At 73.8% G+C, this 57671-nt stretch carries 42 protein-coding genes (2 of these 42 running past the window's edge); 23 read left to right on the top strand and 19 right to left on the bottom strand.

The genetic code is table 11. The annotated features are described in order from the left end of the window. From xseA to ACPC54_RS14355, 3 genes are all read left to right on the top strand, one after another. Window positions 1-974 carry the 3' portion of an exodeoxyribonuclease VII large subunit gene (gene xseA / locus ACPC54_RS14345; protein WP_498964794.1) on the top strand. 262 nt of this gene lie to the left of the window's left edge, so the window shows 974 of its 1236 coding nt (coding positions 263-1236); its start codon lies beyond the left edge, outside the window; its stop codon occupies window positions 972-974. 135 nt (window positions 975-1109) lie between these two features. Beyond that, window positions 1110-1367 (top strand): exodeoxyribonuclease VII small subunit, encoded by a 258-nt coding sequence (locus ACPC54_RS14350; protein ID WP_498964796.1) that lies wholly within the window; start codon window positions 1110-1112, stop codon window positions 1365-1367. 110 nt (window positions 1368-1477) lie between these two features. Beyond that, the gene (locus ACPC54_RS14355; RefSeq protein ID WP_498964798.1) at window positions 1478-2080 is read left to right on the top strand and encodes a malonic semialdehyde reductase; all 603 of its coding nucleotides are present in this window, start codon (window positions 1478-1480) and stop codon (window positions 2078-2080) included. A 78-nt stretch (window positions 2081-2158) separates the two neighbouring features. On the opposite strand, the gene ACPC54_RS14360 is transcribed toward ACPC54_RS14355, so the two are convergent. Then, complete coding sequence (locus ACPC54_RS14360; protein ID WP_498964800.1) at window positions 2159-2695, bottom strand: DUF4245 domain-containing protein; 537 nt, start codon at window positions 2693-2695, stop codon at window positions 2159-2161. A gap of 214 nt (window positions 2696-2909) precedes the next feature. On the opposite strand from ACPC54_RS14360, the gene glpX reads away from it, so the two are divergent. After that, on the top strand, window positions 2910-3950 hold the full coding sequence (gene glpX, locus ACPC54_RS14365; protein ID WP_045697680.1) for a class II fructose-bisphosphatase: 1041 nt from the start codon (window positions 2910-2912) through the stop codon (window positions 3948-3950). A 112-nt stretch (window positions 3951-4062) separates the two neighbouring features. On the opposite strand, the gene ACPC54_RS14370 is transcribed toward glpX, so the two are convergent. Then, window positions 4063-4455 (bottom strand): WhiB family transcriptional regulator, encoded by a 393-nt coding sequence (locus tag ACPC54_RS14370; RefSeq protein ID WP_498964947.1) that lies wholly within the window; start codon window positions 4453-4455, stop codon window positions 4063-4065. A 312-nt stretch (window positions 4456-4767) separates the two neighbouring features. Further along, a complete protein-coding gene (locus ACPC54_RS14375; protein ID WP_498964802.1) occupies window positions 4768-5550 on the bottom strand; it encodes a DUF1707 SHOCT-like domain-containing protein in 783 nt (260 codons plus the stop codon). A gap of 145 nt (window positions 5551-5695) precedes the next feature. On the opposite strand from ACPC54_RS14375, the gene ACPC54_RS14380 reads away from it, so the two are divergent. The 3 genes from ACPC54_RS14380 (at window position 5696) to ACPC54_RS14390 (ending at window position 8162) form a co-directional block, all read left to right on the top strand. After that, a complete protein-coding gene (locus ACPC54_RS14380; RefSeq protein WP_498964804.1) occupies window positions 5696-7363 on the top strand; it encodes a fumarate hydratase in 1668 nt (555 codons plus the stop codon). Between the two features lie 143 nt (window positions 7364-7506). After that, on the top strand, window positions 7507-7740 hold the full coding sequence (locus ACPC54_RS14385; protein WP_498964806.1) for a type II toxin-antitoxin system VapB family antitoxin: 234 nt from the start codon (window positions 7507-7509) through the stop codon (window positions 7738-7740). Then, window positions 7737-8162 (top strand): PIN domain-containing protein, encoded by a 426-nt coding sequence (locus tag ACPC54_RS14390; protein WP_498964808.1) that lies wholly within the window; start codon window positions 7737-7739, stop codon window positions 8160-8162. Before ACPC54_RS14385 ends, ACPC54_RS14390 begins: the two co-directional genes overlap by 4 nt. Before the next feature lie 17 nt (window positions 8163-8179). Here the strand turns inward: ACPC54_RS14390 and ACPC54_RS14395 are convergent, their stop codons facing one another. Beyond that, window positions 8180-8938: a GntR family transcriptional regulator gene (locus ACPC54_RS14395; protein ID WP_498964811.1), complete on the bottom strand. Its 759-nt coding sequence runs from the start codon at window positions 8936-8938 to the stop codon at window positions 8180-8182. 198 nt (window positions 8939-9136) lie between these two features. On the opposite strand from ACPC54_RS14395, the gene ACPC54_RS14400 reads away from it, so the two are divergent. Continuing rightward, on the top strand, window positions 9137-9340 hold the full coding sequence (locus ACPC54_RS14400) for a hypothetical protein (protein WP_498964813.1): 204 nt from the start codon (window positions 9137-9139) through the stop codon (window positions 9338-9340). Between the two features lie 265 nt (window positions 9341-9605). Here the strand turns inward: ACPC54_RS14400 and ACPC54_RS14405 are convergent, their stop codons facing one another. Then, window positions 9606-9890: a hypothetical protein gene (locus ACPC54_RS14405; RefSeq protein ID WP_498964815.1), complete on the bottom strand. Its 285-nt coding sequence runs from the start codon at window positions 9888-9890 to the stop codon at window positions 9606-9608. 214 nt (window positions 9891-10104) lie between these two features. Here ACPC54_RS14405 and ACPC54_RS14410 point away from each other — a divergent pair, with 214 nt between their 5' ends. The 3 genes from ACPC54_RS14410 to ACPC54_RS14420 all read left to right on the top strand — a co-directional run bounded on the left by ACPC54_RS14410 (window position 10105) and on the right by ACPC54_RS14420 (window position 16275). Next, window positions 10105-13065: an AfsR/SARP family transcriptional regulator gene (locus ACPC54_RS14410; protein ID WP_498964817.1), complete on the top strand. Its 2961-nt coding sequence runs from the start codon at window positions 10105-10107 to the stop codon at window positions 13063-13065. A gap of 568 nt (window positions 13066-13633) precedes the next feature. Next, a complete protein-coding gene (locus ACPC54_RS14415; protein ID WP_498964949.1) occupies window positions 13634-14332 on the top strand; it encodes a class I SAM-dependent methyltransferase in 699 nt (232 codons plus the stop codon). A gap of 77 nt (window positions 14333-14409) precedes the next feature. Continuing rightward, on the top strand, window positions 14410-16275 hold the full coding sequence (locus ACPC54_RS14420; RefSeq protein ID WP_498964819.1) for a SpoIIE family protein phosphatase: 1866 nt from the start codon (window positions 14410-14412) through the stop codon (window positions 16273-16275). Window positions 16276-16323: 48 nt separating this feature from the next. Here ACPC54_RS14420 and ACPC54_RS14425 read toward each other — a convergent pair whose 3' ends face one another. Continuing rightward, on the bottom strand, window positions 16324-18525 hold the full coding sequence (locus tag ACPC54_RS14425) for an MMPL family transporter (RefSeq protein WP_498964821.1): 2202 nt from the start codon (window positions 18523-18525) through the stop codon (window positions 16324-16326). 149 nt (window positions 18526-18674) lie between these two features. Between ACPC54_RS14425 and ACPC54_RS14430 the strand changes: the two genes are divergently transcribed. Next, window positions 18675-19298: a TetR/AcrR family transcriptional regulator gene (locus ACPC54_RS14430; protein WP_498964823.1), complete on the top strand. Its 624-nt coding sequence runs from the start codon at window positions 18675-18677 to the stop codon at window positions 19296-19298. Window positions 19299-19305: 7 nt separating this feature from the next. Here ACPC54_RS14430 and ACPC54_RS14435 read toward each other — a convergent pair whose 3' ends face one another. Next, entirely contained in the window at window positions 19306-20226 is a 921-nt protein-coding gene (locus ACPC54_RS14435) for a LysR substrate-binding domain-containing protein (protein WP_498964825.1), read from the bottom strand. Window positions 20227-20448: 222 nt separating this feature from the next. On the opposite strand from ACPC54_RS14435, the gene ACPC54_RS14440 reads away from it, so the two are divergent. Both ACPC54_RS14440 and ACPC54_RS14445 read left to right on the top strand, forming a co-directional pair. Continuing rightward, window positions 20449-21000, top strand: coding sequence for a peroxiredoxin (locus ACPC54_RS14440; protein WP_498964827.1), 552 nt, complete (start codon window positions 20449-20451; stop codon window positions 20998-21000). 3 nt (window positions 21001-21003) lie between these two features. After that, window positions 21004-21546 (top strand): alkyl hydroperoxide reductase, encoded by a 543-nt coding sequence (locus tag ACPC54_RS14445; protein WP_045697701.1) that lies wholly within the window; start codon window positions 21004-21006, stop codon window positions 21544-21546. 88 nt (window positions 21547-21634) lie between these two features. On the opposite strand, the gene ACPC54_RS14450 is transcribed toward ACPC54_RS14445, so the two are convergent. From ACPC54_RS14450 to ACPC54_RS14465, 4 genes are all read right to left on the bottom strand, one after another. Further along, window positions 21635-23179, bottom strand: a complete 1545-nt coding sequence (locus ACPC54_RS14450; RefSeq protein ID WP_498964829.1) for an AI-2E family transporter — start codon at window positions 23177-23179, stop codon at window positions 21635-21637. A gap of 476 nt (window positions 23180-23655) precedes the next feature. After that, window positions 23656-24381 (bottom strand): aggregation-promoting factor C-terminal-like domain-containing protein, encoded by a 726-nt coding sequence (locus ACPC54_RS14455; protein ID WP_498964831.1) that lies wholly within the window; start codon window positions 24379-24381, stop codon window positions 23656-23658. Window positions 24382-24798: 417 nt separating this feature from the next. Continuing rightward, window positions 24799-26133 carry an RNA 5'-3' helicase PhoH2 gene (gene phoH2 / locus ACPC54_RS14460; protein WP_498964833.1) on the bottom strand — a complete coding sequence of 445 codons (1335 nt, stop codon included), beginning with the start codon at window positions 26131-26133 and terminating at the stop codon, window positions 24799-24801. A gap of 207 nt (window positions 26134-26340) precedes the next feature. After that, on the bottom strand, window positions 26341-27135 hold the full coding sequence (locus tag ACPC54_RS14465; RefSeq protein ID WP_208615473.1) for an isoprenyl transferase: 795 nt from the start codon (window positions 27133-27135) through the stop codon (window positions 26341-26343). A gap of 401 nt (window positions 27136-27536) precedes the next feature. Here ACPC54_RS14465 and ACPC54_RS14470 point away from each other — a divergent pair, with 401 nt between their 5' ends. Then, entirely contained in the window at window positions 27537-29123 is a 1587-nt protein-coding gene (locus ACPC54_RS14470) for a chitinase (RefSeq protein WP_498964835.1), read from the top strand. 108 nt (window positions 29124-29231) lie between these two features. On the opposite strand, the gene ACPC54_RS14475 is transcribed toward ACPC54_RS14470, so the two are convergent. Beyond that, window positions 29232-29966, bottom strand: coding sequence for a prepilin peptidase (locus tag ACPC54_RS14475; RefSeq protein ID WP_498964837.1), 735 nt, complete (start codon window positions 29964-29966; stop codon window positions 29232-29234). Window positions 29967-30214: 248 nt separating this feature from the next. On the opposite strand from ACPC54_RS14475, the gene ACPC54_RS14480 reads away from it, so the two are divergent. Continuing rightward, complete coding sequence (locus ACPC54_RS14480; RefSeq protein WP_498964839.1) at window positions 30215-31429, top strand: pyridoxal phosphate-dependent aminotransferase; 1215 nt, start codon at window positions 30215-30217, stop codon at window positions 31427-31429. A 216-nt stretch (window positions 31430-31645) separates the two neighbouring features. Here the strand turns inward: ACPC54_RS14480 and ACPC54_RS14485 are convergent, their stop codons facing one another. After that, entirely contained in the window at window positions 31646-33487 is a 1842-nt protein-coding gene (locus ACPC54_RS14485; RefSeq protein ID WP_498964841.1) for a phosphoenolpyruvate carboxykinase (GTP), read from the bottom strand. Between the two features lie 285 nt (window positions 33488-33772). On the opposite strand from ACPC54_RS14485, the gene trhA reads away from it, so the two are divergent. Further along, window positions 33773-34495: a PAQR family membrane homeostasis protein TrhA gene (gene trhA, locus ACPC54_RS14490; protein WP_498964843.1), complete on the top strand. Its 723-nt coding sequence runs from the start codon at window positions 33773-33775 to the stop codon at window positions 34493-34495. Here trhA and ACPC54_RS14495 read toward each other — a convergent pair. Then, window positions 34466-34987 (bottom strand): hypothetical protein, encoded by a 522-nt coding sequence (locus ACPC54_RS14495; RefSeq protein WP_498964845.1) that lies wholly within the window; start codon window positions 34985-34987, stop codon window positions 34466-34468. The two genes, trhA and ACPC54_RS14495, sit on opposite strands and share 30 nt — an antisense overlap. A gap of 309 nt (window positions 34988-35296) precedes the next feature. On the opposite strand from ACPC54_RS14495, the gene ACPC54_RS14500 reads away from it, so the two are divergent. After that, window positions 35297-36880, top strand: a complete 1584-nt coding sequence (locus tag ACPC54_RS14500) for an MFS transporter (RefSeq protein WP_498964847.1) — start codon at window positions 35297-35299, stop codon at window positions 36878-36880. 7 nt (window positions 36881-36887) lie between these two features. Further along, complete coding sequence (locus ACPC54_RS14505; protein WP_498964849.1) at window positions 36888-37544, top strand: TetR family transcriptional regulator; 657 nt, start codon at window positions 36888-36890, stop codon at window positions 37542-37544. Between the two features lie 129 nt (window positions 37545-37673). On the opposite strand, the gene ACPC54_RS14510 is transcribed toward ACPC54_RS14505, so the two are convergent. Continuing rightward, complete coding sequence (locus ACPC54_RS14510; RefSeq protein WP_498964851.1) at window positions 37674-38546, bottom strand: hypothetical protein; 873 nt, start codon at window positions 38544-38546, stop codon at window positions 37674-37676. A gap of 10 nt (window positions 38547-38556) precedes the next feature. Continuing rightward, window positions 38557-39228, bottom strand: a complete 672-nt coding sequence (locus ACPC54_RS14515; RefSeq protein WP_498964853.1) for a papain-like cysteine protease family protein — start codon at window positions 39226-39228, stop codon at window positions 38557-38559. Window positions 39229-39463: 235 nt separating this feature from the next. Between ACPC54_RS14515 and ACPC54_RS14520 the strand changes: the two genes are divergently transcribed. Beyond that, window positions 39464-40423, top strand: coding sequence for a hypothetical protein (locus ACPC54_RS14520; protein ID WP_498964951.1), 960 nt, complete (start codon window positions 39464-39466; stop codon window positions 40421-40423). Here the strand turns inward: ACPC54_RS14520 and ACPC54_RS14525 are convergent, their stop codons facing one another. The 3 genes from ACPC54_RS14525 to ACPC54_RS14535 all read right to left on the bottom strand — a co-directional run bounded on the left by ACPC54_RS14525 (window position 40424) and on the right by ACPC54_RS14535 (window position 44165). After that, on the bottom strand, window positions 40424-41308 hold the full coding sequence (locus tag ACPC54_RS14525; protein ID WP_498964855.1) for a GNAT family N-acetyltransferase: 885 nt from the start codon (window positions 41306-41308) through the stop codon (window positions 40424-40426). 39 nt (window positions 41309-41347) lie between these two features. Continuing rightward, complete coding sequence (locus ACPC54_RS14530) at window positions 41348-43429, bottom strand: thioredoxin domain-containing protein (RefSeq protein WP_498964857.1); 2082 nt, start codon at window positions 43427-43429, stop codon at window positions 41348-41350. 118 nt (window positions 43430-43547) lie between these two features. Continuing rightward, window positions 43548-44165 carry a TetR/AcrR family transcriptional regulator gene (locus ACPC54_RS14535; RefSeq protein WP_498964859.1) on the bottom strand — a complete coding sequence of 206 codons (618 nt, stop codon included), beginning with the start codon at window positions 44163-44165 and terminating at the stop codon, window positions 43548-43550. Between the two features lie 133 nt (window positions 44166-44298). On the opposite strand from ACPC54_RS14535, the gene ACPC54_RS14540 reads away from it, so the two are divergent. From ACPC54_RS14540 to ACPC54_RS14550, 3 genes are all read left to right on the top strand, one after another. After that, window positions 44299-44934: a DUF2867 domain-containing protein gene (locus tag ACPC54_RS14540; protein WP_498964861.1), complete on the top strand. Its 636-nt coding sequence runs from the start codon at window positions 44299-44301 to the stop codon at window positions 44932-44934. 774 nt (window positions 44935-45708) lie between these two features. Then, entirely contained in the window at window positions 45709-51084 is a 5376-nt protein-coding gene (locus ACPC54_RS14545; RefSeq protein ID WP_498964953.1) for a type I polyketide synthase, read from the top strand. 6 nt (window positions 51085-51090) lie between these two features. Next, a protein-coding gene (locus ACPC54_RS14550; RefSeq protein ID WP_498964863.1) for an alpha/beta fold hydrolase crosses the window boundary here: on the top strand, window positions 51091-57671 show its 5' portion. The gene runs 2635 nt beyond the window's last position; 6581 of the gene's 9216 nt are visible here — the first part of the coding sequence; the start codon lies at window positions 51091-51093; its stop codon lies off the right edge, out of view.

Below are 57671 nucleotides of genomic sequence, written 5' to 3' on the forward strand. Positions count from 1 at the left end.
AGCCGGAGTGGTACGCGGCGCGCGGGCAGCTGTCGCTGCGGGCCTCGGAGATCCGGCCGGTGGGCCTGGGCGAGCTGCTGGCCCGGCTGGAGCAGCTGAAGCGGCGGCTCGCCGCGGAGGGGCTGTTCGCGGAGGCGCGCAAGCAGCGGCTGCCGTTCCTGCCGCAGTGCGTCGGGCTGGTCACCGGGCGGGGCTCGGCGGCCGAGCGGGACGTGCTGGAGAACGCCCGGCGGCGCTGGCCGGCCGTCCGGTTCGAGGTGCGCAACGTGCCGGTGCAGGGCGTGAGCGCGGTGGAGCGGGTGTGCGCGGCCGTCCGGGAGCTGGACGAGCACCCCGAGGTGGACGTGATCATCGTGGCGCGGGGCGGCGGCAGCGTCGAGGACCTGCTGCCGTTCTCGGACGAGGGGCTGGTGCGGCTGGTCTCGGCGGCCCGGACGCCGGTGGTCAGCGCGATCGGGCACGAGCCGGACCAGCCGCTGCTGGACTTCGTCGCCGACCTGCGGGCTTCGACCCCGACCGACGCCGCCAAACGGGTGGTCCCGGACGTCGGCGAGGAACTGGCCAAGGTCCGCCAGCTGCGCGACCGGGCCCGCCGGCACGTGCAGGCCCGGGTCGATCGCGAGCAGCACGGGCTGGACGGGCTGCGCAGCCGCCCCTCGATGGCCGCCCCGCACCGGATGCTGGACGGGCGCCACCAGGAGGTCGAGGGCCTGCTGGAGCGGGCCCGGCGCACCCTTCGGCACCGGCTGGACCACGCGCAGAGCGACCTCGGGCACACCCTGGCCCGGGTGGTCGCGCTCTCCCCGGCGGCCACCCTGGAGCGCGGCTACGCGGTGCTGCAGCGGGCGGACGGCTCGGTGGTGACGGACCCGGCGCAGGTCGCGGCCGGGGAGGCGCTGCACGCCCGGGTGGCGGGCGGCGGCTTCGACGTGGCCGTGTCCGCGGACCGGACCGGGGCGGCGGCGGCGGAGTAGCGGGTCGGACCTCGATCATGCGGCGGAGGCCAGCGCCGCGGGCCGTTCGGGTGCACCCGGTTTCCCCGGCGCGGGGACCCGCCGCGGTCGGCGCGCGAGCCGTGGCTGTCGGCGCCAGCCCCTACGCTGGCACGCATGGCAGAGCAGCAGGAGCAGCAGGACGCGGCGGCGCCGACCCCGGACGACGCGCTGGGCTACGAGCACGCCCGGGACGCGCTGTTGGACGTCGTCCGGCAGCTGGAGAACGGCGGGACGTCCCTTGAGGAGTCGCTGGCTCTGTGGGAGCGTGGCGAGCAGCTGGCGAAGGTCTGCCAGCGCTGGCTGGACGGCGCCCGGGCCCGACTGGACGCCGCACTGGCCGCCGAGGAGGGCGGGGAACCGGGCGGGGAGTGACGCGCGTCACACTCGCTTGGGGAATCGTTGAATCTTCACCTATGTTGGACGGAGTGATCGGCCGCGCCGGTCCACCCGATGACCACTCCTCCCGCATGAGGTGCACAAGCATGACCACCGACGCCCTGGTTCTCGACGCCGCCGCTCAGGACCTGCTGTTCCGCGAGGCCCACACCGCGAACACCTTCACCGACGAGCCGGTCTCCGAGGAGCAGGTCCAGGCGATCTACAACCTGATCAAGTTCGGCCCGACCGCCTTCAACCAGTCGCCGCTGCGCATCGTCCTGGTCCGCTCGGCCGAGGGCCGCGCGCGCCTCGTCCAGCACATGTCGGACGGCAACAAGGCCAAGACCGAGGCCGCCCCGCTGGTCGCCATCCTCGCCGCGGACAACGAGTTCCACGAGGAGCTGCCGACCCTGTTCCCGCACTTCCCGCAGGCCAAGGACGTCTTCTTCTCGGAGCGCGCCGTCCGTGAGCGCGCCGCCTCGCTGAACGCCTCGCTGCAGTCGGCCTACTTCATCATCGGCATCCGCGCCGCCGGCCTGGCCGCCGGCCCGATGACCGGCTTCGACGCCGAGGGCATCAACAAGGAGTTCTTCGGCGACGGCGAGCACTCGGTGCTGACCGTGGTCAACATCGGCAAGCCGGCCGAGGACGCCTTCTACCCGCGCTCCCCGCGCCTGGCCTACGACGAGGTCGTCACCACCGTCTGACGCACCCCGCGCACACGCGAAAGGGCCCGCACCGGTTCGTCCGGGTGCGGGCCCTTCGGCGTGCCGGGGGGCCGGGGCCTACTTGAGCGCCTGCGCCAGCTCGGCCAGCTCCTCGTAGGAGGCGGTACCGGTGAGCACCGTCGTCCCGGCGCCGTCGTGCACGGCCAGCGCGCGGGCCTTCTCGCCCTGCACCCGGTCCCAGGTGCGGCCGGCCACCTGCGAGGTGCCGTCCGGCTCGCCGCCCGCGACCTTGTCGGCCAGCAGCGCGTCGCGCGGGACGTCGCTCTGCTCGACCGCCGCGTACTGGCCGGAGGGCGTCACGAAGCCCAGGTGCCAGGCATTGCCCTTGCCGTTGCTGATCGCGGCCGGCTGGTAGCTGACGGAGGTGGCGCGCCACTTGTCGGGCAGCCCCTCCGGGGACAGCAGCTGGTACGGCGCGGCCCGCTTCGCCGAGGCCGCCTCCACCCGGTACTGGACCGGGTGGACCGGGTCCTTGCCCGCGTCGTGCGGCAGGAACAGGTACCCGACCCCGACGACGAAACCGACCGCCAGCATCGACAGGACCATGTCCCGTACGCTCTGCCGACCCCTCATGCCCTTGCTCTCTCCAGCCACCCCCACATGGTGACCCATCCACACACCGGCGCCGTCACCAGGGGGTCCACGTCCGGGTGAAGGGGGACGAAACGGCCGATTCCGCGCCGTGATGGCGACCCGCGCCACAGACAGTCATCTCGTGGGCAGATACGATCGCAGGACCCTCACCACGGCGTTCGACCAGGCAGTAGTCGGGCGCTCACTGGCCGTCGCGTACAGAGAGGTAACGACGATGACCACGCAGTACCCGCACCACCTTCCCAGCGCCCTGGAGGTCGCGCCGGAGGCTCCGGACCGCAACCTCGCACTCGAACTCGTCCGCGTCACCGAGGCGGCCGCGATGGCCGCCGGCCGGTGGGTCGGCCGCGGCGACAAGAACGGCGCGGACGGCGCCGCCGTGAAGGCGATGCGCACGCTCGTCTCGACCGTCTCGATGAACGGCGTGGTCGTCATCGGCGAGGGCGAGAAGGACGAGGCGCCCATGCTCTACAACGGCGAGCGGGTCGGCGACGGCACCGGCGCCGAGTGCGATGTCGCGGTGGACCCGGTGGACGGCACCACGCTGACCGCCAAGGGCATGAACAACGCGGTGGCCGTCCTGGCCGTCGCCGACCGCGGCACCATGTTCGACCCCAGCGCCGTGTTCTACATGGACAAGCTGGTCGCCGGCCCGGAGGCCGCCGAGTTCGTCGACATCACCGCCCCGGCGGCCGTCAACATCCGCCGGGTCGCCAAGGCCAAGGGCAGCGCCGTCGAGGACGTCACCGTCGTCGTCCTGGACCGCCCGCGCCACGACGGCCTGGTCCGGGAGATCCGCGAGGCGGGCGCCCGGATCAAGTTCATCTCGGACGGCGACGTGGCGGGCGCCATCATGGCCGCCCGCGAGGGCACCGGCGTCGACCTGCTGATGGGCGTCGGCGGCACCCCCGAGGGCATCATCGCCGCCTGCGCGATGAAGTGCATGGGCGGCGTGATCCAGGGCCGGCTGTGGCCCAAGGACGACGCCGAGCGGCAGAAGGCCATCGACGCCGGCCACGACCTCGACCGGGTGCTCACCACCGACGACCTGGTCAGCGGCGAGAACGTGTTCTTCGTCGCCACCGGCATCACCGACGGCGAGCTGCTGCGCGGCGTGCACTACCGCTCCGAGACGGCCACCACCAGCTCGCTGGTGATGCGCTCCAAGAGCGGCACGATCCGCGAGATCCACTCCACCCACAAGCTGTCGAAGCTGCGGGCCTACAGCGCGATCGACTTCGACCGCGCCAACTGAGGCCCGCGGGCCCGACAAGGCCCGGGTGGAGCACAGGTCACGGCCCCGGCGGGATTCCCATCCGCCGGGGCCGCGGCACGTCCGCCGCCGGGGCCGGGTCTCGGGCCCGGCCTCACCCGGCTATCCGGCTGCGCGCGGCCGCCGACACCCGGGCCGCCTCCCGCAGCTCCGCGTCCCGGCGCCGGCGCCGGGCGAGCACCACCCGGCGCTCGGCGGCCGTCAGCCCGCCCCACACGCCGTACGGCTCCGGCTGGACCAGCGCGTGCTCGCGGCACTCCAGCAGCACCGGGCAGCGGGCACAGACCCGCTTGGCCTGCTCCTCCCGCGCCAGCCGGGCCGCCGTGGGCTCCTTCGACGGCGCGAAGAACAGCCCCGCCTCGTCCCGGCGGCACGCCGCACCGGTGTGCCAGGGGTTGTCCTCGCCCGCCCCGGCACCGGTGGGCGCGCCCGCCGCACCGCCCGGGGACGGCGACTGCGGCCGGACCTCCCGGGGGCGCTCCAGCAGCCGCGCGGCGGTGACTGGCGAGGTGGTGCGGGACTCGATCGGATGCAGCACGGCCGTACTCCTGACGAGGCTCTCGGACACGGGGGCACGCTCCCCTGCCCGGCTGCGAGCCCCCGCTGTCCAACCCTCGGGTCGGCCGCCGGGCCGCCTCCGGTGCGCAGCCGTACGAGAAGCGATGTGCGGAAGGAACTACCCCGCCCGGCCCCGATTCATGCACCCTGCACGCAATCGGCTACGGAGTGCACCCGCAACAACGCCGAATGCCCGACCGGGAGTTGACCCCGGCCGGGCACTGTTTCCAGCCAACGTGAGCTATTCCTGGCCGAGTTGCTTGCGCACCCACTCGGTGATCTTCTTGCCGCGGCGCGGCTTGGCCTCGCAACCGCCGAACACCGCAACGCCCTTGACCCGGACCACCGGCGCGTACGGGTCCGCCGCCGTCTGCTCCTTGACGTCGAACCCGCCGAAGATGCCGACCCCGCCGCCGTGCAGGCTGACGTTCTCCGGCACCCGGATGTCGACCCCGCCGAACAGCGCCGTCACCTCGATCTCCACTTCGGGGGACTCGAACACCGCGTCGGTGAGGTCGATCTCCACCCCACCGAACGCCGCGACCGCCCGCAGGTGCGAACCCACCCGCCAACGGCCCTTGCGGGAGGCACCGCCGAAGATCGCCACCATCGACGGCGCCTCGTGGCGCGCGGGCGGCAGCCGGGGCCCCGAGCGGGGCGCCGCCGGGGCGGCCTGCGGGGGCTTCTCGAAGGAGAGCGGCCGGTGGGCGGGCAGGTCCCGGGTGAGCGGCACCAACTCGCCGAAGGTCTTGGCGCGGTACGCGGCCTCGATCCGCTCCGCGTGCTCCTCCGCGTCCAGCCGGCCCTCGGCGTAGGCGTCCCGCAGCAGTTCGGCGACCCGCTCGCGGTCGGCGTCCGAGACCCGCAGGTCCGCCTCCGCCACCGGGGCGGGCGGGACAGGCGGGTGCACCGGCGGCCGCGCCGGCTGGGCCTTCGGCTCCGGCTGCGGCGCGGCTTTGGTCAGCGGCACGGGAGCCGGCACCGGCGGCTGCCCCGGATCGTCCTGCGGCGGCGAGTTGTCCACGGGCCAAGCCTAGTCGCTCGCACTCCCGCCCAAGTGAGCCCGGTCACGCGGGCAGCCCCCTCCGCACCGCCGCTCCGGGCGGGTCCTACCCTGGATGGTGCTTCGCCGACGCAGCCGGATCACTGGAAACCTAAGGACCGCCCCCATGGCTCCCACGCCAGACTTCGAGTACAGCGACCTGCTCCCCCTGGGCGCTGACCCGACCCCGTACCGCAAGCTCACCTCCGAAGGCGTCTCCACCTTCGAGGCCGGCGGCCGCACCTTCCTCCAGGTCGAGCCCGAGGCGCTGCGCCTGCTCACCGCCGAGGCGATGCACGACATCTCGCACTACCTGCGCCCCGCCCACCTCGCCCAGCTGCGCCGCATCCTGGACGACCCGGAGGCCAGCCCCAACGACCGCTTCGTCGCGCTCGACCTGCTGAAGAACGTCAACATCTCGGCCGGCGGCATCCTCCCGATGTGCCAGGACACTGGCACCGCGATCGTCATGGGCAAGCGCGGCCAGAACGTGCTCACCCAGGGCGGCGACGAGTCCGCGATCGCCCGCGGCGTGTACGACGCGTACACCAAGCTCAACCTGCGCTACTCCCAGATGGCCCCGGTGACCATGTGGGACGAGAAGAACACCGGCAACAACCTGCCGGCGCAGATCGAGCTGTACGCCACCGACGGCGACGCCTACAAGTTCCTGTTCATGGCCAAGGGCGGCGGCTCCGCCAACAAGTCGTACCTGTACCAGGAGACCAAGGCCATCCTGAACGAGGCGAGCATGCTCTCGTTCCTGGAGCAGAAGATCCGCTCCCTCGGCACGGCCGCCTGCCCGCCGTACCACCTGGCCATCGTGATCGGCGGCACCAGCGCCGAGTACGCGCTCAAGACCGCCAAGTACGCCTCCGCGCACTACCTGGACAACCTGCCGACCTCGGGCAACGCCAAGACCGGCCACGGCTTCCGCGACCTGGAGCTGGAGGCCAAGGTCACCGAGCTGACCCAGAAGATCGGCATCGGCGCCCAGTTCGGCGGCAAGTACTTCTGCCACGACGTCCGCGTCGTCCGGCTGCCGCGCCACGGCGCCTCGCTGCCGGTCGCCATGGCCGTCTCCTGCTCCGCCGACCGCCAGGCGCTCGGCAAGATCACCGCCGAGGGCGTGTTCCTGGAGCAGCTGGAGACCGACCCGGCGAAGTACCTGCCGGACACCACCGACGAGCACCTCGACGACGACGTGGTGCGGGTCGACCTCAACCAGCCGATGTCCGCGATCCGCGCCGAGCTGTCCAAGTACCCGGTCAAGACCCGGCTCTCGCTCACCGGCACCCTGGTCGTCGCCCGCGACATCGCCCACGCCAAGATCAAGGAGCGCCTGGACGCCGGCGAGGGCATGCCCAAGTACCTCCAGGACCACCCGGTCTACTACGCCGGCCCGGCCAAGACCCCCGAGGGCTACGCCTCCGGCTCCTTCGGCCCCACCACGGCCGGCCGGATGGACTCCTACGTCGACCAGTTCCAGGCCGCCGGCGGCTCCATGGTCATGCTCGCCAAGGGCAACCGCAGCAAGCAGGTCACCGACGCCTGCGCCGCCCACGGCGGCTTCTACCTCGGCTCCATCGGCGGCCCGGCCGCCCGGCTCGCCCAGGACTGCATCAAGAAGGTCGAGGTGCTGGAGTACGCCGAGCTCGGCATGGAGGCCGTCTGGCGCATCGAGGTCGAGGACTTCCCGGCTTTCATCGTCGTCGACGACAAGGGCAACGACTTCTTCCGCGAGACCACCGAGGGCCCGCTGATCACCAACCTGCGCGTCCGCTCCAAGGAGTAGCCCGCGCCGGGGAACACTCCCGCGCGCCCCTTCACCGCCCCGACCGCCCTCGCGATCGGGGCGGTTCTGCGTCTCCCGGGTTTCGCGCATGGGTAATGTAGATGATGTAGGTGGATTGCCCACATCGCCCATGGAGGTGCCTGATGAGCATGACCAACGTCGATGTCGATGACGCCGTTCTGGCGGAGGCCATGAGGCTGATGGGGACGACGACGAAGAAGGACACCATCAACAACGCCCTTACCGACTACGTCAGCCGCCTGAAGAGGCTGGAAGCCCTGGAGAAGCTGTCCCGCCGAGCCGCCGCCGGTGAGTTCGAGCCGACGATGCGGGTGTACGAGGCTCGCAAGCGGGCGCAGCGCGAGGCCGCCGAATGATCGACGGCTTCCTGATCGACACCTCGGCCTACGTGCGGCTGGTGTCGGACCGAGAGCTTCGTTCGCAGTGGCGGGGGTACATCGAGTCCGGCCTGATCAGGATCAGCAAGTCGACCCGGACCGAGATCCTCTTCTCTGCCAGGAACTCGGCCCACCGGGACGACCTGGAGGACGAGCTGGCGGCGCTGTTCGGCCCGGCAGTCAGCGCCCCGAAGTCGATCTGGGACTGGATCGACACCGCTCAGTACAAACTCACCCAGAAGGGCCAGCACCGTGCGGCCGGTCTGGCCGACCTGCTGCTGGCCGGCACCGCCGTCCAGTACGACATGACCGTGCTGCACCTCGACGACGACTTCGCCGCCGTGGCCCGAGTGATCAGCGAGTTCCGGGAGCGAGACATCCGCCGGTCGGCCGCCGACTGACCTCCCGCCCCCGGCCCTCACGCGTCGAAGTCGTACTCCAGGACGTAGGAGGCGGCGTCGAGGATCATCTCGTTGAGCTCGACGACCTGGCCCTCGTCGGCGAAGGCGGTGCGGCAGATCAGGATCACCGGGGTGCCGGCCGTCAGGTCGAGGCGGGCGGACTCCTCCGCGCTGGGCATCCGGGAGCGGACCTCCTCGCGGAAGTGGACGGGCTTCGCGCCGATCTCCGCCAGCCGGGCGTAGGTGCCGCCCGGGCCGGTGTCCTCGCGGGTGATCGCCGTCCCGGCGACCAGCACGGCCGGCAGGTACGAGGTGGACAGCAGCACCGGCTTGCCGTCCAGCACGAAGCGGCGGTGCCGCACGCACATCGGCGCGCCCGGGTCCGCCCCGAGTACGCGTGCCACGTGCTCGGGCGCGCCCTGTTCGGTGACGGACACCTGGTCGACCACCAGGGTGCGGTTGTCGATGTCGGCCGACCATATCGACCGCCCCGACCCCCACTGCCCCTGCGCCAGCCGCTGGATGCCGCGCCGGCGCAGCGGCCGGAAGTCCCGGACGAACACCCCGGCGCCCCTGCGGGCTTCCGCGATGCCCTCGCTCTGCAGCACGCCGAGCGCCTGCCGGGCGGTCATCCGGGCGACGCCGTACTCGTCCATGAGGTCGTTCTCGCCGGGGAGACGGTCCCCCGCGCGGTAGCGGCCGGCGTCGATCGCCGCCTTCAGCAAGTCGGCGATCCGCTGGTACTTGGGCCGCTTCTCGCCGCTGCTGCCGGTCATCGCCGCTCCCTCTCCCACGGGTGAATCCTAGGCCCGCCCGCGGCCGCTAGTAAGGAGATACGACCGTTGACATCTCTAGAGATATTAGCTTCTCTAGAGATGCTGGGTAGTCGCCGAGCAGTACACGCACACGCACGGACAGCGACCAGGACGCGCCCCCACCGGCCGCGCGCCCGCACCAGAGCAAGGAGCAGTGCGATGGGCACCCGTCAGCGCAACGCCCCGGCCTACCGGCCGCAGGTGGGTGAACTCGTCCTCGACCGGCGATCCGGTCGCACCGGCATCTACATGGACACCATCGGCGGCGAGCACTACCTCCGCCCCGAGGGCGGCGGCCGCGAATGGGCCGTCCGACCGGACCACGTCTCCCCGGCCGCCGGGAGCGGCGATTCGACGGAATGAGATCAATCCGGCAATCGTGGCAAAAACAACGCAAACTACAACATTCCGGGCCGGGCAATCGCCCGATGAATCGGGAATTCCGGAACGACCCCACCCCGCACCGCCGGGCACGTTACGGATAATCGCCGTCACCATGTGTGCACCGCGGGCGGGATTCGGCCACCCGGCGGGCACGCCCCGGGCACGCTTTCTCCGAATTGGCGCGGTCATTACGAAAGCGCCCCCGCGCCCGGACGGGGACGCAGGGGCACTCGGGCCGATCTGCTTACGGGCAGCCGGAGACGACGTTCTCGGGCTCGAAGGTCTTGCCCGGCTCGCCGGTGGCCGGCTTGGCCGGCTCGACGACGTGCTCGGCCTCGTCGCCGAAGACCTCGTTCTCGAAGGAGCCCTTCTTGTCGGCGCTCGGCTCGGTGTACTCGGTCGGGTTCGAGGTCGCGGCCACCGCGCCCTCGACAGCCTGGCCGGCCTCCACAGCGGCGGCCGGGGCCGGAGTCTGCGCCGCACTCTCGGGCGTCGACGGCACCGGGGTCTCGCTCTGGTTGTTGGCCATTGGGCGGCCGCCTTTCAGTCATCAATTGTGTTCAGCCCGACCTGCTTGGCGCGGGCGCGGGGACAGTATCGTAGGGTTGATTAAATGTCCGATAAACAGCGTGCGGCTTGCGGGGCCGTCCGGCAGAGTCGGGCGTCCGCCTAAGCTGAAGCACCACGGCGGACCGCCGAGCGCCCTTTCACAAGATCGACACCACAGGCCATCGGGGGACCTCATGGAGTTTCGGGAGACGCCGCAGGCACCTGCGCTGCGCTTCCAAGTCCTCGGTCCGGTCCAGGCATGGCTCGACGGGAAGCCCCTCTCCCTCGGATCCCCCCAGCAGCAAGCCGTCCTGACCACCCTCCTGTTGCAGTCCGGCCGTCCGGTCACCACCCAGGACCTCGTCGACGCCCTGTGGGGCGACCGGCCACCGACCCAGGCCGTGGCCGCGCTGCGCACCTACGTCTCCCGGCTGCGCTCCGTCATCGAACCCCGGCGGGAGATCCGCCGCCCCTCCGAGGTGCTGGTCTCCATCGCGGACGGCTACGCGCTGCGCATCCCGAACGACGCGCTGGACCTGGCGGTCTTCGAGAAGCTGTCCGCCGACGCCGCGGCCGCCCGGACCTCGGGGGACCCGCACGAGGCGCACCGGCTCCTCGCCCAGGCCCTGCAGCTGTTCAGCGGCCGTCCGCTCACCGGCGTCCCCGGCCCGTACGCCGACGCCCAACGGCTGCGGCTGGCCGAGCGCCAGGTGGCCGCCGCCGAGGAGTCCTGCGCCGCCGCCCTCGACATCGGCCTGCACGCCGAGATCGTCGGCGACCTCAACATCCTGACGGCCGAGCACCCGCTGCGTGAACGGCTCCGCGAACTGCTCATGCTGGCGCTGTACCGGTGCGGCCGCCAGGCCGAGGCCCTGGGCGTCTACACCGACACCCGCAAGCTGCTCATCGAGGAACTCGGAGTCGAGCCGGGCGCCAGCCTGTCCGCCATGCACGCCCGCATCCTCGCGGCAGACCCGGCCCTGACCCTCCCGGAGGTCACCACCTCCGCGGCAGCCCGCCGGAACGGCCCGGCCGCTCCCCCGGCACCCGCCCAACTCCCCGCCGACGTCTCGGACTTCAGCGGCCGCGCGGAGCTGGTGGACGACCTCTCGGCAGTCCTGCAGAACGCCACCGGCCAGGCCGTCGTGGTGACCTCGCTGGCCGGGATCGGGGGCGTCGGCAAGACCACCCTCGCCGTCCACGTCGCCCACCGCGTCCGGTCGGAGTTCCCGGACGGCCAGCTGTACGTCGACCTGCGCGGGGCCGGCGCCTCACCGGCCGACCCGGTGGTCGTCCTGGGCGACTTCCTGCACTCGCTCGGCGTCACCGAGAGTCCCGACTCGCTGGAACAGCGCGCGGCCCTCTACCGCTCACAGCTCGCCGGCCGCAAGATGCTGATCCTGCTGGACAACGCCCGGGACGCCGAACAGATCAAACCGCTGATCCCGGGCGTCTCCGGCTGCGCCGTGCTCGCCACCAGCCGGTCCCGGCTGGCCGGCATCCCGGGCGCACAGCTCTTCGACGTGGAGGAGCTGACCCCGGACGAGGCACTGGCGCTGTTCTCGGCCATCGTCGGCGAACAGCGCGCCGCCGCCGAGCCGGAGGCCGCCATGGCCGTGGTCACGGCGTGCGGCTTCCTGCCGCTGGCCGTCCGCATCGCCGCCGCCCGACTGGCCAGCCGCCCGCGCTGGAGCGTCTCCGACCTCGCCCGCCGGTTAGCCGACCAGCGGCGCCGCCTGGACGAACTCCAGCTCGGCAACCTCGCCGTGGAGACCACCATCGGGCTCGGCTACGGACAGCTCTCCGCGGCCGAGGCCCGCGCCTTCCGGTTTCTCTCGTTGATCGACTCCGCCGATATCCCGCTGGAGGCGGCGGCCGCGCTGCTCGACCTGGACGTGGACGCCGCCGAGGACCTCGCCGAGGCCCTGGTCGAGGCGAACATGCTGGAATGCTTCACCCCGGGCCGCTACCGCTACCACGACCTGCTCCGCCTGTACGCCCAGCGGCAGAACGAGCGGATCGGCGACGCCGAGGAGCGGGAGCGGGCCGTCCAGCGGCTGTTCGACCTGCTGATCCCGACCGTGCGCAACGCGGCCCAGGCCATCGAACCGGACGACACCCTGCCGGAGTTGCTGACCACGCCCGCCCTGCCGGGGATCGGCCTGCCGACCAGCCAGGCCGCTCAGGACTGGCTCCGGACCGAGGGCGCCCTGCTCCTCAGCGCCGTCGAGGCCGCCGCGGGCGGTTCCGACGCCCTGCAGCGCTCGGCGGTCGACCTGCTGAACCTGATGTTCAGCATCGACCCGGACCCGACCCGCGGCCCCCGGGGGTGCCAGGTCCTGGAGGCCATCAGCCAGGACGCGGAACGCCGCGGCGACTCGGCCGTGCTCGCCCGCGCGTACTTCGCGCTCGGCACCCTCCAGTCCGTCACCAGCGACTTCCAGGGCGCCGAGCACTCGCTACGCCGCAGCCTCGACCACCAGGCACCGGACGAACCGTCCGTCCTGCTGCTGGCCACGGCCAACACCCTGGGCTGGATCCTGGGCATCGGCAACCGTCCGGCCGAGGCCCTGGGGTTCCTCGAACAGGCCCGGGCCACCAGCCGGGCCGTCCGCACGCCGACCGCCGAGGCCCGGATCGTCGGCAACATGGCCCGGTTCCAGCACCGGCTGGGCATGACCGAGACGGCGATCCAGTCCGCCGGCGACGGCGTCTCCGCGGCGCGCGAGTCCAGGAACGGTCCGCTGCTCGCGCAGACGCTGTACCAGCTCGGCGTGGTGCTCGCCGGTGGCGAGGCCGTCCCGCACCTGCGGGAGGCGCACCGGCTCTACGCGTCCCAGCGGAACCGGCTGTGGGAGGGCTACACCCTCGCCCGTCTGGCCTCCGCCCTGCTCGCTGCCGGGCAGCAGGGTGAGGCGGCCGAGACGGCCGGCGCCTCGCTCGCGATCGCGCAGGAGATGGACTCCGCCTACTGCCAGGGCCTGGCGAACGCCGCGCTCGGTGAGGCACTGCTCGCCCTCGCCCAGCCGGCGCGTGGGCTCGCGTGTCTCACCGAGGCGCACGCGATCTTCATCCGGCTCGGTGTGCCCGAGGCCTCCCCTGTGGCGGACCTCATCTCCCAACAGCACACCGAGCCTCCTCTTCCCCTCCCCTAGCGCCTTGAGGCCTCCGCCCCCCAGCGGAACACCTCCCCCGATCCGCGCGTCGGCGCTCCCGCAGCCCCCCGGCTGCGGGAGCGCCCTCAACGCTTCCCCGGCGCTGGATCCACTGTGCACCGGAGCGATTGACGTTCGATAAACGCGGTGTCGTCCGTCCACGGCCCCGGTGTTTCCGCAGGTCGGGTGCGCCACCCCGGCGCGCCGTCCGGCGTGCGGGGCCGGGCACGCCCCCTCGGCCCGCACCGGTGTGCTTCCGCAAGCCCGCCCACATCGGCCCAAGCATGACGAGTTGGCCGGAAAGGGACCCCACGGCGCGGTGATCACGCATATTCTCGGATGCCAGTACACACACGAGTGTCTGCCGGCAGCGTGTCGAAGTACGGTCCGTCCGTGCGGCGCGGGGAGCCCTGGTCACCCCGGCTGTCGCGGCGGGACAGTGCGGGCGGAGGCCACGGGTGGAAGGGTGCCTCTCATCGTGACGACCGGACGGATATCCGATGCGTTCCCCCTCGGTGAGGACGCGTGGGACGACGAGCCCGACGGCTGCCCCGACGACGGCCCGGAGGTGCGGCGACGCCGGGCGGCCCGGGCGCTGCAGGCCGTGGCGTTCGACACCATCGGCGCCGGGTACGGCGACGCGTTCCCCGCCAAGGACGGGCAGTTGGCCTGCGGGCTGCGGCTGCTGGCGGAGCTGGAGCCGGGCGCCCGGGTGCTGGACGTCGGCTGCGGCACCGGGGAGCCGACGGTCCGGCAGCTGGCGGCCGGCGGGCTGCGGGTGACCGGCGTGGACCTGTCGGACGTGATGCTGTCGCTGGCCCGCGGGGCCCGGTACACGGGCGAGCACCCGCCGTCCTTCCATCGGATCGACCTCTACGATCTGGCCACCGCGCGCGCGGCCCGGGTGTGGGGCTCCCCGGAGCTGGGGCCGGCGGGGGCCGGCCGGTTCGCCGCGGTGACGGCGTTCTTCTCGCTGATCCTGCTGCCGCAGGACGAGATCCCGACCGTGCTGGGCCGGCTGCGCGGGCTGTTGCGGCCGGGCGGGCTGCTGGTCCTGGGTATGGTCGAGGCGGACTTGGATCACGTTCCGCTTCCGTTCCTTGGCAGAGAGCTGCGGATCAGCGGCTATCTGAGGGAGGATCTGGAGCGGGTTCTGGTCACGGCGGGGTTCGCGGTCGAGGAGTGCTCGGGGCACCCGTACGCACCGGCCAGTACCTCGCTGCCGCCGGAGGAACAGCTGTTCCTGTGCTGTCGACGCGTCGGCTGACCGACCCCAGCGGGAACCCGAACCAACGAACCGGACCGAACAGCCCACCGACCACACCGATTCCAGGACAGGCAGCCGTGCGCGACCAGCTCAAGACCGAGGCGGAGCAGCCGTCCGCCGTCCCGGGCCCGCGCCGTCGGCTCCCGGTGGCACCCCCCGCCGCACCTCCCGCCCCCGCCGCCGTCTCCACCGCCGAGCAGCCCGCGCCGGACCGCGCCGAGGTGGCGGACCGCCTCGCCTACCTCGATTCCGCCACCCGCCGGATCAACAGCGCCCTCGACCTGGCCGCCACCCTGCGCAACATCGGCCGGGTGCTCGTCCCGACGCTCGCCGACGCCGCCGTGATCCACCTGCGCGACCCGCTGCCGAACGTCGAGCGCGAGCCCGGCTTCCCCGACGAGCTGCGCATCCACCACAGCACCGGCACCCGGATCGGCCGCCAGGGCCGCCGCGGCGGCATGGACGACCGGAACCGCTCCCGGTACGGCTCGCGCTCGACCGCCGATCCCGGCCCGGCCGTCCCGGTGACCCGCGGCGGCGCGATCGCACACACCCTGCTGAGCCGCCGCCCGGCCGAGCCGGCCGTCCTCGGCACGCCGGCCGCCGAGCGCACCGCGACGCTGCTGCGCGAGCTGTACGGCACCCGCGGCCCGTCCCGGCTGGCCGCCGGCACCTCGGTGCTCGCGCTGCCGCTGCGCGGCCGCAAGGCGGTGCTCGGGCTGCTGGTGCTGATCCGTCGGCCCCCTGAACGCACCGGCCGGCCGCCCTTCGACGCGGCGGACACCGCGACGGCCGCCCACCTGGCGACCCAGGCGGGTCTGGCGGTGGACACCGCCCTGCGGTACGCCCGCGAGTGGGAGATCGCCAACGAACTCCAGCGCAGCATGCTGCCGTTGCGCCTGCCGCAGCCGCACGGCGTCCGGCTCGCGCAGCGCTACCTGCCGGGCGAGCGCGGCGCGCAGGTCGGCGGGGACTGGTACGACGCCGTGCCACTGCCCGGCAACCGGGTCGCCCTGATCGTCGGCGACGTGATGGGCCACTCGCTCACCTCGGCCGCCATCATGGGCCAACTGCGCACCAGCGCCCAGACCTTGGCCGCCCTCGACCTGCCGCCGCACGAGGTGCTGTACCACCTGGACGAGCAGGCGCAACGGCTGGGCCGCGAGCAGCACCTGGCGACCTGCGTGTACGCGGTGTACGACCCGATCGCGAACCGGGTGGTGTTGGCCAACGCCGGGCACGTCCCGCCGGTGCTGGTCCGCCCGGGCGGGAAGGCCGAGTTGGTGGAGCTGGACTCCGGGGCGCCGATCGGGGTCGGCGGGGTGGACTTCAACTCGGTGGAGCTGCCCGCGCCGCCGGGGTCGGCGCTGCTGCTGTTCACCGACGGTCTGGTGGAGACCCGCAACCGGCCGATCAGCGACGGCCTGGAGCTGCTCCGGGCCCGGATCGAGGGTGCCCGCTGGCAGTCGCCCGAGCAGCTGTGCCAGGAGGCGCTGCGCATCCTGCCGCCGGGCGACCGCGGCGACGACATCGCGCTGCTGGGCGCCTGCTTCGACGGCATCCCGGCGGGGGACGTCGCGCACTGGTACCTGCAGCCGCGCAACGAGACGCCGGGCCGGGCCCGCCGGCTGGCCGCGCACACCCTGCGCCGCTGGGGGCTGGAGCAGCTGAGCGAGGCGACCGAGCTGATGGTGAGCGAGCTGGTGACGAACGCCGTCCAGCACGCGACCCGGCCGATCACGCTGAGCCTGGTGCGCACGACGCGGCTGCGCTGCGAGGTGGGCGACGACAGCCCGCTGCTGCCGCGCCCTCGCCGTATCGGGCCGGAGGACGAACGCGGGCGCGGGCTGCAGATAGTGGCGCGGTGCGCGGAGCGCTGGGGGGCGACCCGGCTGGGCACCGGCAAGGTGGTCTGGTTCGAGCAGCGGCTGCCGAAGAACTGACCTGACCCGCCGGCGCCCAGCGCCCGGAGCCGGGGCCCGGGCCGGGCCTCACGCCCGGGCGGGCTCCTTCGCCGGCGCCTGCGCGGCCCGCTGCTCGCGCGCCAGCCGGGCCATCAGCTCCTCGCCCTCCATGTCGACCTTCGGCACGACCTTCCCCAGTGCCTTCGGGAACCACCAGGCCGCCTTGCCGAACAGCGCCATCGCGGCCGGCACCAGCGCCATCCGCACCACGAAGGCGTCCACCAGCACGCCGACCGCGAGCGCGAAGCCGATCGGCTGGACGATCGGGTCGTCGCCGAGGACGAAGGCGCCGAACACCGACACCATGATCAGCGCGGCCGCCGTCACCACCCGGGCGCCGCCCTTGACGCCGCCGACGACCGCCTCGCGCGGGGCCTTGCCGTGGACGTGCTGCTCCTTCATCCCGGAGACCAGGAACAGCTCGTAGTCCATGGCCAGCCCGAACAGCACGCCGATCAGCAGGATCGGCACGAAGCTGACCACCGGCCCGACCTTCGGCACGTCGATGAAGCCGTCCAGCCAGCCCCACTGGTAGACGGCGACGACGGCGCCGAGCGAGGCCGCGATGCTGAGCAGGAAGCCGAGCACGGCCTTGAGCGGCACCAGGATCGAGCGGAAGGCCAGCGCGAGCAGCACCAGCGCGATGCCGACGATCACCGCGACGAACGGCGGCAGGGCCTGGCCGAGCTTGGTGGAGACGTCGATGTTGGCGGCCGTGGTGCCGGTGACGGCGATGCTCGCGCCGGTCGCGGACCTGAGCTCAACGCGCTGGTCGCGGATCTCGTTGACCAGCGCCTTGGTGTCCGCGTGGTCGGGGCCGGTCTGCGGGATGACGGGCACCAGGGCCGTCCCGCTCGCCCGGTCCACGGTCGGCGGCAGCAGCGTCTTGACGCCCTTCAGGGTCTGCAGTCTGCCCGCGACGCCCTGGACGGCCTGCTCGGGGTGCGGCGCGTCGTGGGCGTCGACGACGACCACCAGCGGCGCGTTGAAGCCCGGGCCGAAGCTGTCGCTGACCAGGTCGTAGGCCTTGCGGGCGTCCGTCCCGACGGCCTGTGAACCGCCGCCCGGCAGGCCGAGGTCCAGGCTCGCGGCGGGGGCGGCGAGGACGCCCAGCCCGGTCAGGCCGACCAGCAGCACGGGCAGCGGGCGGCGGACCACGAAGCGGGCCCAGCGCTCGCCCATGGTGGTCCCGCCGTTGGCGGCGAGCGCGCGCTTCCAGACCGGGAGCCGGTCGATGCCGCGGCCGACGAAGCCGAGCACCGCGGGCAGCAGGGTGATGGCGACCAGCACGGCCACCACGACCGCGCCGGAGGCGGCCAGGCCCATCACGGTGAGGAAGGGGACGCCGGCGACGGCGAGCCCGGCGAGCGCGACGACCACGGTCAGGCCGGCGAAGACGACGGCGCTGCCGGCGGTCGCGGTGGCGCGGGCGGCGGCCTCCTCGGGGTCCAGGCCCTCGCCGAGGTGGCGGCGGTAGCGGAACAGGATGAACAGCGCGTAGTCGATGCCGACCGCCAGGCCGACCATCAGCGCCAGCACCGGCGCGGTGGTGATGATCTCGAACGAGCCGGTGAGCGCGAGCAGCCCGGCCATGGCCACGCCGACGCCGACCAGCGCGGTCAGCAGCGGCAGCCCGGCCGCGACCAGCGTGCCCAGGGTGATGACCAGCACCACCCCGGCGACCGCCACGCCGATCGACTCGCTGCCGCCCTCGACCTGCGCCATCCGGTTGTACGCGTCGCCGCCGAAGGCGATGTCCAGCCCGGCCGCGCGGGCCGGTTCGGCGGCGGCCCGGACGGCCTCGCGCTGCTGGTCGGTGACCTCGGCGAGCTTGTGGTCGAAGGAGACCAGGGCGATCGCGACCCGCCCGTCCGGGGAGACCGCGCCGGTGGCGTACGGGTCCGGTACGGCGGCGACGCCCGGGACGTGGGCGATCCGCTCGACGGACGCGCCGACCGCCTTGGCCGCGTCCGGTGCGGCGATGCCGCCGCCGGCGGGGGCGGCGAAGACGACCTGCGCGGAGCCGTGGCCCTGGGCGGGGAAGGTGTCCTTGATCCGGTCCAGGGTGCTCTGCGCCTCGGTGCCGGGGACCTTGAACTCGTCGCTGGTCTTTCCGGCGAAGGCTCCCGCGGCGCCGCCGATGGCGATCAGCACGGCGATCCAGACGGCCAGCACTGCGCGCCGTCTCCGGAAGCAGTAGCGGCCCAGTCGGTACAGGTACGTGGCCATGGCGATCCTCGGTTCGGTCAGGACGGGTTTCGCGGGAGGGTCTCGCCCCCACCGTACGCGCAACATTGTCAGGTGACAAAGTTGACCGACAGAATCGAGCGACAGGATCAACAGACTCGGTTGCCCGACCATGGCGCTACCCTGGCTGGATGGCTCATGTCCCCGCTTCCGAACGCCGCCCGCAACTGGTCCGGGCCGCCCTCGAACTGATGGCCAGGGAAGGCGTCGCCGCCGGCAGCACCCGGGCGATCGCGGCCGAGCTGGGCGTGGCACAGGCGACGGTGCACTACACCTTCGGCACCAAGAAGGACCTCTACCGGGCCGTGGTCGAGCAGCTGACCGCCGAGTTCATCGGCAACGTCGCCGACGCCGACCCGGGCGACGGCCCGTTCGGCGAGCAGATCCGGGCGCTGGTGCACGCCGTCTGGGAGAGCTCGACCGGTGAGGACGGGCGCTGCGTGCTGCTCAGCGAGTTCGCGGCGCTCGCCATGCGCGACCCGGAGCTGCAGGAGATCATGCGGGCGATGCAGCACCAGCTCGAAGGCACCGCGACCGTGATGGTCACCGCCCTCGCCGACGCCCACGGCATCCGGCTCGCCACGCCGGCCCGGGAGGTCGCCATCCACTTCCTCGCCGGGTTCGACGGCCTGACCGACCGCCACCTGGCACTGCGCACGCCCGGCGAACCGGCCGACCCGGACACCCTGCGGGGCCTGGAACTCCTGGTGGCCACCACGGTCGGGCTCTGCCTGGGCGAGCCCGCGACCGCGTAGCGGACCCCTACTCGACGATCCGCACCGGCAGCTCGGCCAGCACCTCGCGCAGCGCCGCCGCGAAGCGCTCGTACTCGGCGCTGCGGGCCGAGCCCGGCCGGGTCGCCAGCCCGATCCGGCGGCCGGGCGCCGGCTCGGCGAAGCGGACGGCGGCCAGCCGGTCGGCGCGCCCGGCCTCGACGTCCAGCGCGGTGGCGGGCAGCAGGGTCACCCCGAGCCCCCCGGCGACCAGTTGGACCAGGGTGGACAGCCCGGCCGCGCGGGTGGTGGAGCCCGCCGGGTCGGCGCCGACCTCGCGGCAGATGTCCAGCGCCTGGTCGCGCAGGCAGTGGCCCTCCTCCAGCAGCAGCACCTCCAGGTCGAGCAGCACGTCGCGCGGGACGTCGATCCGCCCGGCGAGCGGGTGCCCGGGCGGGGTGACCAGCACGAAGTCCTCGTCGAACAGCGGGATGTCGCGGGTCGGCGAGGCCCCGCCGGCCGGCAGCGCGAGCAGCAGCACGTCGAGCCGCCCGGCGGCCAGCCCCTCCAGCAGCGAGGGGGTGCGCTCCTCGTGGACGTGCAGCTCCAGCTCGGGGAAGCGGTCGCGGACCAGCCGCAGCACGGTGGGCAGCAGGTACGGTGCGACGGTCGGGATGACGCCCAGGTGCAGCGGCCCGGTGAACGGGCGGCGGGCGGCCTCGACCTCCTCGGTGAGGGCCTGCAGCGAGGCGAGCACCCGGCGCGCGTGCTCGTGTATCCGCTCCCCCAGTGGAGTGACGATCACCCTGCGCGTCGTACGCTCGACCAGTTGCGCGCCGAGCGACTCCTCCAGCGCCGCGACCGCCCCGGAGAGCGCGGGCTGGCTGGTCCCGGTGGCCGCGGCGGCCTCCCGGAAGTGCCGGTGCTCGGCCACCGCGACGAAGGCCCGCAGCTGGGCGACCGTGGGCATGCGGGGGGCGCGGACTGTGGCGCTCACCACAGTCGGATCGGACTTGCCGCCCTCGCCGCGGCGGGGGCCGGGCCGGGACGTGCGCGGTTCGTTACTGATAACAACCTCCGATCAGAAACATCCAGGGTAGCTATTTCCCCGATCAGTCCACCATGTGGAATGGTGGACGGTGTCCGGAATCCGGACAAAACTCCCCTCAGTCTCACTTCAGGAGAAGCGAACGTGCTCACGATCGGTGACAAGTTCCCCGAGTTCGACCTCAAGGCCTGTGTCGACCTGGACGCCGCGAACGCCTTCGCCGACATCAACCACAAGTCCTACGAGGGCAAGTGGAAGATCGTCTTCTTCTGGCCGATGGACTTCACCTTCGTCTGCCCGACCGAGATCGCCGCGTTCGGCAAGCTGAACGACGAGTTCGCCGACCGCGACGCCCAGATCCTCGGCGTCTCCGGCGACTCCGAGTTCGTGCACCACGCCTGGCGCAAGGACCACAAGGACCTGCGCGACCTGCCCTTCCCGATGCTGGCCGACGTCAAGCACGAGCTGATGCGCGCCTGCGGCGTCGAGGGCGAGGACGGCACCGCGCAGCGCGCCGTGTTCATCGTCGACCCGAACAACGAGATCCAGTTCGTCATGGTGACCGCCGGCTCCGTCGGCCGTAACCCCAAGGAGGTCCTGCGGGTGCTGGACGCCCTGCAGACCGACGAGCTGTGCCCGTGCAACTGGAACAAGGGCGAGGACACCCTCGACGCCCAGGCCCTGCTGGCGGGCTGACCCATGGCTCTCGACGACCTGAAGGCCGCCCTCCCGGACTACGCCAAGGACCTCAAGCTCAACCTGGGCTCGGTCATCGGCAACTCCGACCTCCCCGCCCAGCAGCTCTGGGGCACCGTGCTGTCCTGCGCGATGGCCACCCGCAGCCCCCGCGTGCTGCGCGAGCTGGAGCCCGAGGCCAAGGCCAACCTGTCCCCGGAGGCGTACAACGCCGCCAAGGGCGCGGCCGCGATCATGGGGATGAACAACGTCTACTACCGGACGCTGCACCTGCTCTCCGACAAGGAGTACAGCACGATGCGGGCCGGTCTGCGGATGAACATCATCGGCACCCCCGGCGTCGAGAAGGTCGACTTCGAGCTCTGGTGCTTCGCGGTCTCGGCCATCAACGGCTGCGGCCAGTGCCTGGACTCGCACGAGGGCGTCCTGCGCAAGGCCGGCGTCGAGCGCGAGGTCATCCAGGCCTCGATGAAGATCGCCGCCGTGCTGCAGGCCGTGGCCGGCGTCCTCGACTCCGAGGCCGCGCTCGCCTCCGTCGACGCCTGACGCACCGCACGACCCGCATCACCCCGCAGCACCACGACGGGCCCCGCCCCGGACACCACGTCCGGCGCGGGGCCCGTCCGCGTATCCGCTACTCGGCGGGCTGCGGGGCCACCACCGGGGCCACCACCGGGGCCGGGGCCGGGGCGGGAGCCGGGGCGGGAGCCGGGGCCTCGGCCGGCCGGTGCTGGGCGGCGGCGGTGCGCTCGGCCGCCTCGCGGGCGGCCTCCATCGCGGTGAAGACGGCCTGCCCGGCCTCGTTGCGCTTGCGCAGGTGGGCGATCACGGTGTTGGTGACGGCGATCAGCGGGACGGCGACCACCGCGCCGCCGATGCCGCCGATGATGCCGCCGGCCGCGACGCCGAGCACCACGCCGAGCGGGTGGACCCGGACGGCCCGGCCGAGGATCAGCGGCTGCAGGATGTGGCTCTCCACCTGCATCACCACGATCAGCACCACCAGCACCATCAGCGCCGTCCACGGCCCCTGGGTGACCAGCCCGATCAGCACCGCGACGGTGCCGGTGATCAGGGCGCCGACCAGCGGGACGAACGCGCCCAGGAAGATCAGCACGGCCATCGGCAGCGCCAGCGGCACACCGAGGAAGTCGACCCCGATGCCGATGCAGACCGCGTCGATGAAGGCCACGCAGACGGTGCCGCGCACGTACGCCGTCAGGGTCGCCCAGGCCTTCGGCCCGGCCCCGGCCATCGCGAACCGGGAGTGCCGGGGCAGGCCGCGCAGCGCCCAGTTCCAGATCTTCGCCCCGTCGTAGAGGAAGAAGAAGGTGGTGAAGAAGGTCATCATCAGCGCGGTCAGGACCTCGACGGCGATCTGCGCGCCGGTGATCGAGACCGAGGTGAGCCGGTCGGTGTTGCTGGTGATCGCCCCGGTGATCTGGTTGGCGAAGTCGGTGATCTGCTGGTGGGTCAGGTGCAGCGGCCCGTCGATCAGCCAGTCCCGCATCTGGTCGACACCGGTTTTCACCTTGGTGGTGACGGTGTCCACGTTGTCGGTCACCTGCCACACCACGAACCAGCCGACCAGGCCGATCCCGGCCAGGCCGCTCAGGAACGTCCCGCCGGCCGCCAGCGAGCGCGGCACCCCGTGCCGGCGCAGCCAGGAGACCGAGGGCTCCAGCAGCGCGGCGATCAGCAGCGAGGCCAGCATCGAGAAGGCGACCAGCCGCAGCATGTCGACGACGTAGAAGACGACGTAGAGCGCGGCACCGAGCAGCAGCAGCCGCCAGGTCGACTCGGCGGCCACCCGCAGCCCCCAGGGCACCGCCTCGGCGGGGGTGGCGGGCCGGCCGGGGTGGTACTCGCGCCCGAGGGTCGCCTGGGCGGGCGGCGCCGGGGCGGCGGCCGGGGCGGGCGCGACGGCCGGCACGGGTGCCGGGAGCGCGGCCGCAGGCGCGGCGGCGGCGACCGGCGCCTGGTCGGCGCGCGGCTCGGGGAGGTCGGCCGGGACGGCGGGCGCTCCGGCCGGTTCGGGGACGGCGGGGTCGGGGACAGCGAGGTCGTGCGGGTCGGCCGCCATCGCGGCGCGCCGGCGCCGTTCGATCACGGCGGCCGCACTCGCCACCACGGCCATGCCCTTGGCCACGGCCTTGAAGGCCTTTCCGCCCCGCGCCATCCCGCTACCCGTCGCTTCCCTGCCGCTTCCGCCGTGTCCGGCGCTCCGCCGTGGGTCGCGCCACGGCCGTCAGGGATGACGCTACCCGGCGAGGGCCCGGCGAGTCCGCCCCGCCGCGGGGTTCGGTTCGACCGGATCATCAGACAACAAGGACCAATCCCAATGTTTCGCATGGTTTCGGACAGCGGACGCTGGGGAGGAGTCCGGACGGGACCGGCGGAACCGTGACCGACGCCCCACCGAACCAACCGCCGGCGGACCGGCCGGTGCGGGAAGCACCCAGGACCCCTTCCCGCGCCCCGCGTCCGCACCCAGGACCGCACCGCCCGCGAGCGCCCCGGTCAGCGCAGCCCGGGCGGCGCGGCCCGCCCCGGCGACGGGCGCCCCCCCCCGAACGGGAACGGCCCCCGGCCGCTCGTCCGATGGAGGACGAGCGGCCGGGGGCCGTCGAGGGCGCGGACGGGCCGCGGGCCCTCCTAGTACCAGCTGTGTGCCTGCCAGAACGACCAGGCGCCGCAGGGGCTGCCGTAGCGGTCGTTCATGTAGCCGAGGCCCCACTTGATCTGGGTCGCCGGATTGGTGCGCCAGTCGGCACCCGCCGAGGCCATCTTCGAGCCGGGCAGCGACTGGACCAGGCCGTACGCGCCGGAGCTCTTGTTGGTGGCGGTGTAGTCCCAGCCGCTCTCGCGCTTCACGATCTGGCTGAAGCACTGGAACTGGGTGTCGTTGCCGATGATCTGGCGGGCCGTGTCCTGGATCGAGCCGGGGCTGACCGAGACGGGCGGCGCGCTGTCGGTGGCGGTCATCGCCGAGCGGGCCTTGGACCGGTTGGCGGCCTCGGCCTTGCGCGCGTCGTCGGCGGCCTTGGCGTCCGCGTCGGCCTTGGCCTGCGCGTCGGCCTTCGCCTGGGCGTCCGCGGCGGCCTTCTGGCGCGCGGCCTCCTCGGCGGCCTTCTGCTCGGCGGCGGCCTTGGCGGCCGCGTCGGCGGAGGCGCGCTGTGCGGACGCCTGCTGGCCGATGTTGTCGCTGGCCGTCTGCGCCTGGGTGCCGGAGGGGACTTCGGCAAGCAGGGTCGCGCCGGCGACGTCGACCGTCTGCGTCGCCTTGCCCTCGCTGCCCGATGCCATGCCCACGACGGCACCGACAGCGGTGACGGCGGTGGCGGAGGCCACGGCAACTCCCCGGACCGAGATCCGAGTCACATGGTTTCCTTCCAGCGTCGCCCACGCGTGACCGTGCGGGCGCAAGTTGCCCCTTGGCACGGACCTCCGCACGGTGCTCTGGTCACGGGAGGTGCTGGCCCGGCGTCCGGCCGAGGTGAGGCGACCGGGCGTTGAGATCGGGCGGCGTACGGCTCATCGGTCTTCAATTGTGCGTCCACCGACCGGAGTTGGCGGACCTTCCGGGACCGGACTTCCGGACTCCGGAAGCCCTGTCGTGCCGTACGCGGGGCCTGACAGAACCCTCACCATGCCGCAAGGGGCACGGTCGACGCAATTCCCGCCCGCGTGGCGCACGTCACACCTGCGGGGGAAAAGCGGCGGGGCCCGCTCCGTCAGGAACGGGCCCCGCTACGGCAGTTGACCGTATTGTCCTACTATGCCCCGGTCAGGGTCGGATCACGGGTGGATGTCCTCCAGCATCTCCGTGACCAGCGCCGCGATCGGCGAACGCTCGGACCGGGTGAGGGTGATGTGGGCGAACAGTGGATGCCCCTTCAGCTTCTCCACCACCGCCACCACCCCGTCGTACCGGCCGACCCGGAGGTTGTCCCGCTGCGCGACGTCGTGGGTGAGCACCACCCGCGAGCCCTGCCCGATCCGGGACAGCACCGTCAGCAGGACGTTCCGCTCCAGCGACTGGGCCTCGTCCACGATCACGAAGGCGTCGTGCAGCGAGCGCCCCCGGATGTGGGTCAGCGGCAGCACCTCCAGCATCCCCCGGGAGATGACCTCCTCGATCACGTCCGGAGTGGTGACGGCCGAGAGCGTGTCGAAGACCGCCTGGGCCCAGGGGCCCATCTTGTCCGCCTCGCTGCCCGGCAGGTAGCCGAGCTCCTGCCCGCCGACCGCGTACAGCGGCCGGAAGACCATCACCTTGCGGTGCTGCCCCCGCTCCAGCACCGCTTCCAGCCCCGCGCACAGCGCCAGCGCGGACTTGCCCGTGCCGGCCCGGCCGCCCATCGAGACGATGCCGACGTCCGGGTCCAGCAGGAGGTCCAGCGCGACCCGCTGCTCGGCGCTGCGCCCGCGCAGGCCGAACGCCTCCCGCTCGCCGCGGACCAGCCGCACCCGCCCGTCGCCGGTCACCCGGCCGAGCGCCCGGCCGCGCTCCGAGGTGAGCATCAGGCCGGTGTGCACGGGCAGTTCGGCGGCGCCGTCGACGTCCACCGCGACGTCGTGGCCGGCCGCGAACAGCGCGTCCACCTGGTCGGCCGGGACGTGCAGCTCGGTCATGCCCGTCCAGCCGGACGTGATCGCCAGCTCGGCCCGGTACTCCTCGGCGAGCAGGCCGACCGAACTGGCCTTGATCCGCAGCGGGAGGTCCTTGGACACGACGGTCACGTCGTAGCCCTCGGCCTGCAGGTTGCGGGCGACCGCGAGGATCCGGGTGTCCGCCTCGCTGGCGCCGGACCGGTAGCCGGCCGGCAGTATCGACAGGTCGGAGTGGTTGAGCTCGACCCGGATCGTGCCGCCCAGCTCGCCGACCGGGATCGGCTCGTCGAGCCGGCCGTACCGGATGCGGTAGTCGTCGAGCAGGCGGAGCGCCTGACGGGCGAAGTAACCCAGCTCCGGGTGGTGCCGCTTGGCCTCCAGCTCGGTGACGACCACCACCGGTAGGACGACCTCGTGCTCCTCGAAGCGGGTCATGGCGAGCGGGTCCGCCAGGAGCACGCTGGTGTCGAGAACGTACGTGCGCCGGTCTGGTGTCCGGCGGCTCTTGGAACTGACCACTAGGCCTCCAGAGCGGATGACCCTGCGTCATCCGCGGCATGCCGGCCCTCGCTGCCCCGGTGGCCTCGGGGCCGGACTGACTGGAGTATTCCCAGGCGAGCGGCGGTGCATTCGCGTCCCCGGCGAACTGACGGATCATTGCCGGTGAACGTTTGGCCTCGCGCGGGGCCCGGGTAGGCCAGCCCTACGGCGGTCACTTCCCCCGGATCACAGGCCCAGGCGGCGGTGGCGCTGCTCGTAGGCGCGCAGCGCGCGCAGGAAGTCGACCTTCCGGAACGCCGGCCAGTACGCCTCGCAGAAGTAGAACTCGCTGTGCGCGCTCTGCCAGAGCAGGAAGCCGGACAGCCGCTGCTCGCCCGAGGTGCGGATGATCAGGTCCGGGTCGGGCTGGTTGCGGGTGTAGAGGTGCTCCGCGATGTGCTCGACGGTCAGGACCTCGGCCAGCTCCTCGATCGAGGTGCCCCGCCCGGCCTGCTCCTGGAGCAGCGAGCGGACGGCGTCGGCGATCTCGTGCCGACCGCCGTAGCCCACCGCGACGTTGACCGTGATGCCCTCGATGTCGGCGGTCCGCTCGGCGGCGCTCTTGAGGACGCCGGCGGTGTGCTCGGGCAGCAGGTCCAGCGCGCCGACCGGGTTGACCCGCCAGCGGCGGGCGGCGGCCAGGCCGGCCACGGCCTCCTCGATGATCCCGAGCAGCGGGACCAGTTCCTCGGCCGGGCGGTCCAGGTTGTCGGTGGAGAGCATCCACAGGGTGACGACCTTGACGTGCGTCTCGTCGCACCAGCCGAGGAACTCGCTGATCTTGTCGGCGCCGCGCTGGTGGCCGTACGCGGTGGAACCGCCGGTGGCCTTGGCCCAGCGGCGGTTGCCGTCCAGGATCACGCCGATGTGGTGCGGGGTGCGCGCGAGGTGGACCTCGACCCGGCGGCCGTAGAGGCCGTACATCCCGCCCAGCAGGGTGCGCAGCCCCGGCGTCCGTTCGGCCACATCGCGCAGACCCATGGTTCCCGGCCCCTCTTTTTTCTCGTTCAGCTGGTGCTTCTCAGCCCCCGGCGCAGCCTACTCCGGCGCGCAGGCGGGCGGGAAAGCCGCAGGTAGCGGTCTGGTCACGGTCCTGTCCGGAGTCTGTCCCGGCGGCGTGTCGGGGGTCCGGCGGGGCGGGCGGGCCCGGCGCCGCCGGCCGGCCGTCCCGGCGTGGACACGGAACGGTCTCCGATTCCTTAAGGAATCCGTAAGCCGATCGTCCGATGCTTGACGGCCGCCATTGGTCTAGTCCAGCTTGTGACCCAGGACGCAGCGGCTCCCGCTCGCTCCCCAAGGCTGACACCGGACCTCCCCTCCCCCACACGCGGCCGCCGCGCCCCCCACCGCGGCGGCCGCCCCTCCCCCAGGAGCGTCGCACCATGGCCCGTACGCTGAACCAGCCCACCCACAAGCGCCGGCGCAGCCCCCTCCCGGCCGTCGCGGCCGGCGCCACCGCCCTCGCCCTGGCCGGCGGCAGTCTGGCCCTGTTCGCCGGCGGCGCCAGCGCGGCGGTCGGCGACCTGGTCACCAACGGCGGCTTCGAGAACGGGCTGGGCGGCTGGAGCTGTACCGGCGCCGCGACCACCGTGTCCTCACCCACGCACTCCGGCACCGGCGCGCTGCAGGCCACCCCGGGCGCGGGCGACACCGCCGAGTGCACCCAGACCATCAGCGTGCTGCCCAACACCGGCTACACGCTGAACGCCTGGGTCCAGGGGCCGTACGTCTACCTCGGCGCGCGCGGCACCGGCGGCACCGATCCGTCGACCTGGTCGAACCAGAACAGCTGGAACCAGCTGTCCACCACCTTCACCACCGGGGCGAACGCCACCAGCGTCACCGTCTACCTGCACGGCTGGTACGGGCAGAGCGCCTACCTGGCCGACGACGTCACGCTGGTCGGCCCCGGTGGCGGCGGCCCGGCGCCGTCGCCGACCGCCACGGCCACGCCGACCACCACGCCCACCCAGAGCCCGACCGCCACCACCACGCCCACCCGGACGGCGACCCCCACCCCCACGGCGACGCCCACGGCCACCCCGACCGCCACCACCCCGCCGGCCACCGGCCTGCCCGCGCACGCCGTCACCGGCTACTGGCAGAACTTCGACAACGGCTCGACCCCGCAGCGCCTCGCCGACGTCCAGAGCGCGTACGACATCATCGCGGTCTCCTTCGCCGACGCCGTGCCGACCCAGACCGGCGCGATCGGCTTCACCCTCGACCCGGGCCTGTCCAAGGCGCTCGGCGGCTACACCGACGCGCAGTTCCGCGCCGACATCAAGGCCAAGCAGGCGGCCGGCAAGAAGGTCGTCCTCTCGATCGGCGGCCAGAACGGCGCGATCACCGTGGGCGACGGGACGGCCGGGGCGAACTTCGCCAACAGCGCCTACGCGATCATCAAGGACTACGGCTTCGACGGCATCGACGTCGACCTGGAGAACGGCGTGCAGGCCGGCCCGCTCGGCGACGCGCTGCACGCCCTGCAGGCCAAGGTCGGCCCCGGCTTCGTGCTGACCATGGCGCCCGAGACGATCGGGATGTACAGCACCGCCGGCGCGTACTTCCAGCTGGCGCTGAACACCAAGGACATCCTGACCGTCGTCAACACCCAGTTCTACAACTCGGGCGGCATGAACGGCTGCGACGGCAAGGTCTACAACCAGGGCACCGTCGACTTCATCACCTCGCAGGTCTGCACCCACATCCAGGGCGGCCTGCGGCCCGACCAGGTCGGCATCGGCGTCCCCGCCTCCAGCAAGGCCGCCGGCGGCGGCTACGTCGACCCGTCCGTGGTGAACAACGCGCTGAACTGCCTGGCCACCGGCAACAACTGCGGCAGCTTCGTGCCGCCGGCCAAGTGGCCCACCATCCGCGGCGCGATGACCTGGTCGACCAACTGGGACGCCAACAACGGCAACGCGTTCTCGAACGCGGTCGGCCCGTTCGTGCACAAGATGCCCTGAGAGCCCAACTCCCCCCGGCACGCAGCTCCTTGAGGGTGAGGCCGGCGCGCCGGCGGCCGGGCCCGCCGTACCCCACCCGGTACGGCGGGCCCTTCCGCCGCTACGCCGTCAGACAAGCCCGAGCACCGCGAACAGCGCGCCGAGCAGCAGGAACGGGCCCACCGCGAGGTCCAGTCCGCGCACCGGGCGGCGGCGGGCCAGCGCGGCGGCGGCCCGGGCGGCGCCCCAGAGGCCGGCCAGCAGCACCGCGACGAACAGCCCGCCGAGCACCGTCCGCCAGCCGTACCAGCCGAGCAGCCCGCCCAGGGCGAGCCCAAGCGGGGTGTCGCCGGGGCCCAACGCGCCCAGCCAGACGGCCAGTTCGAGCACGCCGCCGACCGCGAGGGCGGCCAGCAGGCAGCGCAGCAGCGTCGCCCCGGGCTGGTCCCCGGCCAGCGCCGCGGGCACCAGCAGGGCGGCCGTCCCGCCGAGCAGCGCCCCGGTCAGCCGGTACGGCAGCCGGCGCACCCGGGCGTCGACGAAGCCGAGCGCCACCCCGAGCGCGGCGGCCCAGGCCAGCGCGGGGGTCGCCGCCCCCGGCGCGCCCGGCCCGTCCGCCGCGTACGCCACCGCGACGGCGACCGCCACCGCGACCGGCTCGACCGCCCAGGGGCCGGCGCCCAGCCGCTCCCGGCAGCCCGGGCAGCGCCCGGTCGGCGGCAGCAGGCGCACCCGGCGCCCGCAGGACGGGCAGCCCTCGCACCAGGGCTCCCCCTCCGGCACCGCGAACCGCGCGATCAGCCCGCGCAGCGGCACGGCCGCCAGGAGACCGACCAGCACCGCCGCGACCACGACCGGGACCACCGGCGCACCCCCTCCTCGATCGACGCACCGGCCACATCCTCCCGCGCCGGGCCGTGTGCCGTCCGTCTCGTTCCGCCCGGCGGCGCGTCGCCGGCCCTCGCATACAGGAGCATTCCGGACATCCGGCTGCCGGTTCGGAAGGCCTGCCGCCACCCCCGCCTGCCGATCCAAGGAAGGCCTCCGGCCCCCCGGAAGCACCTCCGGGGAGCCCCGCCGAACGGCCCTCCGTACCCCTAAAGTAGGCAGGCATGCAGGTCATCCAATCCAGCAAGCTCGCCAACGTCTGCTACGACATCCGCGGCCCGGTGCTCGACGAGGCGATGCGGCTGGAGGAACAGGGCCACCGCATCCTCAAGCTCAACACCGGCAACCCGGCCACCTTCGGGTTCGAGGCGCCGCCGGAGATCCTGCAGGACATCCTGCGCAACCTCGCCACCGCGCACGGCTACGGCGACTCCAAGGGCCTGCTCTCCGCCCGCCGCGCCGTCGTCATGCACTACGAGGACCGGGGGCTGCACGGCCTCTCCGTCGACGACGTCTTCCTCGGCAACGGCGTCTCCGAACTGATCCAGCTGGCCATGACCGCGCTGCTGGACGACGGCGACGAGGTGCTCGTCCCCGCGCCGGACTACCCGCTGTGGACGGCCTCGGTCTCGCTGGCCGGCGGCACCGCCGTGCACTACCGCTGCGACGAACAGTCCGAGTGGTACCCGGACCTCGCCGACATCGAGGCCAAGGTCACCGACCGCACCCGCGCCATCGTGGTGATCAACCCGAACAACCCGACCGGCGCGGTCTACCCGCGCGAGGTGCTGGAGGGCATCGCCGAGATCGCCCGCCGGCACCAGCTGGTGGTCTACGCGGACGAGATCTACGACAAGATCCTCTACGACGACGCCGAGCACGTCCCGCTGGCCACCCTGGCGCCGGACCTCCTCTGCGTCACCTTCAACGGCCTGTCCAAGGCGTACCGGGTCGCGGGCTTCCGCTCCGGCTGGATGGTGCTCTCCGGCGACCGGTCCCGGGCCCGCAGCTACATCGAGGGCCTGACCGTGCTCGCCTCGATGCGGCTGTGCGCCAACATGCCGGCCCAGCACGCGGTGGCCGCCGCGCTCGGCGGCCGGCAGTCGATCAAGGACCTGGTGCTGCCCGGCGGCCGGCTGCTGGCCTCGCGCGACGCCGCGTACGAGCTGCTGAACCAGATCCCCGGCGTCAGCTGCGTCAAGCCGAAGGGCGCGCTGTACGCGTTCCCCCGGCTGGACCCGAAGGTCCACAAGATCAAGGACGACGCGCAGATGGTGCTCGACCTGCTGCGCTCCCAGCGCATCCTGCTGGTCCAGGGCACCGGCTTCAACTGGCCCGAGCCGGACCACTTCCGGCTGGTCACGCTGCCCCGGCCGGAGGAGATCACCGAGGCGGTGACCCGGATCGGCGACTTCCTCGGCGGCTACACCCAGCCGTAGGCGGTCGCCGGCCGCCGGTCACTGAGGCCGGTCGCCGGTCGCCGGTCGCCGGTCGCCGGTCGCCGGTCGCCGGGGAAAGCATTACGGCCGGAGTCCCGGTCCGGGCGGTCTCCTTGGTCGGGGAAAGACCGTCCGGCGGAACTCCGGCCGTCCTGTCGCTCGGCGGGCGCGCGGTTCGTGCCGCGCGCCCGCCTCCTGCTCGATCGAGGCTCAGGCTCAGCCGAGGCGCGCGACCAGGTTCCGGTACTCGTCCCACAGCTCCTTCGGGGTGTGCTCGCCGAACAGCTCCAGGTGGGCCGGCACGAGCGCGGCCTCCTGGCGCCAGATCTCGGCGTCCACGGTGAAGAGCAGGTCGAGGTCCTCCTCGGACAGCTTCAGGTCGCCGAGGTCGAAGCCCTCGACGGTCGGCAGCACGCCGATCGGGGTCTCGACGCCCTGGCCGGTGCCCTCCAGGCGCTCGACGATCCACTTGAGCACGCGGCTGTTCTCGCCGTAGCCGGGCCAGACGAACTTGCCCTCGGCGTTCTTGCGGAACCAGTTGACGTAGTAGATCTTCGGCAGCTTGGCGGCGTCCGCCTGGGCGCCGACCTTCAGCCAGTGGGCGAAGTAGTCGCCCATGTTGTAGCCGCAGAACGGCAGCATCGCGAACGGGTCGCGGCGCAGCTCGCCCACGGTGCCCTCGGCGGCGGCGGTCTTCTCGGAGGCGATGTTGGCGCCGAGGAAGACGCCGTGCTGCCAGTCGAAGGACTCGGTCACCAGCGGGACGGCGGTGGCGCGGCGGCCGCCGAACAGGATGGCCGAGATCGGCACGCCCGCCGGGTCCTCCCACTCGGGAGCGATGGTCGGGCACTGCGCCGCCGGGACGGCGAAGCGGGCGTTCGGGTGGGCGGCCGGGGTGCCGGACTCGGGGGTCCAGTCGTTGCCGCGCCAGTCGGTGAGGTGCGCCGGGGGCTCCTCGGTCAGGCCCTCCCACCACACGTCGCCGTCGTCGGTGAGGGCGACGTTGGTGAAGACGGTGTTGCCCCAGAGGGTGTCGATGGCGTTGGCGTTGGTGTCCACGCCGGTGCCGGGGGCGACGCCGAAGAAGCCGGCCTCGGGGTTGATGGCGTACAGGCGGCCGTCCGCGCCGAAGCGCATCCAGGCGATGTCGTCGCCGATCGTCTCGACCTTCCAACCCGGGACGGTGGGCTGGAGCATGGCGAGGTTGGTCTTGCCGCAGGCCGAGGGGAACGCGGCCGCGACGTACTTCGGCTGCGACTCGCCCGCGGGGCCGGCCGGCGGGGTGAGCTTCAGGATGAGCATGTGCTCGGCCAGCCAGCCCTCGTCGCGGGCCATGGTCGAGGCGATGCGCAGCGCGTAGCACTTCTTGCCCAGCAGGGCGTTGCCGCCGTAGCCGGAGCCGAAGGACCAGATCTCCTTGGTCTCCGGGAAGTGCGAGATGTACTTGGTGGTGTTGCACGGCCACGGCACGTCCGCCTGGCCCTCGGCGAGCGGGGCGCCGACGGTGTGCACGGCCTTGACGAAGTCGCCGTCCTCACCGAGCTGGTCCAGCACGGCCTGGCCCATGCGGGTCATCACGCGCATGGAGACGGCGACGTAGGCGGAGTCGGTGATCTCGACGCCGTACGCGGCCAGCGGGGAGCCGACCGGGCCCATCGAGAAGGGCACGACGTACATGGTGCGGCCCTTCATGGCGCCGCGGAACAGGCCCTCGGTGCCTTGGAAGAGCTCCCGCATCTCGGCGGGGGCCTTCCAGTTGTTGGTGGGGCCGGCGTCCTTCTCCTGCTCGGAGCAGATGAACGTGCGGTCCTCCACGCGCGCCACGTCCGTCGGGTCCGAGGCGGCGTAGTAGGAGTTGGGGCGCTTCTCCTCGTTGAGCTTCTTGAAGGTGCCCTGAGCGACCAGCAGGTCCGCGAGGCGCTGGTACTCCTCGTCGGAGCCGTCGCACCACTCGATGCGGTCCGGCTGGGTCAGCTCGGCGATCTCGCTCACCCAAGCGAGCAGCTGCTTGTGGCGGGTGGGCGCGGATGCGCTGAGAGCAGAGATCTCGTACGACACGATCGCTCCGTTTCACGCCATCTCGGCGAAGAGACGGCGTAGCGGGGGTCTGAGGGTGCTTGCAGCGTAGCCCCGGGTGTTCGACCTGAATGCGGCAGCTCGGCGAAATTGACGCATCTTTTACTACAGTCAGTACTATTACCAGCCAGTAGCGGGTCGCACGCATCCGGGCCCGAGTGGGCGGGGCCACACTCCCAATACTCCAAAACGTCCAAGAGTGACGATCACCACTTCACTACGCGCCAGTAACCTACGGATGCGTAGGTAGCGGGTAGCATGCAGCGCATGACTGCTGCTGCGCTCGGGGAGAGCCCCGCGGAGGATCCGACCGGGACCGGGACCGCCGGGGCCGGCCCCCTGGAGACCGGGGAGGGCAAGCCGAAGTGGCGCGGCTGGCTGCACGCCGGGATGTTCCCCGCCACCGTGGCCGCCGGGATCGTGCTGATCTGCCTGGCCGACTCACCGCGCGCCAAGGCCGCCTGCGCGGTCTACTCGGTCAGCGCCTGGCTGCTGTTCGGGGTCAGCGCGGTGTACCACCGCTTCACCTGGGGGCCGCGCGGCGACGCGATCCTGCGCCGCCTGGACCACGCGAACATCTTCCTGATCATCGCGGGCACCTACACCCCGTTCACGATCCTGCTGCTCCAGGGCGGCAGTCGGCAGGTGCTGCTCTGGGCGGTCTGGGGCGGGGCGCTCGCCGGGATCGCGTTCCGGGTGTTCTGGGTCGGCGCGCCGCGCTGGCTGTACACACCGGTGTACCTCGCGCTGGGCTGGGCCGCCGCCTTCTTCCTGCCGGACTTCCTGCGCACCGGGGGCGTCGCGGTCCTGGTGCTGATGATCGTCGGCGGGGTGCTCTACAGCATCGGCGGCGTCGTGTACGGGCTCAAGCGCCCCAACCCGTCACCGCGCTGGTTCGGCTTCCACGAGGTGTTCCACGCCTTCACCCTCGGCGCCTTCATCGTCCAGTACGTCGGCGTCTCACTGGTGGCGTACAGCACGGCCGGCTGAACCCGGCGTCCCACGACGGGCGGTCGCGCGGTCCACGGACCGGGCGGCCGCCCGTTCGGCCGTCCAGGGCCGCTCGTACGGGGCGCGGCCCTGCGGGCGGCGCGGGTACGACGGGCGGTCGGCCTCGCCGGGCTCCGGCAGCGGCTCGGCCCCGGGCACCGACTCCTCGGCCGGCCGCGCGGCCCAGCCGGCCCGGCCGCGCGCCTGGCGGGCGTCCAGCGCCTCGCGGGCCCGGCGGCAGCGCTCGCAGTGCGCGGCGTCCGGGGTGCCCCGGCGCGGGCGGTGCCCGGCCTCCGGCGCCGACGGCCGGTGCAGCGCGCGCCAGCGGCGGGCGACGTACACCATGAGCAGCAGGGTCTCGACCCCGGCGACCGTCAGGACCAGCAGGGCGCCGTTGATCAGATAGGCCGCGACCACCGCCAACGCGGAGGCCACCACCATCGCCCCGCCCCACACCTGGGCGCTCGCCCGCCTGTCGTCGCTGTCGGCCACTTCGGCTCCCCTTTCCCGGCGCCGGGCTCGTGGTCGGCTCCTGCCGCCCCACCCCTTCTCCGCTCTCGGCACGCGTCGGCCAGCACTGACCGATTGCCACATGGTATCTACCGTCCGTCACTCCGGACTGCCCCGGGGCGGCGAACGACAGATCAACGTTGCGTCAATTCCGTGTGCGGAAGCAGCACTTCCAGGACACATCACCGTGTGCGATCGATTCGTCACATCCTCACACATTGGCGGTTGCCACCTTTTGGGAGTTACTCTCATTTGAGAGAGACTCCTTCAAGGCTCCGCCGGAGGTCAGCCGTGTCCACCGCACCCCCCGCAGTCGAGACCCACGCCGACGCCGACGCGAACCCGCGCCGACGGCTGGCCCTGGTCGCCGTCGCCCTGAGCGTCCTGGTGATCAGCTTCGACATGACGATCCTCAACGTCGCCCTGCCGACCATGGCCGCCCAACTGCACGCCACCACCGGGCAGCAGCAGTGGATCGTCGACGCCTACACGGTGGCCTTCGCCGCCGCCATGCTCCCGGCCGGCCTGCTCGGCGACCTCTTCGGCCGCCGCCGCACCCTCACCATCGGCCTCGCCCTGTTCGGCCTGGCCTCGGCGGTCGGCATGGTCACCGCCTCCCCCGGCACGCTGGTCGCCGCCCGCGCCGCGATGGGCCTGGCCGGCGCGCTCGTCATGCCGATGTCCCTGGCCGTCATCCCCGGCCTCTTCCCCGCCGCCGAACAGCGCCGGGCCACCGCGGTCCTCGCCGCGTCGCTCGCCGCCGGCGCCCCGCTCGGGCCGCTGATCGGCGGCTTCCTGCTCCAGCACTTCTGGTGGGGCTCGGTGTTCGCGATCAACGTCCCGCTCACCGCGATCGGCATCACCGCCTGCGTGCTGCTGCTGCCGGAGACCCGCGACCCCGCCGCGCCCCGGATCGACCTGTTCGGCGCGCTGCTCGCCGCCGCCGGGCTCAGCGCCCTCACCTACGGGATCATCGAGGGCCCCGACCGCGGCTGGAGCGACCCGCTGGTGCTCGGCACGCTCGCCGGCTCGGTGCTCGCCCTCACCGCGCTCGTCCGGCGCAGCCGCCGGCAGACCGACCCGATGCTCGACCTCGCGCTGCTCGCCGACCCCTCCTTCCGCTGGTCCGCCATCGCCGCCACGCTGATCTCGGTCGTCCTGTTCGGCGCCTTCTTCGTCCTTCCCCTCTACTTCCAGAGCGTGCTCGGCACCGACGCCCTCGGCTCCGGGCTGCGGCTGATGCCGATGATGCTCGGGCTGATGGTCGCCGCCAAGCTCACCGAGCGGCTGGTCGAACGGCTCGGCGCCCGCACGGTGGTCGCCACCGGCCTGGCCCTGCTCGCCGCCGCCCTCCTCCTCGGCAGCCGCACCGGCGTCGCGGACGGGTACGGGCGGGCCGCGATCTGGCTCAGCGTGCTCGGCTTCGGCATGGGCCTGTCGCTGATCACCGCCCAGGCCTCCGCCCTGGTCACCCTGCCGCCCGCCCGGGCCGGGGTCGGCTCCGGACTGCTGCAGACCCTGCGGCAGGTCGGCGGCGCGATCGGCGTCGCCGCCTTCGGCAGCCTGCTGGCCGGCGCCTACCGGGGCGCGCTGGACACCGGCGGGCTGCCCGCCGAAGCGGCCCGGCAGGCCGGGAAGTCGGTGGTCGCCGCCGACGCCGTCGCCGCCCGGAGCAAGGGCGGGGCCGCGCTCAGCGCCTCCGCGCACGCGGCGTACGTGCACGGGATGGCGCTGGTGCTGCTGGTCGCCGGGATCGTCGCGGTGCTCTCGGCGGTGCTGATCGCGGCCCGGATGCCGGCGGGCGGGGCCGGGGGCGAGCTCGGGGCCGGGGCCGGGCCGGGAGGCGCGCCCGCCGCCGCGGATGATCGCCGATAATCGGGTCATGAACGCCATGCAGCCGACCGCGGCCCTCCCGGACGCCCCGACCAACCCGGTCCAGGCCCTGCTGGAGGCGCCGCTGTCGCTGCGCGAACGCAAGAAGCTGAAGACCCGCCAGACCATCCGGCGCGAGGCCTACCGCCTGTTCACCGAGCAGGGTTACGAGAGCACCACGGTGGAGCAGATCGCCGCCGCCGCCGAGGTCTCCCCCTCCACCTTCTTCCGCTACTTCGCCACCAAGGACGACCTCGTCCTCAGCGACGAGTACGACCCGGCGATGATCGCCGCCCTGCTGGCGCGCCCCGCCGACGAGCCCTTCCTCACCTCCTGCCGGGAGGCGCTGATCGGGCTGATCCGCCAGCTCCTCCAGCACGAGCGGCAGGAACTGCTCACCCGGATGCGGCTGGTCACCGAGGTCCCCGCGCTGCGCGCCGGGCTGCACCGGGCCGACCACAGCCCGGCGGCGCTCTACCTGGCCATCCTGCTGCGGCGGGCCGGCGTCGAGGAGCCCAGCTACGACATGCGGATCACCGCCGCCGCGATCGGCGCCGCCTCCACCGAGGCCGTGCTGTGCTGGGCCGAGGGCGGCGGCGAGGAGGACATCGCGGAGCTGGTCGACCACGCCTTCGCGGTGCTGGAGAGCGGCTTCGCCGGGGTGTGACGGCCCGGGTTCGACGACCCCCGGGTTCGACGGCCCCGGGTGTGACGGCCCCGGGTGTGACGGCCCGGAAGAACGAACGGCGGGGCCCGGCGCCGTTCGCCGGGCCCCGCCGTTCGTTCGTGCGGGCCGCTAATCCCGCCGGGTCCGACGCCGCAGCGCCGCGGCCGCACCCGCCAGCGCGGTGGCGCCCAGGGCCGCGGCCGCCGTCACCGCGGGCAGCGCCGAGCCGCCGCCCGCCGAGCCGCCGCCCGCCGCCGGGGCGGCCGCCGCCTCCACCTGGTAGCCGCCGCCCTCGCCCGCCCGGTCGTACGCCGAACCGGGCAGCTTGTCCCCGTAGCGCTGGTGCACCAGCTGCTGGTACCGGGCCAGCGACACCCCGTCCGTGCCGACCGAGCGCCGGGCCTCGTCGTCCAGCGGGAGCACCCGGCCGTCGCGCAGCACGTACCAGGCGTTGATCTGCGGCTCGCGGAAGGCCGTGCCGCCTCCGCCGCTCGCCGCCTTCGCCGCGTAGTCGCTCTCGTCGCCGCCGGAGGCGATGTTCACCACCCGCCAGCCGTCGCCCTGCCGGACCGTCCAGACCGAGGCGCTCTGCCCGTCCGCCCCGGTCACCTTGCTGGCCGTGAACTCGGCCTTCGCCACCGGGGCGCCGGCGGTGCCGGCCACGAAACCGGCGTCCAGGGTGTACACCGCCACGGTGTCCCCGGTCAGCCGGGGTGCCGCCGCGGCCGCCGCCTTCGCCTCCTCGGCCGCGCCGATGGTCAGCTGCTGCGTCGGCGGAACGCCCTTGCGGGCGAAGAAGAGGCCCACCCGGTCGAGCACCGCCGGGTCCTGCACCGCGCCGCGCGCCCGGGCCAGTTCGGCGGCGGACACCGGCGCCGGGGCGGCGGCGGAGGCGGCACCGGGGCCGTCGTCGGCCTGCGCGGCCGGGGCCAGTGCCAGGCCGAGGCCGGCCGCGAGGAGGACGGCGACGGCGGCCCGGCGGATGCTGTTCAGCTCGGTCATGGTCGCCACCTCACGCGCCGATCCGGTAGAGGGAGTGGGTCCACGAGAACGTGTCGTTGTTCACGTAGTACCAGTAGTCCGCCCAGTTGTAGCGGTAGTTGGACGGCCACGGGTCGCCCCAGTACACCCAGTTGTTGCCGGTGTCGTAGCCGTACACGACGTGCATGTGCCCGCCGCCGGAGCTCCACTGGATGCGGGTCTCGATCGGCCGGTTCGCGTCCACCTCGGTCTGCACGGTGGAGTAGCGCAGGTAGCCGGTGACGTACGAGCCCGGGGTGATGCCGACCCAGTCCAGGCCGTTCTGCACATCGGCCAGCGAGGCCTGGCTGTTGGGGCAGCTGGAGTCGACCGAGCGGCCGAACGCGGCGTTGCAGAACTGGTTCTGGCTGTAGTTGTAGCCGAACCAGGTGGCGATCGTGTTGCCGCTCGCCGCCCAGCACCAGTTGGTCTGCTGTTGCTGCTGCATGGTGATGTTGAGCTTCTTGAACGTGCCGGCCAGGTCGGCCGTACTGCCGGGCGCGGCGGCCTGGCGGACCTTCGCCGGGGCGCGGTCGGCGGTCGACGCGTGGGGTGCGTCGGCGGCGACGGCCGGGGTGGCCACCGCCGCGGTGAGCGCCGGGCCCAGCACGCCGAGGGCGAGCAGGGCGACCGCGCGGCGCAGCCGTATCCGTGGAACTGGCATGGGGGATGCCTCCTTGCACGAGCGGAGCGAGGTGCTGTGTGGGGGGCGCGGTCCGGATCGCGTCCCGAGCATCGCGCCGTTGTCCCAGACGCGTCAACGGGCCCCACGGGTACCGGTGTTGGGATGTGAACGGGCGGCCGCAGGTGTGAACGGCGCCCGGAGAAGCCCCAGGTCGGGCGACCGGGACGATGACAAACACCCGTCCGGATGTGAATATTCACGGTCAAAAGCCGGTCTGCCCGCGCCGCACCCCCAGGAGGCAGCCATCCGCCGCAGCGATCCCGCCGACCTCACCGCCGCCCTGCGCACCGGCCCGTTCCACCTCGCCCTGCGCACCGCCATCGCCGCCCGCGGCCTCACCCTGCACCGGGTGCGCCGCCACCTCGCCCTGCGCGGCGTCAACGTCGGCCTCACCAGCCTCAGTTACTGGCAGCAGGGCCGCCGCCGCCCGGAACGCCCCGAGTCGCTGCGCGCCGTCGCCGCCCTGGAGGACGTCCTCGACCTGCCCGAACACTCCCTCACCCGCCTGCTCGGCCCCCGCCGGGCCGCCGCGGACCCGGTCGGCCCGCCGGTGCGCCCCTACCGCGACCTCATCGCCCCGGCCACCGCCGTCGACGACCTGCTCGCCACCATCTCCGGCCCGCGCGACACCGGCCTGCACACCGTCACCCACATCGAGCGCATCCGGATCGGCCCCGACCGGCGCCTGACCCGCCGCGACTCCCAGCACGCCCTGCGCGCCCACCGCGACGGCATCGACCGCTACCTCGCCCTCTACCAGGGCGACCCCGGCAGCGACATCGGCCTGGTCGGCGTCCGCGCCGAGGAGAACTGCCGCCCCGGCCGGATCCGCCGCGACCGGGCCCACCACCTGCTCGCCGCCGAGCTCCTGCTCGACCGGCGCCTGCGCGCCGGCGACACCCACCTGCTCGGCTACGGCTTCGACGACGCCCCCGCCCCCGAGCCCAGCGGCGAGTACGTCCGCGGCTTCAACTCCGGCGCCGGCCAGTACGTCCTGCAGGTCACCTTCCACCCGGCCGCCCTGCCCGTGCGCTGCCAGCGCTTCGCGCTCCACTCGCCCGGCGAAGCCCCGTACGAGACGGAGGAGTTGACCCTCGACGGGCACCACTGCGTGCACCTGGTGGCGACCGCGCTGCGGCCGTGCCTGCTGGGGATCAGGTGGGACTGGGAGTGATCAGCCGGGCAGGCCCCGACCCGCCTGCGCCGGGGCGAAGTCCAGGATCAGGATGTCCTCCACCGGCCGGTAGCCGATCTGCCGGTAGATCGAGTTGCTGGTCGGGTTGGCGACGTCGGTGTACAGCAGGACCTCCCCGGCGCCCCGGGTGAGGGCGTACGCGGAGGCGGCCGCGGTGACGGCGCTGGCGTAGCCGCGCCCCCGGTGGTCGGCCGGGGTGTAGACCGGGCCGATCCGGGACATCCCGGCGATGATCGGACTGGTGCCGGCCAGGGCGACCGGCCGGCCGCCGTCCTCCCAGAGGTGCACGCCACCGGCGGCGATCTTCTCGTCCACCGCCCGCGGCACGTCGGGCAGGACGATCTCGACCTCGGCCAGGAAGTCCTGGTACCAGCGGACCACCAGTTCCCGGTCGGCCGGTCCGGCGAGCCGGTGGCGGCCGGCCGGCGGGCGTGGCGGGTCGGTCAGCCGGCCGAGCCGGTACAACCGCTCCTCGGTGCGGACGGACGGGGTGGCGCCGGTGGCCGCCGTCCAGGCGGCGCTGAAGGCGCGGACCACCCCGGCGACCCCGCTGACCCCGGCCACCTCGGTGAACTCACGCCCGGCCGCCGCGAGTTCGACGGCGAGTTCGGCGGCCGCCGGCTCCGGCATGCAGGAGAGCCGGGGGTCGAACGGCGGGGTCTGCAGGAACGCGCCCGCCACCGGGCCGTCCGGCGTCGCCCGCCACCAGCCGAAGACGGGCGGCCCGCCGAACACGTCCAGCCCGGACTCGGCGAGCCGGTGGGAGATGGTGAGCAGCACGGTGTTCTCGGCCGGGTGGGCGGCCAGGAAGGCCCCGGCCTCGGCGCGGAACGCGTCCAGGGAGGTGGTGAGGGTCCAGGTCATGGCCCATCCTTGCCCCGCCGCACCGGCCCCCGCCAGCGATTATTCGGTCTCCGACCGCCCGACGACCACGCCCAGCCGGTCGGCGAGGACGGCCGGATCGGTGGTCGGCACCTCGCAGGCGAAGTGCCGGCAGACGTACGCGGCGGGCGCGCCGCCGACCAGCGGCCGGTCGGCCAGCAGCGGCACCTCCGAGCCGCCGGCCTCCCCCGGCTCCCCCGGCGCCGCGGGTTCGCCGACCGCGAGCACCGCCCCCGGGGCCGTCGCGAGCAGCGCCGCCCGGCGCAGCGCGGCGGTGGCCGGGTGGTCGGCGGGGCCGACGACGGCGATCTCGCGCGGCCCGTCCAGCAGCGCCTCGGCGACGGCGAGCCCCCAGCCGATGAAGCGGGGCGCCCGCGCGGCGAGCGCGCCGACGATGCCGAGGGCCCGCTCGGCGGCGGTGCGGTGCCGGTCGGAGCCGGTGTAGGCGGCGTAGCCGAGCAGCGCGCCGGCGGCAGCCGTCCAGCCGGACGCGGTGGCGTTGTCGGTCGGGTCCTGCGGGCGGCGGATGAGTTCCTCGGCGTCGTCGGCGGTGTCGTAGAGGGCGCCGGAGGCCTCGTCGGTGAAGTGCTTGAGCACGGTGTCGAGCAGCCCGCCGGCCAGCTGCAGCCAGGTGGCGTCGCCGGTGACGGCGTACAGCGCGAGGAAGCCCTCGGCGGTGTCGGCGTAGTCCTCCAGCACACCCGCGTTGTCGCCGGCCCGGCCGTCGCGGGAGGTGCGCAGCAGCCGCCCGTCCGGGGTGAGGTGGACGGCGAGCAGCAGGTCGGCGGCGCGTTCGGCGGCCTCGACGAGGTCGGGCCGCTCCAGCAGGGCGCCGGTCTCGGCGAGGGCGGCGATGGCGAGGCCGTTCCAGGCGGCGACCACCTTGTCGTCGCGGGCGGGTGCGGGCCGGTCCGCCCGGGCCCGGAGCATCCGCTCCCGGATCGCCTCGAACTCGGCGAAGTCCTCGGGGTCGGCGGGCAGTTGGAGCACGGAGGTGCCGTGCTCGAAGGTCCCGTCCGCGGTCACCGCGAACAGCCGCGCGGCGGTGGCGGCGTCGGCGGGCCCGAGCAGGTCCACCAACTGGCCGGGCTCCCATACGTAGTAGGCCCCCTCGGCGGTGGCGCCGGTCTCCTCGTCCAGGCTGTCGGCGTCCAGGGCGGACGCGAACGCCCCTTCGGGCGTGCGGAGTTCGCGCAGCAGGAAGTCCGCGGTGGACAGCGCCACCCGGCGGGCGAGCGGGGAGCCGGTGGCCCGCCACAGGTGCAGGTAGGCGCGCAGCAGCAGCGCGTTGTCGTACAGCATCTTCTCGAAGTGCGGCACCACCCACCCGGCGTCCACCGTGTACCGGGCGAAGCCGCCGCCGAGCTGGTCGTGCAGGCCGCCGCGGGCCATCGCCTCGCCGGTGCGGACGGCCATCTCCAGCGCCGCCTCGGAACCGGTGCGGGCGTGGTGGCGCAGCAGGAACTCCAGCACCAGGGACGGCGGGAACTTGGGCGCCCCGCCGAAGCCGCCGTGCCGCTGGTCGAAGTCCCGGCTGAGCCCGACGAGCGCCTGGTGCAGGTCGGCGTCCGCGGGCGGGTGGTGGGCGCCGGCCGCGTACACGGACGCCCGCTCGGCCAGGTCGGCCCGGATCCGCCCGGCGACCTCGGCGACCTCCTCGCGCCGGTCCCGCCAGGCGGCGTCCACGCCTTCCAGCACCTGCCGGAAGGACGGCATGCCGTGCCGGGGCTGCGGCGGGAAGTAGGTGCCGAAGTAGAACGGCTCCTTGCCCGGGGTGAGGAACACCGTCATCGGCCAGCCGCCCTGACCGGTCGCCGCCTGCACGGCCTCCATGTAGACGGCGTCGACGTCCGGCCGCTCCTCCCGGTCCACCTTGACGGCGACGAACCGCTCGTTCAGGTACTCCGCGAGCCCGGCGTCCTCGAAGCTCTCGTGCGCCATCACGTGGCACCAGTGGCACGCCGCATAGCCGACCGACAGCACGACGGGGACATTGCGCCGGCGCGCTTCCTCGAACGCCTCCGGCCCCCAGGGCCACCAGTCGACCGGGTTGTCGGCGTGCTGCTGCAGGTACGGGGACGTGGCGTCAGCCAACCGGTTCATGCGCCCCAGCCTCTCACAGTGTTCCGGCCCCGGCCGTGGAACCCGCGCGCACCGATGGCGGGGAGGACCATGCGGATCGAGCACGCGTCACCGGCGCCGGGGGCGGCGAACGGCCGGTTCACCGGCTCGGCATGGGGGCTCCGGCGCCGGTGAGGGCGAGGGTCGCGTCGAGCAGCGCGGAGGTCAGGACGGGGAGCTGCTCGGGGGATTCGCGCAGCAGGAACAGCCAGGCGAAGACGGGGCCGACGAGCAGGGCGTTGAGGGCGGCCGGGTCGGGGCGGTTGGTGAGCTCGCCGCGGGCGGCCGCGCGGTCCAGGATCGCGACGAGGGTCTCGCGCTGGAACCCGAGGTACCGCTCGACGAACCGGTCCCGCAGGGCGGGGTCGGCGTGGACGTCGGCCAGCAGGCCGGGGACGGTCCCGCCCGGCGGGGAGGCCATGGTGTCGGCGATCTCCGCGAGCACGGCGGCCAGGTCGGCGCGGAGCGAGCCGCGGTCGGGCGGCACGGCCAGGAACTGGTCGGGCAGCAGGACGTCGAAGATCATCTCCTGCTTCGTGGCGTGGCGCCGGTAGATCGCCGCCTTGCCGACGCCGGCCCGCGCGGCCACTTCGGCCATCGTGAGCCGCGTGTATCCCACCTCGGTCAGCAGCTCTCGGACGGCGGAGGCGATGGCCTCGTCGACACGGCTGTCACGGGGGCGGCCCCCCTGGGTGCGAGCTTGCTTCCGGTCAGGCATAGGTGCAACATACAGAACGAGGAGTATCGAAACCAGTAGTTCCAAAACTGCTGGTTTCGTATCCCCCGGTGCGACCGTGACCCGACGCACCACCCCAGCCGACTGGGCACGAAGGCTCGGAAAGGTTTGACCGATGCGAATCCCGAAAGCGGCCCACACCGCGCAGCCGTGGCGGATCCACGAGTTCACCCGCGACTTCCGGATCGACGACGTGTGGTCCTTCCGCACGCCCGACGCCGGTCCCGAGGACTTCCCGGTGATGGTCGCGGCGCTGAAGAAGGCCTACGACACCCGCCCTGCCCCCGCCGCGGTCAACTTCCTCTTCGCGGTGCGCTGGAAGCTCGGCGAGATCTTCAACTGGGACACCAACGCGGAGGGCTTCGGCGGACGGGTCCCCTCGCTGACCACCCGCCTCCCGGAGGAACTCGCCCGGACCAAGGCCGACATGATCCCCGCCACCGACCCGTTCACCGAGGTGTTCCAGACCGACACCGAGGCGGCCCGCGAGCTGGGCAACTTCACCGTCCACACGATCATGCACCTGGGCTGGGTGCCGACCAAGGACGGCGAGTACGAGCTGCGCATGGCGGCGCTGGTCAAGCCCAACGGGCTGTTCGGGAAGGCCTACATGGCCTTCATCCTCCCGTTCCGGTACCTCATCATCTACCCGGCGCTGACCCGCCAGTGGGAGAAGGCCTGGATGGACTTCGGCCGCCCGAACCGGCACGCCCTGAAGACCGCGCAGGGAGAGGACGCCGGCCAGGAGTAGCCCGCGCCGGGCCCCCGAGCCCACGACCGGCCGCCGCCACCGCCCCCGGTGCCGGCGGCCGGTGCCGTTCCGCCCCGGTGCCGTTCCGCCCCGGCCCCGCGCGGGCGCGGCGGTGAACTTCCCGCAAGCCCGCCGACCGGTTCACCGCGCGGGTGATCCCGACAGGTTTCTGCCACGGTGAGTCGACCCGTGGACTGCGCCCGAATCTCCTCACGCGAACTCCGCCCGGCCCGTCGCCCTCCGTCCACGCACCGGACACCGCGCGGCCGGACGCGCTCCGCCCGCAGGCCATGAACGAGTTCGCGAATTCGATCACGCCAATGGAAACGCCGCGTTTCTCTGGCAGCTTCGGGACGCGCAAGAGGTCGTACTTGGCAGGTTCTGGCCATAGTGACGCATGCATCTATCGGAATCTGCTAGATCTTGTGCCTGTCGTCTCGACCAGCGGGAGACCGGAATTCGGGGACGGGGGAAGTGCCTCGGCCATCGGTCCATCAGGCACGATCTCGCACACCGAGAACCGGGGGCGCGATCAATGACGACTTCTTTGGTCTGAATACCGGACGTGGTACCCGGAACGGGTCCCGCGCAAAACCGAACGCCGTTGAGTTCATCGAAGCCGAGTTTCATTGAGGTGCGAGGAAAAGCATGACGACGGAGACCGACGAGCAGCAGGAGAAGCTTCTCCGGTACCTCAAGAAGTCCGTGATTGAACTCAACGAAACGCGGGCCCTTCTGCGGGAAACGGAAGAACGCGCGACCGAGCCGCTCGCGGTGGTCGGCATGAGCTGCCGCTACCCCGGCGCGGATTCCCCGGACGAACTCTGGGACGTGGTCGCCGAGGGGCGGGACGCGATATCCGGATTCCCCGCCGACCGCGGCTGGGACCTGGAGCGGCTCTACGACCCGGACCCGGACCGGCTCGGCGCCAGCTACACCCGCGCGGGCGGCTTCGTCCCCAGCGCCACGGCGTTCGACGCCGACTTCTTCGGGATCAGCCCGCGCGAGGCCCTGTCCATGGACCCGCAGCAGCGGCTGCTGCTGGAGCTGTCCTGGGAGGCGTTCGAGGACGCGGGCATCGACCCGGCCTCGCTGCGCGGCAGCGACACCGGCGTCTACACCGGCGTCGGCCCGTCCGACTACGCGGCGGTACCGGCCGGCGCGGCGCCGCAGATCGAGGGCCTGCGGCTGACCGGCGGCACCACCAGCGTGGTGTCCGGCCGGGTCGCCTACACCTTCGGCCTGGAGGGGCCGGCGCTGTCCGTGGACACCGCGTGCTCCTCCTCGCTGGTCGCCCTGCACCTGGCCGCCCAGGGCCTGCGCACCGGGGAGTGCTCGCTGGCCGTGGTCGGCGGCGTGACGGTACTGGCCGGGCCGACCCTGTTCGTGGACTTCAGCCGCCAGCGCGGCCTGGCGCCGGACGGCCGGTGCAAGCCCTACGCGGCCGCCGCCGACGGCACCGGCTTCTCCGACGGCGCCGGCGTGATCGTGCTGGAGCGGCTGTCGGACGCGCGGCGCAACGGGCACCGGGTGCTCGCCGTGGTGCGCGGCAGCGCGGTGAACCAGGACGGCGCCAGCAACGGCCTGACGGCCCCGAACGGCCCCTCGCAGGAACGCGTGATCCGCCAGGCGCTGGCGAACGCCGGAGTGTCCGCGGCGGACGTGGACGCGGTCGAGGGCCACGGCACGGGCACCCAGCTGGGCGACCCGATCGAGGCCCAGGCCCTGCTGGCCACCTACGGCAAGGAGCGCGAGCACGGCCCGCTGTGGCTGGGCTCGATCAAGTCGAACATCGGGCACGCCTCCGCCGGCGCCGGCATGGCCGGCGTGATCAAGATGGTGCAGGCGCTGCGCAACGAGGAGCTGCCCGCCACCCTGCACGTGGACAAGCCCTCGCCGCACGTGGACTGGGAGTCCGGCGGCGTCGAGCTGCTGACCGAGCCGCGGCCGTGGAAGTCCGGCGAGCGGGCCCGCCGCGCCGGGGTGTCGGCGTTCGGCGTCGGCGGCACCAACTGCCACGTGATCCTGGAGGAGGCGCCGGCCGAGGAGCCCGCCGACGCCGTCGAGCCGGCCCCGGTCACCGAGCTGCCGACGGTGCCCGTCCTGGTGTCCGGTCGCGGCCCGGCGGCCCTGCGGGCCCAGGCCGAGCGGCTGCGGGCCAACGTGCTGGCCCGTCCGGAACTCACCGTCGCCGAGGTCGGGTTCTCCTCGGCCACCACCCGGGCCCACCTCGACCAGCGGGCCGTCGTCCTGGCCACGGACCGCGAGACGCTGCTGTCCCGGCTGGCCGAGCTGGCCGCGGGCGAGTCGTCGAGCGCGGCGGCCGAGGGCCGGGTGCTCACCGCCGGCGCGCTCCCGGTGTTCGTGTTCCCGGGGCAGGGCGCGCAGTGGGAGGGGATGGCGGTCCGGCTGCTGGACTCCTCCCCGGTGTTCGCCCGCGAGATCGCGGCCTGCGGTGACGCCCTGGCCGAGTTCGTCGACTGGCGGCTGGAGGACGTGCTGCGCGGCGCCGAGGGCGCGCCGACCCTGGAGCGGGTCGACGTGGTGCAGCCCGCGCTGTGGGCCGTGATGGTGAGCCTCGCGGCGCTGTGGCGCTCCTACGGCGTCGAGCCGATGGCCGTGGTCGGCCACTCGCAGGGCGAGATCGCCGCGGCCGTGGTGGCCGGCGGGCTGTCGCTGGCCGACGGTGCCCGGGTGGCCGCGCTGCGGTCGCGGGCCATCGCGGAGCGGCTCGCCGGGCTCGGCGGCATGGTGTCCGTCCAGGCGACGGTCGACCGGGTCGAGGCGCTGATCGCCCCGTCCGAGGGCCGGGCCTCGATCGCGGCCGTGAACGGCCCGTCCGCCGTGGTGGTCTCCGGCGAACCGGGCGCCCTGGACGACCTGATCGCGGCCTGCGAGCGCGAGGAGGTGTGGGCCCGGCGGATCGCCGTGGACTACGCCTCGCACTCGCTGCAGGTGGAGATCATCGAGGACGAGCTGGCGAAGGTGCTGGGCCCGGTGGCCCCGGTGCCGGGGTCGGTCCCGTTCTACTCCACGACGGTGGGCGACTTCGTCGACACCACCGTGCTCGACGGCGCGTACTGGTACCGGAACCTGCGCGGACGGGTCGGCTTCGAGCCGGCCATCCGGGCGCTGATCGACAACGGCGCCGGCTGCTTCCTGGAGATGTCGCCGCACCCGGTGCTGACGATCGCGGTGGAGAACACCGTCGCCGACCACGGCGCCGACTCCCGGGTGGGCGTCGTCGGGTCGCTGCGGCGCGACGAGGGCGGCTTCGAGCGCTTCGCCGCCTCGGTGGCCGAGGCCCACGTCGCCGGTGTCACCGTGGACTGGTCGGCGCTCTTCGCGGGCAGCGGCGCGCGGGCCGTCGCGCTGCCGACCTACGCCTTCCAGCACAACCGCTACTGGCTGACCACGGGCACCGGCGGCGCGGACGCCGCGGCCCTCGGCATGCGCCCGGTGGACCACCCCGTCCTCGGCGCGGCCGCGCGGCTCGGGGACCGGGACGAGTGGGTCTACACCGGCCGGATCTCCCCGGACGCCCAGCCGTGGATCCGTGACCACGTGGTCTTCGGCATCTCCATCGCCCCCGGGACCGCCCTGGTGGAACTGGCGCTGGCGGCCGGCGTCGGCGTCGGCTTCGGCACCCTCGACGAGGCCGTGCTGGAGGCACCGCTCGTCCTCGACGACGAGGCGGGCTGCCGGATCCAGGTGACCGTCGGCGCCCCGGAGGAGGACGGGCGCCGCGAGGTCGCGGTGTACTCGACCCCGGACGCCGGGCCGGACGACGAGGCCCCCGAGCCGGTCTGCCACGTGCGCGGCTGGCTGAGCGACGAGTCCGCCGCGCCCGCGCCCCGCCCGGCGCAGTGGCCGCCGGCGGGTGCCGAGCCGATCGCGGTGGACACCCTGTACGACCGGATGGCGCTGGCCGGGCTCGACTACGGCCCGCTGTTCAAGGGCATCCGGGCCGCCTGGCGGGTCGGGACCGAGATCTGCACCGAGGTGGCGCTGCCCGACGACGCCGACGACGCGGGCTTCGTGCTGCACCCGGCCCTGCTCGACGCCGCGCTGCAGGGCGCGCTCGTCGACAAGGACCCGAACGCGGCGGTGGAGATGCCGTTCACCTGGACCGGGGTGCGCTCCGGACGCCGGGTGCGGTCGGCGCGGGTGCGCATCACCACCTCCGCCGAGACCGGCCTGCACGTCGAGCTGTCCGACGAGACCGGCGAGCCGGTGCTGAGCATCGGCGGCCTGGTCTACCGGACGGTGGACGCGGCGCAGCTCGAAGCGGTGCGCGGCGGTGGCCCCGAGTCCCTGTACGGCGTCGAGTGGGTGCCGGTCGCGCTGGGGCAGGCCGAGCCGGCGGGCCTGGTCCGGGTGGGCTGGGACACCGACGCCTTCGCCGACCTGGACGCGGTGGAGCGGGCCGTCGCCGAGGGCACCGGTGCCCCGGACGCCGTCCTGGTCCGGATCGCGCCGGCGACCGCGGACACCCCGGCCGCGGCGGCCCGCGAGGCCGCCGGGCAGATGCTCGCCACGCTGCAGCGGTGGCTGGCCAGTGACCGTCTGGGCGAGACCCGGCTGGTCGCGGTCACCCGCGGCGCGGTGGCGCTCGACGGCGAGACGCCCGACATCGCCCAGGCCTCGGCCTGGGGTCTCGCGCGGAGCGTCCAGACCGAGCACCCGGGCCGGATCCTGCTCGTCGACCTCGACGAGGACGCGGCCGACGCGGCCGACGTGCCGTGGGACGCCCTGCTGGCCGCCGACGAGCCGCAGCTGGCCGTCCGGGCCGGCCAGGTGTCGGCGCCGCGGCTGGCCCGCGTGCCCGCGGTCGCCGAGGACCCGCTGGCCGCGCTCGACCCGGACGGCACCGTGCTGGTCACCGGCGGCACCGGCGGCCTGGGCGTGGTGTTCGCCCGCCACCTGGCGGCCGCGCACCGCGTCCGCAACCTGGTGCTGGTCAGCCGGCGCGGCCCCGCCGCGGACGGCGCCGCCGAGCTGGCGGCCGAGCTGACCGCGCTCGGCGCCCAGGTCCGGATCGAGGCCTGCGACATCGCCGACCGGGACCAGGTCGTCGCCCTGCTGGACTCGCTGGAGGCCCCGCTCACCGCCGTCGTGCACACCGCCGGTGTGCTCGCGGACGGCGTGATCGAGTCGGTGACCCCGGAGCAGCTCACCGAGGTCATGCGGCCGAAGGTGGACGCGGCCTGGATGCTGCACGAACTGACCGCGGACGCGAAGCTGTCGGCGTTCGTGCTGTTCTCCTCGGGCGCCTCGCTGTTCGGCAACCCGGGGCAGGCCTGCTACGCCGCCGCGAACGGCGGTCTCGACGCGATGGCCCAGCGGCTCCGGGCCGAGGGCGTGCCGGCCACCTCGCTGGCCTGGGGCCTGTGGGGCGACGGGGCCGGCATGGCCGGCCGCCTCGACAGCACCAACGTGGCCCGCATCGAGGACGCCGGCGTGGCCCTGCTGCCGGTCGACCACGGCCTCGCGCTGTTCGACTACTCGCTGCGGCTCGACGCCGGGCTGCTGGCACCGGTCCAGCTGGACATGGCCGCCCTGCGGGTCAAGGCCCGCACCGGCTCGCTGCCCGCGCTGCTGCGCGGACTCGTCCGGGTCCCGGCCAAGGCCGCCGAGGCGGCGGGCGGTTCGCTCGCGCAGCGGCTGGCCGGGGTGGCCGAGGAGGACCGCGAGCAGGTGGTCCTGCAGCTGGTGCAGGCGCAGGTGTCGGCCGTGCTCGGCCACGAGTCGGCGGCGGCGATCGAACCCGACCGGGCCTTCAAGGACATGGGCTTCGACTCGCTCGCCAGCGTCGGCCTGCGGAACCGGCTCAACAAGATCACCGGCCTGCGGCTGCCGGCCACCCTCGTCTTCGACCACCCGAACGCGGCGGCGGTGACCCGGTACCTGCTCGAATCCGTCGAGCCGGAGACCGCGACCGGCGGCCGGGCCGACGACGACACCGCCGAGATCCGCGCGGTCCTCGCCTCGATCCCGATCGAGCGACTGCGCCAGGCGGGACTGCTGGACACCTTGTTCGATCTGGCGCGCGGCGACGTGCCCGAGGAGGAGACCGGGGACGCTGACGCCGAGTCGGTCGACGACCTCGACGCGGAGGCACTGATCCGGATGGCCCGAGGGGACCGGTAAGACACCATGACTGCAAAGACGAACGAGCTGGTCGACGCGCTGCGGATGTCGATCAAGGACAACGAGCAGCTCCGCAAGGAGAACCGGCAGCTGCGCACCCGCGCGTCCGAGCCGCTGGCGATCGTCGGCATGAGCTGCCGGTTCGGCGGCGGGGCGACCACGCCGGAACTCCTGTGGGAGCTGCTGGCGCAGGGCCGCGACGCCATGGTGCCGCTGCCCGAGGACCGCGGCTGGCAGGTCGACCGCCTATACCACCCGGACCCGGACCACCCCGGCACCACGTACGCGAAGACCGGCGGATTCGTCGACGGCGTCGCGGACTTCGACGCCGACTTCTTCGGCATCGGCCCGCGCGAGGCGCTCGCGATGGACCCGGCGGCGCGCCTGATCCTGGAAGGCGCGTGGGAGGCGTTCGAGCACGCCGGCATCGACCCGACGTCCCTGCGCGGCACCGACACCGGCGTCTTCTGCGGCGCCATCAGCTCCGAGTACGGCGCCACCATGCCGCCCGAGCTGGGCGGGTACCGGCTGGGCATCCTGACCAGCGTGCTGGCCGGGCGGATCTCGTACCTGCTCGGGCTTGAGGGCCCGGCGGTGACGGTGGACACCGCGTGTTCCTCCTCGCTGGTGGCGCTGCACCAGGCCGCGCAGGCGCTGCGCGCCGGTGAGTGCTCGATGGCGCTGGTCGGCGGCGTGACCGTGCTGTCGAGCCCGACCCTGCTGGTCGAGTTCAGCCGCCAGCGCGGGCTGGCCCCGGACGGGCGGTGCAAGGCGTACGCCGACGAGGCGGACGGCACCGGCTTCGCCGACGGCTGCGGCCTGATCGTGCTGGAGCGGCTCTCCGACGCGCGGCGCAACGGGCACACCGTGCTCGCCGTCGTGCGCGGCAGCGCCGTCAACCAGGACGGCGCCAGCAACGGGCTGACCGCCCCGAGCGGCCCCGCACAGGAGCGGGTGATCCGGGCGGCGCTCGCCACCTCGGGCCTGTCCCCGGCGGACGTGGACGCCGTGGAGGGCCACGGCACCGGAACGGAGCTCGGCGACCCGATCGAGGCGCACGCGCTGCTGCGCACCTACGGCCGGGAGCGGACCGACGGCCCGCTGTGGCTGGGGTCGGTCAAGTCGAACATCGGGCACACCTCGGCGGCCGCCGGCATCGCCGGCGTGATCAAGATGGTGCTGGCGATGCGGCACGAGACGCTGCCCGCCACCCTGCACGCGGACACCCCGTCCTCGAACGTGGACTGGGAGAGCGGCCAGGTCGCCCTGCTGTCGCGCCCGCAGCCGTGGCGGCCGGGCGACCGGCCGCGGCGCGCGGGCGTCTCGTCCTTCGGGGTGAGCGGCACCAACGTGCACGTCATCCTGGAGGAGGCGCCCTCGGCCGCCGACCGGCCCGCCGACGAGGCGGCGCCGCGGCCCTCGGGCATCGTGCCGGTCCTGCTGTCCGGCCGCACCGAGGCGGCGCTGCGGGCCCAGGCCGGCCGGCTGCGCGAACACCTGGCGCAGCGGCCGGAGTTGACGCCGTCCGAGATCGGCCTGTCGATGGCGACCACGCGCGCGCTGCTGGAGCGGCGCGCGGTGGTCCCGGCCGCCGACCGGGACGGGCTGGCGGCCGCGCTGGCGGCCCTGGCCGCCGGGGAGCCCGGCGCGGTCGAGGGACGGGCGGTCGCCGGGAGGACGGCGGTGCTGTTCACCGGCCAGGGCTCCCAGCGGGCCCGGATGGGCTTCGACCTGGCGCGGGTGTACCCGGCGTTCGCCGCCGCGCTGGACGAGGTGTGCGCGGCGGCGGACCCGCTGCTCGGCCGGTCGCTGCGCGCGCTGCTGGCCGCGGAGCCCGACTCCGCCGAGGCGGCGCTGCTCAACGCCACCGAGTACACCCAGGTGGCGCTGTTCGCCGTCGAGGTGGCGCTGTACCGGCTGGTCGAGTCGTTCGGGGTGCGCCCGGACTTCCTGATCGGGCACTCGGTGGGCGAGATCGCCGCGGCGCACGTCGCCGGGGTGCTCTCGCTGGCGGACGCCACCGCCCTGGTGGTGGCGCGCGGCCGGCTGATGGGGGCGCTGCCCGAGGGCGGCGCGATGGTGGCCGTCCAGGCCACCGAGGAGGAGGTCACCGCGTCGCTGGCCGGCTACCAGGGCCGGCTGGAGATCGCCGCGGTGAACGGGCCGCGGGCCGTGGTGGTGTCCGGTGACGCCGACGCCGCCGAGGAGTGGCTGCCGGCCTTCGCGGACCGGAAGACCTCGCGGCTGAAGGTGTCGCACGCGTTCCACTCGCCCCGGATGGAGCCGATGCTGGCGGAGTTCGCCTCCGTCGCACGGAAGTTGACGTTCAGCGCGCCGAAGGTCGCGGTCGTGTCGAACGTGACCGGCGGGCGGGTGACCGACGAGCTCACCGACCCGATGTACTGGGTGAAGCACGTCCGCCGGGCGGTGCGGTTCGCCGACGGCGTGCGGACCCTGTACCGGTCGGGTGTCCGCCGCTTCCTGGAGCTCGGCCCGGACGCGGTGCTGACCGCGATGGCCGGCCAGACCCTCGACGGCGCCGACGACGCCGTCCTGCTCCCGGCGCTGCGCGCGCGGCACGACGAGGCCGAGACCTTCGCCCGCTTCCTCGGCGGGGCGCGGATCGCCGGCGTCGACGTCGACTGGGCGGCCTACTACGCCGGGACCGGGGCGACCCGGGTGGACCTGCCGACGTACGCGTTCCAGCGCGAGCGGTTCTGGCTGGCGCCCGGCACCGGCTCGGCCGACGCGGCCGCGGCCGGTCAGGTCGGCGTGGACCACGCGATCCTCACCGCCGCCGTGCCGGTGGCCGACCGCGACGAGTGGGTGTTCACCGGGCGCGTCTCGGCCGACACCCAGCCGTGGATCGCCGACCACGTCGTGCTCGGGGCGCTGGTGCTCCCCGGCACCGCACTGGTCGACCTGGCCGTGACGGCCGGAACGGCGATCGGCTGCCCGGCGCTGGAGCAGCTGGAGATCGCCACCCAGCTGGTCCTCACCGACGAGCCGCGCCTGGTCCAGGTGACCGTCTGCGCCGCCGACGCCGAGGGCCGCCGCGAGCTCGCGATCTACTCGCGCGCCGCCGCCGCGACCACCGCCGACGACACCGCCGACGACCGGCCGCAGGCGCTCTGCCACGCCCGCGGCCGGCTCGGTGGCGTGCCGGCGTCGCCGGTGCCGTTCGACGCGCAGTGGCCGCCGGTGGACGCCGAGCCCGTGCCCGTCGACGACCTGTACGCGCGCCTCGCGGAGGCCGGGCTCGACCACGGCCCGCTGTTCCAGGGCGTGCAGGCGCTCTGGCGCCGCGGCTCGGAGGTCTTCACCGAGATCGCGCTGCCCGACGACATCGACGGCACCGGCTACCGGCTCCACCCCGGGCTGTTCGACGCCGCCCTCCAGGGCGGTCTGCTCGACGTCGAGCCGGGTGCCGCCCCGCACCTGCCGGTCTCGTGGGCCGACGTCTCCTTCGGGACGGCCACCGCGGCCCGCGCCCGGGTCCGGATCGCCACCGCCGACTCGGTGCTGCGGGTGGACGCGGTGGACCTCGACGGCGAGCCGCTGCTGTCGGTCGGCCGGGTCGGCTACCGCCCGGCGCCCGAACTCGACGGTGCGCTGCGGCCCGGGGCGGACGCCCTGTTCGAGCTCACCTGGACGGCCGTGGACGCGGAGCCGTCCGCCGCCGCGCGGATCGCGGTCCTCGGCGGACTGGACGCCCCCGGCGAGGCGTTCGCCGATCTCGCCGCCCTGAAGGCGGCGCTGGCCGCCGGCGCCCCGGCACCCACCCTGGTGCTGGCCCCGGTCCTGGCGCCGGACGACGCGGGCGCCTCCGTCCCCGACGCGGTGCGGGACCTGTCCGCCCGGGCGATCGACACGATGCGCGGCTGGCTGTCGAGCCCCCTGTCGGCCGACGCGCGACTGGTGCTGGTCACCCGCGGCGCGGTCGCGGCCGGCACCACCGTGCCCGACCCCGCGGCCGCCGCAGTCTGGGGCGCGGCCCGCGTCGCCCGGACCGAGCACCCGGACACCGTGCTGCTCGTCGACCTCGACGAGCACGGCATCGCCGACTGGACCGTGCTCGGCGAGCTGGACGAGCCCGAACTGGCCGTCCGCGAGGGCGCGTTGCTCGCTCCCCGGCTCGCCCCCGCCGCCCCGGCCGAGGCCGCACCGGTGCCGGACGGCGCCGGGGCGGTCCTGGTCGCCTGCGGCCCGGGCGGCGCCGGTCCGGTGGTCGCCCGTGGTCTGGCCGAGCGGTACGGCGCCGAGCGGCTGCTGCTGGTCGCCCTCGGCGGCCCGGACGCGGCCGTCGACGCGGCGGCCGCCGAACTGGCCGGCGCCCGCGCCGTGGCCTGTGCCACCGTCGACGACCTCGCCGACGTGCTGTCCGCACTGGACGCCCCGCTGACCGCGGTCGTGCACGCCCCCGGGGCCGTCGCCGACGGCACCCTGGAGACGCACACCGGCGACCAGCTCGACCGGGCGGTCGACGCGCGGCTCGGCGTCGCGCTGCGACTGCGCGAGCTGACCGCCGGGCACGGCCCGGCCGCGTTCGCGCTGGTCTGCGCCGAGGCCGGACTCCTCGGCACCGCCGGGCAGCTCTCCACCGCCGCCGCCGACGCGGCCCTGGACGCCCTCGGCCACCGGTGGCGCGCCGAGGGCCTGCCGGTGACCGCGCTGGCCTGGAACACCTCCCCCGACACCGCCGAACAGGCCGAGCCGGCCCGGCGGTTGGCCGACCGCCTGGGTGCGGCGACGCCGGCCCTGCTCACGCCGCTCCGGCTGGACCCGGCCGAACTGCGGGCCCGGGCCCAGCAGGGCACGCTGGCTCCGCTGCTGCGCGGACTGGTCCGCACGCCCGCCCGCCGCGGCCGGGCCGGCGGATCGCTGGCGCGCACGCTCGCCCAGACCCCCGAGGCGGACCGCGTGCGGGTCGTCCTCGACCTGGTGCGCGCGCAGGTCGCCGCCGTCCTCGGGCACGACACCCACACCGCGATCGACCCCGAGCGCCCGTTCAAGGACGTCGGCCTCGACTCCATGGGCGCCGTCGAGCTGCGCAACCGGCTGACCAAGGTCACCGGCCTGCGGCTGTCGGCGACCATGGTCTTCGACCACCCGACCCCGGCGGCGATCGCCCGGCTGATCGTCGGCGAGCTCGCCGAGGCCTCCGACACCGCGCGCCCGGTGGTGCGCTCGCGCCGCGGCGCGGTCGACGAGCCGCTGGCGATCGTCGGCATGAGCTGCCGCTACCCGGGCGGGATCAACTCGCCGGACGAGCTGTGGGAGCTGGTGGCCGCCGGCCGCAGCGGCATGGGCGGGTTCCCCACCGACCGCGACTGGAACATCGACGAGCTGTACCACCCCGACCCCGAGCACCCCGGCACCACGTACGCGCGGATCGGCGGGTTCGTGAAGGGCGCGGGCGACTTCGACGCCGGCTTCTTCGGCATCGGCCCGCACGAGGCCCGGGCCATGGACCCGCAGCAGCGCTGGCTGCTGGAGGGTGCGTGGGAGGCGTTCGAGAACGCGGGCATCGACCCGACCTCGCTGCGCGGCACCGACACCGGCGTGTACTGCGGTGCGGTCAACCCGGACTACGGCGTCGGCATGCCGCCGGAGCTGGAGCAGTTCCACATGACCGGCGTGATGTCGAGCGTGCTGTCCGGCCGGATCTCGTACACCCTCGGCCTGGAGGGCCCGGCGGTCACCGTCGACACGGCCTGCTCCGCGTCCCTGGTGGCGCTGCACCTGGCCATGCAGGCGCTGCGGGCGGGCGAGTGCTCGCTCGCCCTGGCCGGCGGCGTCACCGTGATGGCCACCCCGACCGCGCTGTCCGACACCGCGCGCATCCACGGCCTGTCCCCGGACGGCCTGTGCAAGGCGTTCTCGGCGACCGCGGACGGCACCTCGTTCTCGGACGGCATGGGCCTGCTCGTGCTGGAGCGGCTCTCGGACGCCCGCCGCAACGGCCACCAGGTGCTGGCGGTGCTGCGCGGCAGCGCGATCAACCAGGACGGCGCCAGCAACGGCCTGACCGCGCCGAACGGCCCCTCCCAGGAGCGGGTGATCCGGGCGGCCCTGGCCGCGTCGGACCTGGCCCCGTCGCAGGTGGACGTGGTGGAGGCGCACGGCACCGGCACCTCGCTGGGCGACCCCATCGAGGCGCACGCGCTGCTGGCGACCTACGGCCAGGACCGCACCCGCGGCCCGCTGCGGCTGGGCTCGCTCAAGTCGAACATCGGGCACTCCGGCCCCGCGGCCGGCGTCGGCGGCGTCATCAAGATGGTTCAGGCGCTGCGGCACGAGACGCTGCCGCGCACGCTGCACGTGACCGAGCCGTCCCCGCACATCGACTGGGAGTCCGGCGAGGTCGAGCTGCTCCTCGCCGATCAGCCGTGGAAGACGGACGGCGAGCCGCGCCGCGCCGGCATCTCGGCCTTCGGCCTGAGCGGCACCAACGCCCACGTGATCCTGGAGGAGGCCCCGGCGCCGGACCCGGTCGCACCGACCACCGGCGAGCGGCCGCCCGCCGTCCCGGTGCTGCTCTCGGCCCGTACCCGGCCCGCGCTGCGGGCGCAGGCCGAACGGCTGCA

The sequence above is a fragment of the Kitasatospora sp. NPDC094028 genome, assembly GCF_049543595.1.
Lineage (GTDB): Bacteria > Actinomycetota > Actinomycetes > Streptomycetales > Streptomycetaceae > Kitasatospora.

Bases quoted from the DNA above. Each gene is read 5' to 3' on its own strand.
- ACPC54_RS14385 (WP_498964806.1), top strand. From the start codon at position 7,507: ATGAGCATGACCAACGTCGATGTCGATGACGCCGTTCTGGCGGAGGCC.
- ACPC54_RS14430 (WP_498964823.1), top strand. From the start codon at position 18,675: ATGGCTCATGTCCCCGCTTCCGAACGCCGCCCGCAACTGGTCCGGGCC.
- ACPC54_RS14410 (WP_498964817.1), top strand. From the start codon at position 10,105: ATGGAGTTTCGGGAGACGCCGCAGGCACCTGCGCTGCGCTTCCAAGTC.
- ACPC54_RS14540 (WP_498964861.1), top strand. From the start codon at position 44,299: ATGCGAATCCCGAAAGCGGCCCACACCGCGCAGCCGTGGCGGATCCAC.
- ACPC54_RS14535 (WP_498964859.1), bottom strand. From the start codon at position 44,165: ATGCCTGACCGGAAGCAAGCTCGCACCCAGGGGGGCCGCCCCCGTGAC.
- ACPC54_RS14350 (WP_498964796.1), top strand. From the start codon at position 1,110: ATGGCAGAGCAGCAGGAGCAGCAGGACGCGGCGGCGCCGACCCCGGAC.
- ACPC54_RS14465 (WP_208615473.1), bottom strand. From the start codon at position 27,135: ATGGGTCTGCGCGATGTGGCCGAACGGACGCCGGGGCTGCGCACCCTG.
- ACPC54_RS14380 (WP_498964804.1), top strand. From the start codon at position 5,696: ATGGCTCCCACGCCAGACTTCGAGTACAGCGACCTGCTCCCCCTGGGC.
- ACPC54_RS14395 (WP_498964811.1), bottom strand. From the start codon at position 8,938: ATGACCGGCAGCAGCGGCGAGAAGCGGCCCAAGTACCAGCGGATCGCC.
- ACPC54_RS14505 (WP_498964849.1), top strand. From the start codon at position 36,888: ATGAACGCCATGCAGCCGACCGCGGCCCTCCCGGACGCCCCGACCAAC.
- ACPC54_RS14425 (WP_498964821.1), bottom strand. From the start codon at position 18,525: ATGGCCACGTACCTGTACCGACTGGGCCGCTACTGCTTCCGGAGACGG.
- ACPC54_RS14515 (WP_498964853.1), bottom strand. From the start codon at position 39,228: ATGCCAGTTCCACGGATACGGCTGCGCCGCGCGGTCGCCCTGCTCGCC.
- trhA (WP_498964843.1), top strand. From the start codon at position 33,773: ATGACTGCTGCTGCGCTCGGGGAGAGCCCCGCGGAGGATCCGACCGGG.
- ACPC54_RS14525 (WP_498964855.1), bottom strand. From the start codon at position 41,308: ATGACCTGGACCCTCACCACCTCCCTGGACGCGTTCCGCGCCGAGGCC.
- ACPC54_RS14435 (WP_498964825.1), bottom strand. From the start codon at position 20,226: ATGCCCACGGTCGCCCAGCTGCGGGCCTTCGTCGCGGTGGCCGAGCAC.
- ACPC54_RS14450 (WP_498964829.1), bottom strand. From the start codon at position 23,179: ATGGCGCGGGGCGGAAAGGCCTTCAAGGCCGTGGCCAAGGGCATGGCC.
- ACPC54_RS14390 (WP_498964808.1), top strand. From the start codon at position 7,737: ATGATCGACGGCTTCCTGATCGACACCTCGGCCTACGTGCGGCTGGTG.
- ACPC54_RS14400 (WP_498964813.1), top strand. From the start codon at position 9,137: ATGGGCACCCGTCAGCGCAACGCCCCGGCCTACCGGCCGCAGGTGGGT.
- glpX (WP_045697680.1), top strand. From the start codon at position 2,910: ATGACCACGCAGTACCCGCACCACCTTCCCAGCGCCCTGGAGGTCGCG.
- ACPC54_RS14530 (WP_498964857.1), bottom strand. From the start codon at position 43,429: ATGAACCGGTTGGCTGACGCCACGTCCCCGTACCTGCAGCAGCACGCC.
- ACPC54_RS14470 (WP_498964835.1), top strand. From the start codon at position 27,537: ATGGCCCGTACGCTGAACCAGCCCACCCACAAGCGCCGGCGCAGCCCC.
- ACPC54_RS14445 (WP_045697701.1), top strand. From the start codon at position 21,004: ATGGCTCTCGACGACCTGAAGGCCGCCCTCCCGGACTACGCCAAGGAC.
- ACPC54_RS14405 (WP_498964815.1), bottom strand. From the start codon at position 9,890: ATGGCCAACAACCAGAGCGAGACCCCGGTGCCGTCGACGCCCGAGAGT.
- ACPC54_RS14355 (WP_498964798.1), top strand. From the start codon at position 1,478: ATGACCACCGACGCCCTGGTTCTCGACGCCGCCGCTCAGGACCTGCTG.
- ACPC54_RS14510 (WP_498964851.1), bottom strand. From the start codon at position 38,546: ATGACCGAGCTGAACAGCATCCGCCGGGCCGCCGTCGCCGTCCTCCTC.
- ACPC54_RS14480 (WP_498964839.1), top strand. From the start codon at position 30,215: ATGCAGGTCATCCAATCCAGCAAGCTCGCCAACGTCTGCTACGACATC.